The following is a 56473-nucleotide window of genomic DNA, read 5'->3' on the forward strand; positions in this document are numbered from 1 at the left end:
ACGACGCCGAGATCGTGGGTGATCATGATCAGCGCCGTGTTCATCTCCGCCGTCAGGTCATTGAAGAGATCGAGGATCTGCGCCTGAATGGTGACGTCGAGCGCTGTCGTCGGCTCGTCGGCGATCAATAACTTCGGCCGGGTGAGCAGTGCCATGGCGATGACGATGCGCTGGCGCATGCCGCCGGAGAGCTCGTGCGGATAGAGATGGAAGCGCCGTGTGGGATCGGGGATGCCGACGCGTTTGAGCATGTCGAGGGCAGCAGTGGATGCGGCGCGTGCCGTCAGCCCGCCGTGCACCTCAAGCTGTTCCGTCAGTTGCCGGGAGATCTTCAGCGACGGGTTCAAGGCGGTCATCGGATCCTGGAAGACCATGGCCATGTCCTTGCCGCGGATCTGGTCGAGCTCGCGCGGCTTCAGCGCCAGCACGTCCTTGCCTTCGAGCAGCGCCTGTCCCGTTGTTTTGCCGTTCTTGGCAAGCAGGCCCATAATGCCGAGGAAGGTCTGGCTCTTGCCGGAACCGGACTCGCCGACGATGGCGATGCGTTCGCCGCGCCTGACCGTCAGGTTCATGTTGGAGACGGCTTTCACCTCTCCATCCGGCGTTTTGAAGGTGATCGAGTAGTCTTTGAGTTCGAGGAGGGTATCCGCCATTTAACGATCCTTCGGGTCGAACGCGTCGCGCAGGCCGTCGCCGATGAAGAGCAGGCTGAGCAATAGGGCCACGAGGAAGCTTGCCGGGAAGACCAGCAGCCACGGCATGCTTTCCATGGCATCGGTTCCTTCGGCGATCAGCGTGCCGAGCGAGGTCAGCGGTTCCTGCACGCCGAAGCCGAGATAGGAAAGGAAGCTTTCGGTGGCGATGATCTCAGGCACTGTCAACGCCGCGAAAATCACCACCGGGCCGACGAGGTTCGGGATGATGTGCTTGATGATGATCTTGAACGGCCGCTGACCGGATGCGCGGGCTGCCTCGATGAATTCGCGATGCTTGATCGACAGCGTCTGGCCGCGCACGATGCGGGCCATGGTCAACCACTCCAGCGCGCCGATCGCGGCAAAGAGCAGATAGACGTTGCGGCCGAAGATCACCATCAGCAGGATGACGAAGAGGATATAGGGAAGCGCATACATGATATCGACGAAGCGCATCATGATCGCATCCAGCCTGCCGCCGATATAGCCCGATACTGCGCCGTAGAGCACGCCGATGAAGACGGAGACGACGGTTGCCGTCAGCGCCACGGCAAGCGAGACGCGGGTGCCGTAAAGGACGCGGGCGAGAAGGTCGCGGCCGTTCGGGTCGGTGCCGAAATAGTGGCCGGTTTCGATCGAGGGCGGTATGCGGAAGGCCGCCCAATCCGGGTCCTCGTAGTTGAAGGGAATGAACCAGGGGCCGATGAAGGCGACGAGGATCAAAAGCGTCAGGACAACGACCGACAGGACCGCCGCCTTGTTGCGCCCGAGGCGGCGCAGGGCATCCTTGGTGAGCGAGCGGCTTTCGGGCGCAAGGCCTTCCGCGGCCAGCAGTTCCTGCGCGAGCAGCTCACGCTTTGCGGGGTTGAGGATCATCTGTTTCTCACTTTCGGATCGAGCCACGCATAGGCGATATCGACGAGAAGGTTCAGGAACACGATAAGCACCATGTAGAAGATGACCGTGCCAAGAACCATGCCGTAATCGCGGTTCAGCGCTGCGTTGACGAAATAGCGGCCGATGCCGGGCAATCCGAAAATGCTCTCGACAACCAGCGAGCCGGTGAGAAGGTAACTTGCCGCTGGACCCAGATAGGAGACCACAGGCATCAGCGCAGGCTTCAGCGCATGGCGCATGACCGTCAGCCGGGGGCCGATGCCTTTGGCCTTGGCGGTGCGGATGAAGTTCTGGTTCATCACCTCGATCATCGAGCCGCGCGTGATGCGCGAGATACGGCCGGCATGCGGCAGCGCCAGAACGACGATCGGCAGGATGAGGTATTTGATCGAGCCGTCACCCCAGCCGCCGACCGGAAACCACGCGAGATGGATGCCGAAGACGAGCTGCAGGATGGGCGCGATCAGGAAGTTCGGCAGCACGACACCCACCAGGATGAGCGCGCCCAGAATATAATCCGGTGCCTTGTTCTGATAGAGCGCCCCGAGACAGCCGACGGCCACGCCGACAATAATGGCAATCAGGAAGGCAGCCGTACCGATGGTGAAGGTGTAGGGCAGACCGATCATGATCTGCTGGGCGACGGTGAAATCCTCACTCGCGAAGGAGGGGCCGAGATCGCCCCGGAGCAGGTCGCCGACATAGATCAGGTACTGCTGGATGAGCGGCTTGTCGAGATTGTAGTGGATCGCAAGGTTCTTCAGGATCACCGGCGGCAATGGCCTTTCGCCATCGAAAGGGCCGCCGGGGGCAAGGCGCAAAACAAAAAACGAGGCTGTCACGGCGATCCACATGACGGGGATCGTCGACAGAAGGCGACGGAGTGCGTATTTGATCATGGTCGTGGGCCGGTCCTTTCCGCAGTGCGCGGAAAGGACCGTTTTCCCTTACTCTTTCATCGACAGCCAGCGGGTGCGGTGGATGTCCTGAATGTTGTCGACGAAGCCTTCGATCTTCGGCGAAACGACATTCTTCGAGACGTAGTAGTAGATCGGCAGGGCGGCAGATTCATCGAGCGCCAACTGTTCGGCCTTCTTGAAGATCGCGGCACGCTTGGTGAGATCCGTCTCGGCGTTGCCTTCCTTGATCATCTTGTCGTACTCGGGATTGGACCAGCGGCCGTAGTTCATCTGCACGCCTGTCACCAGGAGGTTCAGGAAATTATCAGGGTCGTTGTAGTCGGCGAGCCAGCCGGCGCGGCCGATTTCGACCTGGCCACGCTGCATCTGGTCGTAATGCACCTTGGTTTCGGCGTTGACGAGCTCGACATCGACGCCGAGCGGCTTCCACATGGAAGCGATGGCGACGGCGATGCGCTTGTGGTTGTCGTTGGTGTTGTAGCTCAGCACGGCGTGCAGCGGCTTGTCCGGGCCGAAACCGGCTTCGGTCAGAAGCTTCTTGGCTTCGGCGACCTTCTCGCTATAGGGCAGGTCCTTCCAGGTGACATAGGCCGGCTCGCCGTAATTCGCCGTGCCCGGCGGAACCCAGGAATAGGCCGGCAGTTCGCCGGTTCCGAGGATCTGCGGGCCGATGACTTCACGGTTGATCGCCATAGAGAGAGCCTGGCGGACGCGCTTGTCGCTGAAGGGCGGCTTCTGCGAGTTGACGACGTAATAGTAGAGGCCGGAGAAGGGGGCGACATGCGCCTGGCCCGGCAGGTTCTTCTTCATCCACTCGTATTGGTCGGTCGGGAAGTCGGTGAGGATGTCGAACTCGCCGGCGCGGTAGCGTTTCAGCGCGGCTTCCTGGTCTTCGAGCACGAAGAACTTCGCGCCGTCGATCTTCAGGTCCTTAGTGTCATACCACTGATCGTTCTTGACGGTGGTGACATGCGAGCCCGGAACCCATTCGACCGGCTTGTAGGGGCCGTTGGTGACGATGTTGCCGATCTTGACCCAATCCTGGCCCTTCGCCTCGACGACATGCTTCGGCAGCGGATAGGCGGTGTAATGCATCAGGGCATTGAGGAAATAAGGGGTGGCGTTTTCAAGCGTGATTTCGAGCGTCTTGTCGTCGATCGCCTTGACGCCGAGCTGGTTGAGATCGGTGATCTCACCCTTGTTGATCTTTTCCGCATTCTTGATGGTGAATTGCAGATAGGCATAATCGGCTGCATTCTTCGGGTCGACGAGGCGCTGGAAGGCGAAGACGAAGTCTCCTGCCGTTACCGGCTGGCCATCGGACCACTTGATGCCGTCGCGAAGCTTGAAGGTGTAGACCTTACCATCAGGCGAAATCGTCCAGCTTTCCGCCTGGCCGGGGATCGGATTATCCTTGGCGTCCTCAGTGACGAGGCCCTCGAAAATGTCGCCGGCGATACGATTTTCCCAGTCCCCGGAAAGCTTCTGCGGATCGAGCGACTGCGGGTCGCCACCATTGTGAATGTTGAGCGTGGCCGCATGGGCCGAAAACGCCAGCAATGTGCCAAGCATTGCGGAGGCGAGAAATTTTTTCGTGAAATGGTTCATGGTGGGTCCACCTTTCTAGGCTTTTCGCCTTTATTAGACATTTGTTCCCGGTGTTTGACCTCTTACGTGCAGGTCAGCGCGCACATTATCGCAAAGGCTTTGCGTTGCAACCCCAAATCCGGAGGGTGGAAAGGGGTTGTGGACAAGCCTATATACGTCTCCCCCTTGTCGGATCGCGACGATGTGCCGCGACATCAGCCACGCACTCATCACGGCTTCACCTGGTTGTCTTTTGTTTTGTCCGCTTTAGTGTGGCGAGCGCAAACGAGGCAGGAGATGTAGCCGATGGCATTGCAGGCAGGCGGGAGTGCGGACTGGTGGCGCGGCGCGGTGATCTATCAGGTCTATCCGCGCTCGTTTCAGGACACCAACAGCGACGGTCTCGGCGATCTCAGGGGAATCACCCGCCGGCTGCCGCATATCGCCAGCCTCGGCGTCGACGCGATTTGGCTCTCGCCCTTCTTCAAGTCGCCGATGGCCGACATGGGCTATGACGTTTCCGATTATTGCGACGTCGATCCGATCTTCGGCACGCTTGCCGATTTCGACGAGATGATGGCCGAAGCGCACAGGCTCGGCATCAAGGTGGTCATCGATCAGGTGATCTCGCACACCTCCGACCGGCACCCCTGGTTCGTCGAGAGCCGGTCGAGCCGGACCAATCCGAAGGCGGACTGGTATGTCTGGGCCGATCCGAAGCCTGACGGCACGGCGCCGAACAACTGGCTGTCGATCTTCGGCGGGCCGGGCTGGGAATGGGACGGCGTACGCCGGCAATATTACCAGCACAATTTCCTGACCTCGCAGCCGGACCTCAACTTCCATAGCAAAGCCGTGCAGGATGCGGTCCTCGAGACGGTGAAGTTCTGGCTCGACCGCGGCGTCGACGGTTTCCGCCTGGATACGGTCAATTATTATTTCTGCGACAAGCTACTTAGGAGCAATCCGCCGCACGAGCCGGATGAGGATGACGCCGGCCTCGATGCGCCCGACAGCAATCCCTATGGCATGCAGAACCACCTCTACGACAAGACGCAGCCAGAAAATGTCGATTTCCTCAAGCGCTTCCGGGCGCTGCTCGATCAGTACGAAGATCGCACGACCGTCGGCGAAGTCGGCGATGGGGCGCGTTCGCTGAAGACGGTTGGCGCCTATACGAGTGGCGGCGACAAGCTGCACATGTGTTACACATTCGATCTGCTCGGGCCGGATTTCACCTCCGAGCATATTCGCGGCTGCGTCGAGGCCTTCCAGAAGGCAGTCACGGACGGCTGGGTCTGCTGGGCTTTTTCCAACCACGACGTCATGCGCCACGTCAGCCGTTTTGCGCGGACGGAGGAAGAGCGGCCTGTCATCGCCAAGCTTGCGATCTCGGTGCTTGCAGCGCTGCGTGGCTCGATCTGCCTCTATCAAGGCGAGGAACTCGGCCTGCCCGAAGCGGAACTCGCCTTCGAGGATCTGCGCGACCCCTACGGCATCCGCTTCTGGCCGGCCTTCAAGGGCCGCGATGGATGCCGCACGCCGATGCCCTGGGAAGCCGGCAAGGCGCATGCGGGCTTCACCTCGGCGGAAAGGAGCTGGCTGCCGGTGCCTTACGAGCAGGCAGCGCTTTCCGTGGATACGCAGGAGGCGGGCGACAACTCGGTGCTGCATCACTACCGCAGGACGCTCGCATTCCGGAAGAGCTACCCGGCGCTGATCGACGGCGACATGACCTTCATCGGCACCTATCAGGATCTGCTCGCCTTCACCCGCGAAAAGAACGGAGAAAAACTGCTCTTCGTTTTCAACCTGACGCGCAAACCGGCGGAATTCCGCCTGCCCGATGGCATGGTGCTCGGGGAACCGCTCGAGATGCCGGGCTTCAAGGCGGTGGCTGGCGCGGGGCTAGTGAAGCTTGCGGCGCTGGACGGGTTTTGTGCGCGGATTTGACGTTCGACTGCTGTATCTCTGAAGGCGATGGTCAAAGGTTGCTCCACTGCGGAGTCAGCCCTGGAATTGCATCACCCAATCAGCGCGAACTTGTCCACATCCACCATGCCGCGGTCGGATATCTTCAGGTGCGGGATGACTGGCAGCGGCAGGAAAGCGAGTTGGAGGAAGGGTTCTTCCAGCGTGGCGCCGAGCGCGAAGGCGGCCTTGCGCAGATGGTGGAGGATGTCGCGAACCGTCTCATAGGGCTCTAGGCTCATCAGGCCGGCGATGGGCAGGGCGATTTCGCCGGTGACCTTGCCGTCTTCGACGACGACGAAGCCGCCCTTGATCTCGCCGAGGCGGTTTGCGGCGCAGGCCATGTCGTCCTCGCTGACGCCGACGACGCAGATATTGTGGCTGTCATGGCCGACGGTCGAGGCGATCGCACCCTTCTTCAGGCCGAAGCCTTGGACGAAGCCGTTGGCATGGTTGCCGTTCTTGCCGTGGCGCTCGATGACGGCGACCTTGATGATATCGTTGGCAAGATCGACCGTCGTCTCGTTGCCCCTGACGGGCAGGCGATAGCGGCGATGCTCGGTGATGATCTTGCCCGGCAGTACGCCGATGACGGGCGTTTCGCCTTCGGCGACCGGCACGCCGAAATGGGCGGCGTTGACGGGCCGGGCCTTGACGCTGTCGAGGCCGATCGGGGCAACCGGTCGGCGCGAGGAAAAGAGTGCATCGGTGACGTGGCGGCCAGCCGAAAAGACCATGTCGGCGCGGCAGTTTTCCAGTCTGTCGAGAACCACCAGATCGGCGCGCCAGCCCGGCGCGACCAGGCCGCGGTCCCGGAGGCCGAAGGCGCGGGCGGCCGAAATCGAGGCGGCGCGGTAGATCGCCAGGGGCTCGACGCCGCTCGCGATCGCCGTGCGGATCATATGATCGAGATGGCCCTGTTCGGCGATATCGAGCGGATTGCGATCGTCGGTGCAGAGCGCCAGATAGGGCGACAGCCGCTCGGTGATAATGGGTATCAGCGCGGCGAGATCCTTGGATACCGAACCCTCGCGCACGAGGATGTGCATGCCCTTGCGGATCTTTTCCAAGGCTTCGCCGGCGGTCGTGCATTCGTGCTCGGTGCGGATGCCGGCCGAGAGGTAACCGTTGAGGTCGTTGCCTGAGAGCAGCGGCGCGTGGCCGTCGATGTGGCCGCCCTGGAAGGCGTCGAGCTTGGCCAGGCAGACGGGATCCTTGTGGATCACGCCGGGGAAATTCATGAATTCGGCAAGTCCGATCACCTTCGGATGGTGGCGGAAGGGCAGGAGGCGCTCGATCGGCAGATCGGCGCCGGAGGTTTCGAGATGCGTCGCCGGCACGCAGGAAGAGAGCTGGACGCGGATGTCCATGATCGTCTCCAGCGCGGATTCGAGAAAGAATTCGATGCCGGCGGTTCCGAGCACATTGGCAATCTCGTGCGGATCGCAGATGGCGGTGGTGACGCCATAGGGCAGAACGCAGCGGTCGAATTCATGCGGTGTGACGAGCGAAGATTCGATATGCAGATGGGTGTCGATGAAGCCGGGGACGACGATCCTGCCCGATATATCGATCTCGGTTTCACCTTCGTAGCTACCTGAGATGCCGACGATGCGATCGGCACCGATCGCAATGTCCGACAGGACGAGTTCGCCGGTGACCAGATCGAAGAAGCGGCCGCCCTTCAGCACGATATCGGCCGGCACGCGGCCGACGCCCTGGTCGATGAGACGTTCGAGCTTGGTGGTCATGGCATTGCTCACATTACAACCGATTCCGAAACTTATAACCGATCTGCCGCCACAAGCGAGTGCCGCAAAATGAAACCGGGCGCCGTAGGGGCGCCCGGTCGTCGACGGTCAGCGATGGTTTATTCGGCGGCGACGATCTTGCCGGCTTCCCACTTGTAGAGCGAGAAGCTCTGCGAGGTCAGGTCGCCGGTCTCGCCGTAGGTGACCTTGCCGATGGCGGTCGGGATTTCGTCGCCGCCCTTCAGCGCGGCCGCGACGGCTTCCGCATCCTCGGCACTGCCGGCCTTCTCGATGCCGGCTTTCAGCACTTCGACGGCGGCATAGGCGTTCAGCGTGAAGGCTTCGGCCGGGATGTTCTTGGCGGCGAGCGCGTCGGCTGCGGCCTTGGAATCCGGGCTCTTGGTGGCGTCCGAAGCGTTGGTGAAGATCGTGCCTCCTGCCGCATCCGTGCCGATTGCCCAGAATTCGGTGTTGGAGAGGCCGTCGCCGCCGATGATCGTCGCGTTGGCGGCGAGGTCATGCAACTGGCGGGCGAGCAAGCCGCCTTCCGGGTGGTAGCCGCCGAAATAGACCACGTCGACCTTTTCGGACTTGATGCGGGTGGTGAGCGCGCTGAAATCCTTATCGCCAGGCGTGATCGCGTCATTGACGACTTCGGTGATGCCGCCGGCATTCAGCGTCGCCTTGAAGGCATCGGCGAGGCCCTTGCCGTAGGCGCCCTTGTCGTTAACGATGGCGACGCGCTTGTCCTTGAAATTCTTCAGCACATATTTGGCGGCGACTTCGGCCTGCTGGTCGTCGCGGCCGCAGGTGCGCAGCACGTTGGTGAGACCACGCTTGGTCAGGTCAGGAGCCGTCGCGGTCGGGGTGACCATCAGCACGCCGTTTTCAGCAAGCACGTCCGAAACTGGAATGGCGACGCCCGAGGTTACTGGGCCGACGACGAAGCGGATGCCGTCGCCGACGACCTTGTTGGCGGCGGAAACGCCCTGCTTCGGTTCGCCGGCATCGTCAGCCAGTTCGAGAACAACCTTCTCGCCGAGAATCCCGCCCTTCTTGTTGATCTCGTCGACGGCGGTCTGAGCGCCGTTCTTCACCTGGTCGCCATAGGCAGCGACGGGGCCTGTCAACGGCGCGATCAGGCCGATGGTGATATCGGCATGGGCAAGCGGCGCAAAGGCGAGTGACGCGACGAGGGTCGCCGTCAATGTCTTGAGGGTCATTGTCTGTCTCCTTGGATGGGGTCATGCGACCCGCGATGAAGCGTCGCGCCGGCTTTTCCGGATCGTTCAACGGCCCAGGAGCCGTGCCAAGGACGATCGATATCGGCGCGATCAATGCGCCCTCCGGCCATATTTGGCTCGAACGGGTGCAACGGCAAGATTTCTAGGAATTTTGGTGAGATTCCGCAAGTTGATAACAAAATGGAACGAAAATCGGCTCGATCCGGCACGAAATCGTCCCCAAATCGTCGATTCTGGCGCCGTGTGCTGATTTTCTGGAGGGTGGCGGTACCCCGCACAATCGCGGTGCGCCGATGAACCTCCTGAATTTCGAGGAAGCTCTCTTGGTCTTTCCGAATATTCGAATTCTGTTTTGAGATTAACACTTGATTCTACCAATTAGAGTAGAATCATTGTTCCCGCATATATTGCTGCGATGCAAAAGAACGGTCGATCATAAACAGAGAGATATTTCAGGAACTGAGATCTGGATGCTGAAGCGTATCGAAGCCAGACAGGTGCGCAACGGAATGTTTGTGGAGGCGATCGAGGGTGCATGGCATGACCCTCTTCTGTCCAAGCGAAGATTTCTGCTGCGCCGTGAAGTCGATGCCCTGAAGCTTCGCAAGAGCGGCATTGAAGGTGTTGTCATCAACACCAGCAGAGGCCTCGACATCGACGGCCTGCCAGGCGGCAATCACGAGATCGACACCAAGGCGGCACGCGAGACTATCCAGAAATCCGTGCAGGTGCTGGAAAGCGTTTTCAGCCGGCTCCAGCATGGCGATGGCATCAGCGTCGATCAGGTGGCGCCGGTGATTTCCTCGGTCTCCAAGTCGATGGATGACAATCCCACTGTCTTTCTGAGCGTTACGCGTCTGAAATCCAAGGACGAGGCAACGTTCCTGCATTCCATTTCGGTGAGTGCGCTGATGATCCTTTTCAGCCGCCATCTCGGACTTGACGAGACTACCGTGCAGTTGCTCGGCACAGCAGGATTGCTGCACGACGTCGGCAAGCTTGAAATTCCGCTTGAGATACTCAACAAGGAAGGGCGGCTGGACGAAGACGAGATGAAGATGATCCGCGACCATCCCGAAAAAGGGCACGCGATCCTGTCGCGCCAGGAAGGCATGCCGGAGATCGTTCTCGATGTTTGTCTCAACCATCATGAGCGTATCGACGGCAAGGGCTATCCCCGCAGGCTTTCCGAGGCGCAGGTGAGCTTCCATGCGCGTCTTGCTGCGATTTGCGACGTCTATGACGCTGTGACCTCCGTACGACCGTACAAGGCGCCATGGAGCGCGAACCACGCCCTGAAATGGATGCTTGGCAGCGAAGGGCATTTCGATCGGCGGCTCCTGAAAAAATTCGCCCTCTGCCTTTCCGTCGCCGCGGTGAGCTGAAATCTATCTGGCTTCACAACAAAAGGGCCTGCGTGGGCTTACAGCGCCGCGTGTCTTTTCCGACGCGTAAAGGACGCTGTAACACTTTCAACTGCCGCATAATTTTATCCTTAAATCGATTCCGATTTAAGGAATGCAGGAGGTCCGCCGCAGGCCCTGTTGCCGGAAGTTTCAGAGCTTTCTCAGACGTTGTTCTGCAGGATTGTCCGCAGCTTGCCGAAGAGCTCGTCGATATGGTGCTTCTCGATGATCAGCGGCGGGGAGAGTGCGATGATATCGCCGGTGGTGCGGATCAGCAGGCCGCTTTCATAGGCTTTCAGGAAAGCGGTGAAGGCGCGCTTGGTGGGCTCGCCGGCGATCGGGTCGAGTTCGATCGCGCCGATCAGGCCGGTGTTCCTGATGTCGATGACATTGGGGCAGTCCTTCAGCGAATGCAGCGCGTCGGCCCAGTAGTCGGAAAGCTCGGCGGCGCGTGTCAGCAGGCCCTCCTCCTTGTAGGTGTCGAGCGTGGCGAGTGCGGCGGCGGAGGCGATCGGGTTGCCGGAATAGGTGTAGCCGTGGAAGAACTCGATCATATGTTCCGGGCCGTTCATGAAGGCATCATGGATCTCGGAGGTAACGAAGACGGCGCCCATCGGGATGACGCCGTTGGTCAGGCCCTTGGCGGCGGTGATCATGTCAGGCTTGACGTCGTAATATTGCGCGGCGAAGGGGGCACCGAGGCGGCCGAAGCCGGTGATGACTTCGTCGAAGATCAGGAGAATGCCGTGCTTGGTGCAGATCTCGCGCAGCTTCTGCAGGTAGCCCTTCGGCGGGATCAAGACGCCGGTGGAACCCGCCACCGGCTCGACGATGACGGCGGCGACGGTGGAGGCGTCATGCAAGGTGACGATACGCTCGAGCTCGGTAGCGATGTCGCCGCCATGCTCGGGCTCGCCGCGAGTGAAGTTGTTTTTACCGGGCTGGTGGGTGTGGGGCATGTGATCGACGCCGGTCAGAAGTGTGCCGAACATCTTACGGTTGGTGACGATGCCGCCGACGGAGATGCCGCCGAAATTGACGCCGTGATAACCGCGCTCGCGGCCGATCAGGCGGAAGCGTGATCCATTGCCCTTCACGCGGTGATAGGCGAGCGCCACCTTCAGCGCCGTCTCGACCGATTCGGAACCGGAATTGGTATAGAGAACGTGGTTCAGGCCTTCCGGGGCAATGTCGACCAGGCGGTTCGCCAGTTCGAAGGCCTTGGGATGGCCGAGCTGGAAGGCCGGCGCGTAATCGAGCTCGCCGGCCTGCTCGCGGATCGCCTCGGTGATCTTCGGGCGGCAGTGGCCGGCATTGACGCACCAGAGGCCAGCCGTGCCGTCCAGTACCTGACGGGCGTCATGGGTCGTATAGTACATGTCCTTGGCGCCGACGAACAAACGCGGCTCCTTCTTGAACTGGCGATTTGCCGTAAACGGCATCCAGAAGGCACGAAGATCGTTCGGTGCATTGAGGCGATTGGACATGCTGTTCTCCTGGCCGCTGACGGCCCTTTCCCGGGGCTTCACGCCCATATTTTTACTGCCCGGTCAAATTATCAGGGCTTCCCAAGGCGTCAACGGGAAAAGTCCCGAAAGCTCCTCCTGACAGGGGGCTGAAGCTGCTTCGATCGATCACGGGGCGAGCGCTTCAGCGCGATGAGGCTGCAATTCCTTCGCCGCCGGCGAAAGGAGCAGAAAGACCAGGGCACTCAAAGGCACGACCGGCAAATCGCAAATTTGCCGGTCGTGCCATAAGGTTCACGTGCTGAAATATCGTTGCCAGGCCTCCGGGAACATTCCCTTGCAGCACGGCATCGGCCGACATTCATGTCAGCGCTATCATTAAGCGGCGGATCTGTTCCGGTTCTGCACGAGGTAGATGTCTTCGAGCGTTGCCAGGATCTTCATGACCGGCTCGGAGGTGCTCGAATAATAGATGGTTTGTGCGTCCCGGCGGGTCTTGACCAGCTTTTGAGCGCGCAGTTTCGAGAGGTGCTGAGAGAGAGCCGACTGGCTGAGCCCGACCTGCGTCGCAAGCACGCCGACGGCTACTTCGCCCTTCACGAGGCTACACAGGATCAGCAATCTCTTCGGGTTTGCCATGGCCGACAATAAAGCTGCCGCCACGTTCGTGTGATCGGCCAAATCAGAGGTTTCCATATGTTATCTTCCTAATGCGAAACGTACATCAAGTGTGTTGGCGCAGGCCGCCAGCCGGGATTTTGACTGACACCAAAAACTAGCAACTGGGCTCGAAGATTGTATATACCTAAATTTAAGGTATCGAGTATGCTATTTTAGATATGTTTGAACAAATGTGATCGGCATCCACAGCGAGGGTTTCGAACTCGTATCGCAGCAGAAAATCACCGGAAATCATGTCAAAACCTGAGGAATCGATACCACAAATGTGCCAAGACCCCGATTCCGGCGCCTTTAGCCTAATAGCGAGGCTTTCCGCCACATCGGGGTGGCGTTCTACTAAATCTCGCACTGCTTCTGCCGCCCCGACGGCGATCGCCTCATTCGCGGCCGATTGGATTATGAGATCGTTCCCATCGAGTTGGTAGGCGCGGCCAAAACCGCCATTGAGGCTGGCCTGCTCAGGCTTGAGACGGAAGAACAGGAAATCAGGAAAGTCGATATAAAGCTTCGCCTTGGGGTGGCGAGCGAGAAAACGCGTGCGGATACGCGCGTAGAATGCACTGCTGTGCTCGACGGGTTCTGCCAGGCATTGGGTCGTCAAACGGGGATAGGCGAGGGGATCGCCCTTGCCGGGCTCGCCGGTCAGGAGCGAGGCGCGCGGGTCTCTGGCGAGCGCCCTGGTATGAGCTGACAGCTGCGAAACCAGGATGACGGGGATGCCGTCGATATCGGTGGCGACGAGCACGCGGCTGACAAAGGGGAAGCCGTTCTCGGGCGCGAGAACGGCAATCGCCGCGTGCCGGGCGGAGCGCAGAAGCACGCGGGCGAGCTTGCGGGCATCGTCGTCGGTTTCGCGTAAGGGTGAGGCCGGATCTTTCATATCCGCTTTGTGACAAAGCGGATGGAAAACATCAAGCTTCCTGCTTGCGGCGATGGCGGGTAAGGCCGGCAACGATATCCTGAGCCGAGATGGTGCCGACGATCGCGCCGTTCTCGACGATGCCGATACTGCCCGGCTGGCGGGCAAGGGCATCGAGGATATCGATGAGCGGGGTCGCGGCGCGGGCCGTGGCGCTGACGCTCATGCCGGCGGCAGTCTGGCCGAGGCCTGACTGCATGACATCGGCCGCCGTCAGCATGTTGATCGGATTGAGGTTCTGCACGAAATCGGCGACATACTGGTCTGCGGGGTTCTTGACGATGTCGTGCGGCGTTCCGCACTGAATGATGCGGCCACTCTCCATAATGGCGATGCGATTGCCGATGCGGAAGGCCTCGTCGAGATCGTGGCTGACGAAAAGAATGGTCTTCTTCAGCCGCCGCTGGAACTCCAGGAGTTCGTCCTGCAGGCGGGTGCGGATCAATGGGTCAAGCGCCGAGAAAGGCTCGTCCATGAGCAGGATCGGGGCGCCGGTGGCAAAGGCGCGGGCAAGGCCGACACGCTGCTGCATGCCGCCGGAAAGCTCGTTGACCTTGCGGCCTGCCCATTTCGTCAGGTTGACGAGTTCAAGCTGCTCGCCGACGCGGAGCTTGCGCTCAGCCTCCGGCATGCCGGCGAGCTCGAGGCCGAAGCCGACATTCTCGGCGACCGTGCGCCAGGGCAGGAGCGCGAACTGCTGGAACACCATGGAGACAGTGTGCGTGCGCAGATCCCGCAGCGCCTTGGCATTGCAACTGTAGGGGTTGACGGGGCCGGTGGTCGTGGAGACGGCGACATCACCACGCACCACGGGAGCGAGCCCGTTGACGGCGCGCAGCAGCGTCGACTTGCCAGAGCCGGAAAGGCCCATGAGCACCAGGATCTCGCCTTCCTCGATCGTCAGTGAGGCATCGGCGACGCCGAGCACCAAGCCGGTCGCTGCGCCGATTTCGTCGCGCGATTTGCCCTGATCGACCATGGCAAGCGCGGTTTCCGGCCGATCGCCGAAGATGATGCTGACATTGTTAAAGCTTACTGCGGTCATGCACCGCCTCCTTCACCCGCCGTGCGGAACATCCGGTCGAGAATGATTGCCAGGATGACGATACAGAAGCCCGCTTCGAAGCCCTTGGCGATATTGACGGTGTTCAGCGCGCGGACGACGGGCACGCCAAGCCCGGGAGCGCCGACAAGGGCGGCGATGACGACCATCGACAGCGACAGCATGATGGTCTGGGTGAGACCCGCCATGATCTGCGGCGTGGCGAAGGGAAGCTCGATCTTGCGCAGCACCTGTATCGGCGTCGCGCCGAAAGCGACGGCGGCTTCAACGAGGGACGGCGGCGTCGAGATGATGCCAAGGCGCGTCAGCCGGATCGGGGCGGGGATTGCGAAGATGACGGTCGCGATCAGACCCGGCACCATGCCGAGGCCGAACAGGATGAGCGCAGGGATCAGGTAAACGAACGTCGGTATGGTCTGCATGAGATCGAGTACCGGGCGCATGGCCGCATAGACCCAAGGGCGGCGGGCGGCGGCAATGCCGAGCGGAATGCCGATCACCATACAGACAAAGGTGGCGGCGAGCACGAGGGCGAGCGTCTCCGTCGTTTCCTTCCAATAGTCCTGGTTCACGATGAGCAGCAGCCCGAGACAGGTGAAAACGGCGACCGCGATCGAGCGGCGCAGCCAAAAGGCGATGGCGGTGATGGCCGCGATGACGATCAGCGGATGAGGCTTCTGCAGCACGAAGAGCAGGCCGTCTATGGCGCTCGACAGCAGGAAGGCGATCTGGTTGAAGAACCATTCGCCGTTCGAGGTCAGCCAGTCCACGAAGGATTTGGCCCAGGGGCCAACGGGAATCTTAAATTCGGTGATCCAATTCAAGGGCGCGCCCATCCAGAAAAACAACAATCGGACAAAAATGAAACGGGGCGGCGAGCCGCCCCGTTCGTATCGTCAGAGGCCGAGGCCGGTCTTGGCGGCCGCGAGAGCGTCGCCCTTGCCGTCGCGGGTCTTGACGCCCTTAAGCCAGGGCTCGAGTGCTGCGGGGTTCGCCTTCAGCCATTCGGACGCTGCAGCCTCCGGCTCTTTGCCGTCGTTCAGGATTTTGCCCATGATGTGGTTCTCCATGTCGAGGGAGAACGTCAGGTTCTTCAGCATCGCGCCGACATTCGGGCATTGGTCGAGATAACCGGCGCGGACATTGGTGAAGACCTTGGCGCCGCCGAAATCCGGACCGAAGATATCGTCACCGCCGGTGAGGTAGGTCAGCTTGAAGTTGGTGTTCATCGGATGGGGTTCCCAGCCGAGGAAGACAACGGGCTTGCCTGATTTGTCGGCGCGCGCGACCTGAGCGAGCATACCCTGCTCAGAGGACTCGACGACTTCCAAATCCTTCAGGCCAAAGGTGTTCTTTTCGATCATGTCCATGACGAGGCGGTTGCCGTCATTGCCAGGCTCGATGCCATAGATCTTGCCGTCGAGATCGTCCTTATGAGCGGCGATGTCCTTGAAGTCCTTGATGCCGAGCTCGGCGCCCTTGGCGTTGGTGGCGAGCGTATACTTAGCGCCGACGAGGTTGGGGCCGAAGGATTCGACCGACTTGTCGTCGAGATAGGGCCGGACGTCCTTTTCCTGTGTCGGCATCCAGTTGCCGAGGAAGATGTCGATGTCCTTGTTCTTCAGCGAGGTGTAGGTGACCGGCACCGAGAGAACCTTGATGTCGGTCTGATAGCCGATGCTCTTCAGGACGACGGATGCGGTGGCGGTGGTGGCGGTGATATCCGTCCAGCCGACGTCCGAGAAATGAACCGTAGAACAGCTGTCTGGATCTGCGGCGAAGGCGGCGGTCGCAACGGAGAGGGCGGCGACGGCAGTTGCGGTAACGAATTTGAACGTGCTTGTTATTTTCATTTTAGACTCCCAGTCTTTAAGTTCCCAAGCCAACCATCAATAACCGAGTTTGACAAGCGACCTCAGTGCGTTTGCGTCGTATCGACCTATGCGATTGCGACGTCTGCGGATTTTTTCCGAGCGCCTCGTTTTCAGGGCTTTCGGCGGTTTTCGAGCCGGATTCCTGTGATTATCGTTCTCTCAGGGCTTTTCTTTGCCATTCCGAGCTTTCAATAAGCCGATTAAGGAGAAATCGGATGGCAAAACTCTATTTCAACTACTCGACGATGAACGCCGGCAAGTCGACGATGCTGCTGCAGGCCTCCTACAATTACCAGGAGCGCGGCATGCGCACGGTGCAGCTGATCGCCGCCTTCGACGAGCGCGCCGGCCGCGGCGTCATCGGCTCGCGGATCGGCTTGGAGGCGAGCGCCATTCCCTTCGAGCCGCATGAGGATCTGTTCCGGCTCGTCGCGGCGCTGAGCGACGAAGGCGCGCCGATTTCCTGCATCTTCGTCGACGAGGCGCATTTCATGACGCCTGTCCATGTCTGGCAGCTTGCCCGCGTCGTCGACAGGCTTGGTATCCCTGTCATGGTTTACGGGCTGAGAACCGATTTCCAGGGCAAGCTGTTTCCGGCCTCGCAGGAGCTGCTGGCGATCGCCGACGAAATGCGCGAGGTGCGCACGATCTGCCATTGCGGGCGCAAGGCGACGATGGTTGTGCGGCTCGGCGCGGAAGGAAAAGTACTGCACGAAGGCGCCCAGATCGATGTCGGCGGCAACGAGAAATATGTCTCGCTCTGTCGCAGGCATTGGGACGACGCGATGAACGGAGCCTGGATCGCCGAGCCGGTCTGAAGCCGGCGACGCCGCCTGTTTTCTTTAGCGCCGCAAGCGACTAGCTTGAGCAGGAGATTCCCTGGAGAGATTAGGTGCGCAAACCCCCGCCATTCGACAGCCAGTACGAAGCTGCAGGCAGCCTTGCCGAGAGGACTGCGGCCGAGGGAACCTATTGCGTGGCGGCGATCGGCGCCTTCAGCGGCGAGGAAACGCGGTCGGCCGACGAGGTCTTCCTGGGACAGAATGCCCGCTTCCAGGCCCATATCGCCGATGCTGCGGCGCTCGACGCCCAGCTGGCGGAGCTGGTCTTTTCTCTTGACCGGCTGACGGCCGAGGTTTCTGCCGATCTCGATAGTTTCCGGGGGCTGACGCTGCGTGAGAAGATGGCCGGCTGGGTGTCGCGCCAGCGGATGTGGCGCATGTATACCGAACGTGTGCGCGAGGCGCCGGTCATCGAGCGGCTGCTCGACCTTTTGACGAAATCGGACGCGCTTGCCAGGCTGATCGCCGGCCAGCGCGCCTCGCTCACCGAACGGCACAGGGCAGCCGAACGCAACCTTGTCGACATTGTCGAGCAGCGGCGCCGGCTGGTCGATTCCATCGATATCGCCCGCCTCAAGATGAAGGAGCTCAATGCCAAGGCGCTGACGACGCAGGGCCGTATCGGCGTCTATGGCAACAGGGCTCATTGGGAGCAGATGGAGGCGGAACGACGGGCGCTGAAGGCGGAGGCCGAGCGAATTTCCGCCGAAGAGCACGAGATGCGAGACGACAGCCAGCGGCGCGAGCGCTTCATCGGCCTGTTCCAGGCCTTTGTCGATTCGCTGAACGGCGGGATCGCCGCCTGCAACGTGCTGCAGCGCAAGCTGTTGATAGACGTCGAGGAGCGGCTGATCATCTACCAGGCGCAGGTCGATACCGACAGGCCGGGCATGAAGGTGAGGATCAAACCGGAACTCTTTCCCGATATCGCCACGCCGATCAGGCTGTTCGAGAAGGGCATGCTGGTCGCCCAGGATCTGGAGCGGCGTAAGAGCCGCGCCGATCTCGAATTCACAAGAAGGTTTCCGACCTATGCCGAACCGCCGGCGGAAACATCGGGGGCGCCACTGATTAACACGGCGCGCAGGTCCCTGCGCTTTCGCCTGCCTTTCCTGCGCTCCTGACCAGCAGGGCGCGGACAATACCCCTCTTCCCAATGCTTTCATTCCGGAAAATCGAAGGGCTCGTGTTGTGCTCGGCCCATCGAGCGCATATGTGGGATGCAGCATGGCGGCAATGTCCCGATGTTCGCCTCGCCTGACAGGAGACGACGATGCTTGACCGGATAGCCGGTTTTTTCAGGCTGATCGGCCAGACGATCGGCCGCTGGGCCCGCCTGTTTTCCGCCTGGGCTTTCTGGCCCTTTCTTGCCGCGCACGGCTGGTATCAGCGCCGGAGCTGGATGATTCGGCTGCCGGTCATCGCGTTCGTGGCGCTGCTGGTCGCCCTCTACGGCTATTTCTTCTGGCAGACGCAGGTCTGGACGAATTTCAACCCCGCCTTCGTCGACCAGTACCGGCTTTCGGAGCGCAAGGTCGCAGCCGGGCAGGATGTGCCGGTCGCCGAGGGGGCTGCTGCCACGGCGCCGAAGACCTGCCAGCGCTCGGCGATCGTCGATGTCGCCGCCGATCTGACCGATTTCAATGTCAACCAGAACGCATGGATCTCCTCCATGCTGCTCTACAAGATGGGCTTCTTCGGCATCGACTGGGATCACACGCCCTTCCTCGACAACAAGGCGTCGTTCCAGCGCGGCGTCAACCAGGCGGTCCGGCGGACTTCGGCGGAGCTTGTCGATACGCTCGGACGCGTGCGCGGCACATCGGGCATCAACAATGACCTGCAGAGCGCGCGCGGCAATCTGCAGTTTGACGAAAACAGCTGGTATTTCGGGCTCAATCCCTTCGGGCCGAAGACGCCGACGCCTTCCTATTACCGCTCGGCGATCGGCAGCCTGCGCAAGTTCAACACCGATCTCGCCCTCTGCAATGTCATTTTCGACGGCCGCGCCGACAACCTGATGCAGTTTATCGACCGCATTGCCAACGATCTCGGCGGCACCTCCGACATGCTCGCCGAGCGCTCGGAAAACCACAATCGCGGCTGGTTCGATACACGCGCCGACGACCGGTTCTGGTTCGCCTATGGCCAGCTCTATGGCTACTACGCGATCATGGCTGCCGCCCAGGCGGATTTCTCGCAGGTGGTGGCGGAACGCAATCTCGGAACGATCTGGGGCGGGACCATGCGGCAGTTCCAGGCGGCGCTCCGCATCCAGCCGGCGATCATCTCGAACGGGCGCGAGGATGGCTTGATCATGCCGAGCCATCTCGCCACGATGGGCTTTTATATTCTGAGGGTGCGCTCAAACCTCGTCGAGATCCGGTCGGTGCTCGATCGCTAAAAGATCCGGAGTCAGCGGGGTATCGTGTCATCCTCGAAGCCGACGACGCGCAGTTTCTCGACGAATTCATAGGTGATGCCGACGATGCCGCCGCCGCTTTCATCGTCGCGGAAGCGGCCGACGCTGCGCACCAGCTTGTGGCCGCCAAGCCGATTGTCGACGCGATAGACGAAATGGAAGCCGACGCCGTGAAGGCTCGCCTCTTCGAAAGTTTGGGCGATCAGGCTGCGGTCCTCCTCGTGGATACGCGACATTAGCTCTGTCAGGTTGATAGGGCCGTCGCTGTAGGGGAGGTCGAAGATCGCGTGGACGGCCTCGCTTGCAAAGAAATGTCCTGTCTCGATATCGATGCGCCAGAAGCCGAAAAGACGATAGGCAGCAAGCATCTGGACAACTTCCGCATCGGTGATGCCGATGTGAGCGCGGGATTGCTCTGTCTTGTTAATGACGGGCTGTTCGAAGTGAAGAGGCACGATTCCCCCAGATCACGGGACGACGTGCCGACTCTCTTCCGATTCCTCAGTTGATCAGCTTCAATCGAATTGCCTTAGCTACCAACTGGGTGCGGTTGACGCAATCGAGTTTTTTGATCGCGTTCGTCATATAGGCGTTCACCGTATGGTCCGAGAGCGTCAGGATCTGGCCGATTTCGATCGAGGTCTTGCCCTGGGCCGTCCAGCGCACAACTTCTAGTTCTCGGTTCGATAGCGCGTTATGCGCGCATTCCTCGTTGCGCTTGACTGCATTGTATGCATCGAGTGCATGGAGAATGATCATTACCAGCTCGTTGATCTCGCTCTGGCCGAGTGCGGCGCGCTCGCCGCAGAACCAAAAGACCAGGCGCTGGCCGTCGGCTGCAATGCTCGGCATGGCAACGCCTGCCGGTATGGCATGGCGCAGCATCAGGGCGCGCAGTTCGGTGGGAAAGGCCTGACCATTGACTGCGTCGTTGAGGTGCCAGGACAGCGGCACAGCGGATTGCCTCAGCCTTAGGCCGAAAGGGCAGCCGCGCATCATGTGGGCGCGGTCGAAATCCCTGATATAGGTGGCCGGAAGCGAGCTCTCGATCAGCAGGGGTTTCAAGAGGAGGTCTTCCGGGGAGGGAGCGTGCATCAGTGTCGCATGCGACAATCCGAAGGCTGTCGAGACCCTGCCGAGCGCCTGCGCAAACAGGCTGCGTGTTCGAGCGGCCGCAAGCTCTGCCGAAAGCAATGACTGTCTTTCAGAGGTAGTCATGTAAGACATTTGTACGCCCCCGGCAGCCTCAATGTTACCGCTATCAAATACAGAAAATCCGCGGGATGCTAGCCCGATTAACCTGAGACAAGCCGATTCATTCAAATTGTGAACAATTAGCCACAGGGGATCGCGCTTCGGTTGAGTTTCGACTTGCAAACATAGCGTGGCGGTATCTTTGACCTCCTTAATGGCGGGATAGGAGTGGTCGCGCAGCCGGGCAGGGAGAGAATCACTTTGGAAAGTTCGGGGGAGAACTCGGGTCTCTCCGTCACCGGCGCAAGGCGGTGGACCGGTCTACCAGCAGCCCGGCTTGCATGTCTGTGGACCGGACGCGAAGGAGAGTCTCCGATGTCCCGGAATCGGAAGGCCGAGATCGTTCCCGCTGCGGCCTTGGCAAATTGATATCGGACTGCGGAGGCACGTCATGACGATCTCGTCGCTGTTGTCTTGAGCGACTGCTCGTTCACTGTCTGAAGGTGTCCTCGTGCCCGCCGTTAGCCTTTGTCTTTAAGATCATTCTTCGAGGTCACGCTCATCAGCTTCTCCAGGAAACCGAGCATGACGGCGGAGGCGACGAAGGCGAGGTGCATGAGGGTCAGCCACATGATCTTGCCGTCCGCATATTTGTCCGCATTGAGGAAGACCTGCAGCAGATGGATGGAGGAGATGGCGACGATCGAGGAGGCGACCTTGATCTTCAGGCTGCCTGAATCGAGCTTGCCGAGGAAGGACACTTCGTTGTCGGCCTCGCTGGCCTCGTCGAAGCGGCTGACGAAATTCTCGTAGCCCGAGATCATCACCATGACGATCAGGCTTGCGACGAGGGCTGCGTCGATCAGGCCGAGCATGGCAAGGATCATCTCCGCCTCATCGAGTTCGAAGACGCCGGCGGCGATCTTCAGGAATTTGTAGGCGAAGGAAACGGCATAGACGGCGAGCGCCGCTACCAGGCCGATATAGAAGACGACGAGGATCCAGCGGCTCGACAGGATGATGCGCTCGATGATGAGTTCCAGTGATTTCATGTTTTCAGCCTGTTAAGCCGCAATCGCTGACCGCCACATAAACGCCTAGCGCATCGACCCGATGCGAGGATTGAAAGTGTTACAGCGTCCTTTGCGCGTCTGAAAAGACGCGCGGCGCTGTAAGCGTGTCGACCGCAAGGCGCAGCACTATTCACACCCCGCCGATATTTCGCTATCTCGATGAAGAGAAAAACAACGGCTCCGCGCCCGCGGGTGTCGGACGGGGGAACATCCATGCCATCAATCAAATCCGATATCGAAATCGCGCGCGCCGCGGCCAAAAAGCCGATCTTCGAAATCGGGGCGAAACTCGGCATTCCGGTCGAGCAGCTCGTTCCCTATGGTCACGACAAGGCGAAGGTCAGCGCCGAGTTCATCGCCGCGCAAGCGGGCAAGAAGGATGGCAAGCTGATCCTCGTCACCGCGATCAATCCGACGCCGGCGGGCGAGGGCAAGACGACCACCACCGTCGGGCTCGGCGATGGGCTGAACCGGATCGGCAAGAAAGCCGTTGTCTGCATCCGCGAGGCCTCGCTCGGCCCCTGCTTCGGCGTCAAGGGCGGGGCGGCCGGCGGCGGTTATGCGCAGGTCGTGCCGATGGAAGACATCAACCTGCATTTCACCGGCGACTTCCATGCGATCACCTCGGCACACAATCTGCTGGCGGCGATGATCGACAACCACATCTACTGGGGCAACGAAGAAAATATCGACATCCGCCGGATCACCTGGCGGCGGGTGATGGACATGAACGACCGGGCGCTCAGAAGCATGGTCTCCTCGCTCGGCGGCGTCGCCAACGGCTTCCCGCGCCAGGGTGGGTTCGACATCACCGTCGCCTCCGAAGTGATGGCCATCCTCTGCCTTGCCACCGATCTCAAGGATCTGGAGCGGCGGCTCGGCGACATCATCATCGGCTATCGTTTCGACCGAACGCCGGTGCATGCGCGCGACCTGAAGGCCGACGGCGCCATGGCTGTGCTCTTGAAAGATGCGATGCAGCCGAACCTGGTGCAGACGCTGGAGAACAATCCGGCCTTCGTGCATGGCGGCCCCTTCGCCAACATCGCCCATGGCTGCAACTCGGTGACGGCGACCAAGACGGCGCTGAAGCTTGGCGACTATGTGGTGACGGAAGCGGGCTTCGGCGCCGATCTTGGGGCTGAGAAATTCTTCGATATCAAGTGCCGCAAGGCCGGGCTGAAGCCGGATGCGGCGGTCATCGTCGCGACCGTCCGGGCGCTGAAAATGAATGGCGGGGTGAAGAAGGACGATCTCGGCACGGAGGATGTCGCGGCGCTGAAAAAGGGCTGCGCCAATCTTGGCCGGCACGTCGCCAATGTGCGTCGTTTCGGCGTGCCCGTCGTCGTGGCGATCAATCATTTCGTCTCGGATACCGAGGCCGAGATCGCGGCAGTCAAGGAATTTGTCTCGAGACTTGGCGCCGAGGCGATCCTCTGCCGCCACTGGGCGCTGGGTTCGGCCGGCATCGAAGACCTGGCGCACAAGGTGGTGGAACTGGCCGAATCCGGGCAGGCGAAATTCCAGCCGCTTTACGGCGATGATCTTTCGCTGTTCGAAAAGATCGAGATCGTCGCCTCGAAGATCTACCATGCCGGCGAGGTGACAGCCGACAAGGCGGTGCGCGACCAGTTGCAGACATGGGAGGAGCAGGGCTATGGCAAGCTGCCGATCTGCATGGCGAAGACGCAATATTCCTTCTCCACCGATCCAAACCTGCGCGGCGCGCCGGAAGGCCACATCGTCACCGTGCGGGAGGTGCGGCTTTCGGCGGGAGCGGGCTTCGTCGTTGCCATCACCGGCGAGATCATGACGATGCCCGGCCTGCCGAAATCGCCGTCGGCGGAGCGGATTTTCCTAAACGATCAGGGTTATATCGAAGGTTTGTTCTGATCCGGTGACGGCTTGCTGAAATGACTAATGACAGTAGCGATAGCCACCCTTCCTCTCGATCACGTCGAGATGGAAATGCGTCTCATGGGCGGCGTCGCTTTCCGGGTCGAGGACGGTGGTAAAATAGAGGCAGCCGGCTGCGCTGACGGTGCGCTGGAAGGCGCCGGTGAGCGTCGGATCCTCGCGGCGGGAGCGGACGGCGACATCCTCACCCTTTTCGAAATGGAAGCTCGCAATGTCGATGGCGTTGCCGCGGGCATGTTCGGAGATCTTGCCGGTTCCGGCGCCGTTGCGCAGGCGGCACATATAGGACGTTGCCTGGTTGACGGTGGTGATGCGGCCCTGCTCCGGCAGGGCGGCGGAAGCCGCCGGAATGACGCTGTCCTTCATCCAGCGGGCAAGGGCAAGCGCTGCCGGGCAACGGATCGTCGCCTCCGGCTTCAGCTTGATGCCGGGCAGGGCTTCGGAGACGATGATCGGCTTGTCGATGCCACAGCCATTGCCGTCGTCAATGCGCGGCGTGTCCTTGAAGACGACGCCCAGGGCCTGAAGCGCAGCCGTGCACTTGGCGTGCTCGGCATCGCTTTCGGGCTCGATCGTCAGATGCTGTTCCTCAAGTGTTTGTGCGGCGGGAGGCTTGTTCTCCTCAGTCGGAGCTTGCGGGTTTTCCTTCCCAGGGGGAAGCGGCGGACCCTGCATCGGTTTGGTGGGTTCGGTTTTCGGTGCCGCCGGTTCGTTCGGTGCCGATATCTCTGGTTTTTGTGTCTCTGGTTTTTGAATGTCGGGCTTCGGTTCAGGAGTGGGCATTTCTGCGGCCGGCGGCGGTTGCGTGCCTTCGGCATTTGAATCGGGGGTGGGTGCGGACGTGCCCTCGATATCCGGCCTTTGCTGTGGCAGAGGACCGTGAACGGGCAGGCGGGCACCGGCAAGAACGGCGGTTGCGGCGAGAAGGATCGCCAGTATCGCAAGTTTTCTCAACGCATCCGATTCCCTGGTGTCGATAGCTAGGGATAACGCAAGCGGGCGGATTTCGTTGCAATTTCGCAACGTCTGGAGAGATCATTAAAACTTGATACTTTTATTCAACATAAGTTGCCGCTTTATGTTGACAATACTGCTCATGTTTTTTATGCGGCAAAAAGAAGGCGGAATTTTGCATCGTCTTCATCCGCAAAAGCCCAGCCAGCCCCTCGAGCGTTCGATGCGCCACGACCAGCCAGCCCGGTAATCATCATTAAGGGGTAGGTTATGATCGTCCGGCATTGGCGTTCGGTTCTATTGGTCTGCACGGCAGCCACAGTTGTTCTTCCTGTTTCGCAGTCTTTCGCGCAAAGCGCTACGGCAGCCACGCCGCAAGCCACGGCGGAGGACAGCACCGTCCTGCAGGAGATCGTCGTCAAGGGCAAACGCGCGGCGCCGGGCAGCGTCGCCGACACGCCGGTTTCGACCGAGATTACCGACAAGAAGCTCGATGAGAAGCAGGTCACCAATATCGAGGACCTCGGGCGCAGCGTCGATCCGGGCATTAACGCCTCACGTGGCGATGCCGGCATCAATCTGCGCGGCCTCTCCGGCCCGCGCATCCTGACCATCGTCGATGGCATCCCGATCCCCTATCTCTCGAACAGTTCACGCCAGGGAGCCTTCGCGCCGGCCAACGCCAACGGCGGCGGCGACACCTTCGATTTCAATTCGCTGTCGTCGCTCGATATCGTACGCGGCGCGGATTCGAGCCGGGGCGGCTCGGGCATGCTCGGCGGCGCCATCGTCGTCAACACGCTGGAGCCGGAGGATCTTATTCCGGAAGGCCGCGACTGGGGTGCGATCGTCAAGTCGACCTATGACAGCGAAGACCGCAGCATTTCCGGATCGGCCGCCGCTGCCAAGAAGATCGGCAACACGTCGATCCTTTTCCAGGGCGGCTACCGCAAGGGGCATGAGCGGGAGAATATGGGCAACAACGACGTTTACGGTCGTTACCGCACCGAGTCGGATCCTGCCGATTTCGACCAGCACAACCTGCTTTTCAAGCTCCGCCAGGAATTCGAGGGCGGCCACCGCCTCGGCCTGACGGCCGAACGGTTCCGTCGCGATCTCCAGACCGACAAAAGAGATCTGCAGGGGACTGGGCGCACCTATATGATCGACAATTATGATGCCCGTGAGCTGAACGACCGCGACCGCGTTTCCCTCGATTACGATTATGAAGCCACATCGTCGGACGCTTTCTTCACCTCCGCCCGCGCGGTACTCTATTGGCAGGACCTGAAGAAGGAATCGGGCACGAACGGCCGCACGGCGGCCAATGTCGCCTATGGCCGTAACAACGAGATCGAAAACAAGACCTGGGGCTTCAACGGCACCGTCACCAAGGATTTCGAATATTCGAACGTCCGCCATTCGGTGAAGGCAACGCTCGAAGCGACGACGTCGGATTGGACCCAGTACAGCTCCGCGCTATGCCCGACGCCGACGACATGCCCTTCGCTCAACAACCAGTCGGAAGTGCCCGACGTCGAGAGCAAGACGATCGGCCTGTCGATCGAAGACAAGATCGAGTTCGGCGATACGAATTTTACGTTGACGCCGGGCATTCGTTTCGACTGGTTCAGCTATGATCCGTCAACGAGCGGCGGGTTCGCCAGCAATCCGGCGCTTGCCAAGTTCGGCACGCTGTCCGACCGCAGCGATCAGCACGTTTCGCCGAAGGTGCTCGCCACCTACGAACTGACACCCGATGTGCAGCTCTACACCCAGCTGTCGTCGGCCTTCCGCGCACCGACTGTCGATGAGCTCTACAGCCGCTTCTACAATGCGGGCGGCAACTATGCCCAGCTCGGCAACCCTGACCTGAAGCCAGAAACTGGCTATGGGGTCGAGATGGGCGCCAATTTCGACACGGGTGATTTCAACGGCCGTCTGGCGGTCTTCCACAACCGGTATCACAACTTCATCGAAACGGTGACGAGCGTCAACGCGACCACTGGCATCACGGAGTTCAACTATACCAACGTCAGCAGTGTGACGATCTCCGGTATCGAAGCGAGCGCCGACAAGACGTTCAACAACGGCATCAACCTGCATGCCGCACTTGCCTATGCCTATGGCAGGAATGAAGAAACCACTCAGCGCCTGCGCTCGGTGGCGCCATTCAAGGCGATCGTCGGCGGCGGCTGGAGCAACGAGACTTTCGGCTTCGATCTTTCTTCTACGCTTTCGGCGGGCATGCTCACTGACCATCTCAATACGCCCGTCACCAACACCGCCGACACGACCTTCGATGCGCCCGGCTACGCGATCGTCGACCTGACCGGCTGGTGGACACCGGACCAGGTGCCGGGTCTGCGCGTGCAGGCCGGCGTCTACAACATCTTCGACCAGGAATATTTCAACGCGCTCGCCGTGCGCGATGTCAACCTGATCTCGACGGCGTCGCAGCCGCGCGATTGGTATTCCGAGCCCGGCCGCACTTTCAAGGTCTCGCTGACCAAGACCTTCTGATCGCGATCACGCTTTCAGGGCTGGGGATGGGCGGCTTTCGGGCCGCCCTTTTTCATTCCCGCATTCGCCTCTTGCGCAATGGCTGATCTCAGGCTAACAATTTTTTCCATGATCAAGTCCTTGAACATTGCAGTTTGGTGGTGGGTTCGCTAAGGCGGCCTCGACCAATCGTGTTCAAAGACGACGAGTGAGCCGCCCGAAACTTCGAGGCGGCTTTTTTGTTTTATGGCCGCCTGTCGTCCGGGCCCCGATAACGGAGTGGAACAATGGTAACGATCCTGCGGGATGATGGTGCGGAAATCTACGAGACCAAGGGCGGCATATCCGTCACGCGGCAGCGGCGGGCGATCCCCTACGGCGATGCGGTCTCTTCCTATGTCGACAAGCTCGACGAGCGCCGCGGTGCGGTGTTCTCGTCGAACTACGAATATCCGGGCCGCTACACGCGTTGGGATACCGCCGTCGTCGATCCGCCGCTCGGCATCTCCTCCTTCGGGCGTGACGTCTGGATCGAAGCCTATAATGAACGCGGCGAAGTGATCCTCGGCTTCGTGACCGAGCGGCTGAAGACGGTGTCCGAAATCGTGCTCGGCGTGTCCTCCGCCCGTCGCCTCGACCTCACCGTCAAGACGCCGGACCGGGTGTTTACCGAGGAAGAGCGCTCGAAGATGCCGACGGTCTTCACTGTGCTGCGCGCCGTCACCGACCTGTTCTACTCGCAGGCGGATGCGAGCCTCGGGCTCTACGGCGCCTTCGGATACGACATTGCCTTCCAGTTCGATGCAATCAATCTGAAGCTGACGCGGCCCTCCGACCAGCGCGACATGGTGCTCTACCTGCCGGACGAGATCCTCGTCGTCGACAACTACGCCGCCAAGGCCTGGGTCGACCGTTACGATTTCGAAAAAGGCGGCGTGTCGACCGAGGGCAAGGCCCAGGATATCGCGGCGGAGCCCTTCAAACACACGGATGCCATTCCGCCGAAGAGCGATCACCGGCCGGGCGAATATGCCGAGCTCGTCACCAAAGCGAAGGAAAGTTTCCGCAAGGGCGACCTCTTCGAAGTCGTGCCCGGGCAGAAATTCATGGAGCGCTGCGACAGCAAGCCGTCCGACATTTCCAAGCGGCTGAAGGCGATCAATCCGTCGCCCTATTCCTTTTTCATCAATCTCGGCCACCAGGAATATCTGGTCGGCGCCTCACCCGAAATGTTCGTGCGCGTTTCCGGCCGTCGCATCGAAACCTGCCCGATTTCGGGTACGATCAAGCGCGGCGACGATCCGATCGCCGACAGCGAGCAGATCCTGAAGCTCCTGAATTCCAAGAAGGACGAGTCCGAGCTTACCATGTGCTCTGATGTCGACCGCAACGATAAAAGCCGTGTCTGCGAGCCGGGTTCGGTCAAGGTCATCGGCCGCCGGCAGATCGAGATGTATTCGCGCCTCATCCACACGGTCGACCATATCGAAGGGCGGCTGCGCGACGACATGGACGCCTTCGACGGTTTCCTCAGCCACGCCTGGGCCGTCACTGTCACCGGCGCCCCGAAGCTCTGGGCGATGCGCTTCATCGAGAGCCATGAAAAAAGCCCGCGCGCCTGGTATGGCGGGGCGATCGGCATGGTCGGCTTCAACGGCGACATGAACACCGGCCTGACGCTGCGTACCGTGCGCATCAAGGATGGTATCGCCGAGGTGCGTGCTGGTGCGACGCTGCTCAACGATTCCATTCCTGAGGAAGAAGAAGCCGAAACAGAACTGAAGGCCTCCGCCATGCTTTCCGCCATCCGAGACGCCAAGACGGGCAATTCCGGCAGGATCCAGCGCGACGTCGCGAGCGTCGGCAAGGGCGTCAGCATCCTGCTCGTCGATCATGAAGACAGCTTCGTCCACACGCTCGCCAATTATTTCCGCCAGACGGGGGCGACGGTTTCGACCGTGCGCACACCAGTGCCGGAGGAAATCTTCGACAAGCTGAACCCGGACCTCGTCGTGCTGTCGCCCGGACCTGGAACGCCCAAGGATTTCGACTGCAAGGCGACGATCAAGAAGGCGCGGGCGCGCAACCTGCCGATCTTCGGCGTCTGCCTCGGTCTGCAAGCGCTCGCCGAAGCCTATGGCGGGGAACTGCGCCATCTGGCGCTGCCGATGCACGGCAAGCCCTCGCGCATCCGCGTGCTGGAGCCTGGCATCGTCTTCTCCGGCCTTGCCAAGGAGGTGACGGTCGGCCGCTACCACTCGATCTTCGCCGATCCCTCGACGCTGCCGCGCGAATTCATCATCACGGCGGAAAGCGACGACGGCACGATCATGGGTATCGAACACGCCAAGGAACCGATCGCTGCGGTGCAGTTCCATCCGGAGTCGATCATGACGCTCGGTGGCGATGCCGGGATGCGGATGATCGAAAATGTCGTGGCGCATCTGGCGCGCAGGGTGAAGACGAAGGCTGCGTGACGGCAATTTTGCCTGGCCCTTCCTACTGCGGGAAGGGCCAGGCATCAGGCCGTCGGGCCGCGACTTGACTTCTTCCGGCAAATCAGAACATTTCAGGAACGATCAATCGGAACCTATTGCCGTGGCCAATGCTGAAAAGTTCATCGTTCTCCCTTACCGCAAGAACCGCGGCAATCTCGTGCCCGGCGAAATGCGCCAGGCATCGAACTCCGTCAGTGCGGAAAAGATCGCTTCGGCGATGGCTGAGCGTTTCGTCGGCGTGGCGGCCTATGCCGTGATCGTCGATGAAGAAACCGGCGACATGTCGTCGCCGCGATTGCTTGCACGATATGGCGAGATTGCCGATCTCAACGCCGCCTGAGGCGCCGTTTTTACCATGGAGACGTCGCTCTACCTGCCGGTCAAAGCTTTCCTGGAGGCGGCGGGTTATATCGTGAAGGGCGAGGTCGGCGGATGCGATCTCGTCGGCTTGAGCGGTGCCGAGCCACCGGTCGTTGTGGTCTGCGAACTGAAACTCTCCTTCAACCTCGAACTGCTTCTCCAGGCGGTCGATCGCGCGGCGATGAGCGATGAAGTCTGGGTTGCGGCCCGCGTTTCCGCCAAAGGCCGCGGGCGGGAGGCCGACAAACGATACCGCGACCTCTGCCGGCGGCTTGGTATCGGCATGCTTGGCGTCTCCGATGGCGGCGAGGTCAGTGTCATCGTCAGTTCCGTCTCGCCGATGCCGCGCACCAATCCGAAGCGGCGCTCGCGCCTGGTCAAGGAGCATCAGCGCCGCCGTGGCGATCCCGCCGTCGGCGGCGGTTCGCGGGCGCCGATCATGACCGCCTATCGCCAGCAGGCGTTGCTCTGCGCCTCAGCACTCGATGGGGGGGTCGAGCGGCCGCGGGATATGAAAGCTCAGGTGCCCAATGCCGGCCGAATCCTGCTCGACAATGTCTACGGATGGTTCGAGCGCAAGGAGAAGGGCGTTTATGCGCTGACGCCTGCAGGGCAGGCCGCGCTCTTGCGCTGGCCGCAAATTGTTCTCGCCGACCCCGCTCCTTGAGTCGCGCGGAAGGGAGTCTCATTCCCCTTTGACAAATCCGCTCTGTTCCCCCATATCACCATCAACTGAACCGCCTGCGCGACATTCGCGTGGGCGGTTTTGCGTTTCAACGGCTTGAAAGCTGCAATTCATTCGCAACCGCAGGGGAACGATATGAGTGACAACGGCGATCTTACGGTTCGCAAGCTGGCGATGTGGGGGATTCCGCTGTCGCTCGGCGTCATGGGTCTGAAGATGGTGGCGTGGTGGGTCACCGGGTCGGTGGCGCTGCTGTCGGACGGGCTCGAATCGTCGGTCAACGTCGTTGCCGCCTTCATCGCCTTCTTCGTCATTCGCTATGCGCAGAAGCCGGCCGATCACGACCACCCTTTCGGCCATCATAAGGCGGAATATCTGTCAGCGGTTACCGAGGGCGCGCTGATCGTCGTCGCTGCCCTGCTGATCGTCAACGAGGCGGTTGGTTACCTCGCCGAGCCACGCATGCTGGATGCACCCGTGCTCGGCCTTGCGATCAATTTCGCGGCCGGTGTCATCAATGCGATCTGGGCGCGGTTGCTGATCAGAACCGGACGCAGACATCGCTCGGCAGCGCTGACGGCGGATGGGCAGCATATCATGTCCGACGTCGTAACCTCTGTCGGCGTGCTCATCGGCTTGCTGCTGGCGCTGGCGACGGGGTATGCGATCTTCGACCCGGTGCTCGCCATCCTCGTTGCCGTCAACATTCTCTATCAGGGCTGGAAGGTGATCTCGCAATCGATCGGCGGGCTGATGGACCAGGCGGTCGAGCCGCAGGAGGAGGAGGCGATCAAGCAGGCGATCGCTGCCCACGCAGAAGGCTCAATCGGCGTGCACGACCTGAAAACGCGCCGCGCGGGCACCGTCACCTTCATCGATTTTCACATGGTGGTGCCCGGCGGGATGTCGGTGCGGCAGGCGCATGATATATGCGACCGCCTTGAGGATGCCATCAGGGCGGTGCACGAGGGCGCCACCATCGCAATTCACGTGGAGCCGGAGGGCGAAAAGGCTCACGGCATCCGAGTCAAAGTCGTCAAGGAGGCATAATGCCGAGTACCGATGTTTCCAGCCTGTCGATGCTGGGTCAGCAAACTGAAACCGCGCAATCGCCGGAGGAGGCGGTGCTTGAAAAAGTGCCGTCCAACCATGCCGGCTCCGATTACGTCGTACGCTTCACCGCGCCGGAATTCACCTCGCTCTGCCCGATGACCGGGCAGCCGGATTTCGCCCATATCGTCATCGACTACATTCCGGGCGAATGGCTAGTGGAATCGAAGTCGCTGAAGCTCTTCCTGCATTCTTTCCGCAATCACGGCGCTTTCCACGAGGATTGCTCGGTCTACATCGCCAAGCGCATCGTCGAGCTGCTCGATCCGAGGTGGCTGAGGATCGGTGCCTACTGGTATCCGCGCGGCGGCATTCCGATCGATGTCTTCTGGCAGACGGGCACGCCGCCGGAAGGCGTGTGGCTGCCGGAGCAGGGCGTTGCCACCTATCGCGGCCGTGGGTGAGCCGCGGTCGGGCGCAGCCCGAGCAATCGATCCAGTGAATCGATTGCAGCGGTGAACGCCCTGAGCTTAGAGCGAAGGGCCGGGCAACGGCGCGGCAATCGCTGCCCGTCTCCGGCCGCTAGCTCTCACACATCCGTTGTGTCGTCGCCGGACGAGTCGTCAGTGTAATCGTCGTTGTCATCGTAATCGGCCTGCTGGATATTGTCGTTATCCTTGTCGTCTGACGCGGTATCAGCGGCCTGGCGGGTGTCGTCATTGCCATAATAATTGTTGATGACGGTTTCCTCGGTGGGCGCGCTGGCATTGCCGAAGGGATTGGCGCCGAAGGGCGAGCCCCAGCCGAGCGAGGACATGTGGTTGCCGAAGATGCCGCTCAGCGAATTGGCAAGCAGCATGCCGCCGGCAACACCCGCTGCCGTGCCGAGCGCGCCGCGCAGGAAGCTGCCGCCGGCCGACGGTGCATAGGCCTGCTGGCTCCAAGGGCCGGTCGGCTGTTGCGGCGGCTGGCGGACATCACGGTCGTAACCACGGGAATCGTCATAACCGCGGGAGGAGTGGCCCCATGGGCCGGGGTTGGAGGGGACAGGCGCGGGCTGCTGCGTCTGCGTATTGCCGAAGATTGAGCTCAGGAAACCGCCGCCTTGTTCGGCCTGGCGGTGTTCGCTCTCGCCGGCTTCCAGCTGGCGGACACGCTCTTCGAGTTCCTTGATGTGGTTGGCGGCCGCCTCCAGCCCCTTTTCCTGAACGATGACGGCCTGGGCCAGATAATAGGTGGCGGACGGCTGTTCGCGAGTCGCCTGGTCGATCAGGGCCTCGGCGTCGCTGTCGCGCGGTGTGGCCGCGGCGGTGCGTACGCGGTCGAAGAGGGCGGTCAGCAATTGGCGTTCTTCGGGTGACATTGTCGTGCCTCCTAATGATCTAGAGCGCCGCGCGTCCGACAGGACGCGCTAAGGACGTTCTATCAATTTAAAACTGCGCATAACCCCGACAATCGATTCGATTGTCGGGGTTATGCGCTGGCGGCGTTTGCCGCGTGAGGCTGAGGTAGGAACCGATTTGGGCTTTTCAAAGCCTTTCGCCGTTACAATTCGGTAAGGCTTGCAGAACGGCGCGCGGCTTCTTAAGGATATCTCTATCGCTTCGGTGCCTTGTGTTTTTCCCGCATTGTTTTAGGCATTGAGTCGCACTATGTGCGAGGAACCCGAATTCATCTCCAAGAGGTTCGAATGAACGACGAAGACCAGGACGACAAGACGAAGGAACTGCCGCTCGGCAAGGAAACGGAGGCGAATCTTTTCAAGTCGCGTTCGATCTTCATCTACGGACCGATCAATCAGGAATTGGCGCAGAAGGTCTGCTCGCAGCTTGTGGCACTTGCCGCGGCCAGCGACGAGGACATCCGCATCTATGTCAATTCGCCCGGTGGCCACGTCGAATCCGGCGATTCCATTCATGACATGATCAAGTTCATCAAGCCGAAGGTCTGGATGATCGGCACCGGTTGGGTCGCCTCCGCTGGCGCGCTGATCTATGTCGCCACTCCGAAGGAGCGGCGCCTGTGCCTGCCGAACACGCGCTTCCTGCTGCATCAGCCCTCCGGCGGCACGCGCGGCATGGCATCCGACATCGAAATCCAGGCGCGCGAGATCATCAAGATGAACGAGCGCTTGAACAGGATCATGGCAGCGGCCACCGGCCAGCCGCTCGACAAGATCGACAAGGATACGGATCGCGACTACTGGCTTTCGGCCGAAGAGGCGAAGGAGTATGGCCTCGTTTCACGGATCGTGACGTCGCAGGCCGATATCTAAGTTTTCTCAGCCCAAACCATTGAAACGCCCTTGTCTGCAGACCGCAGGCGAGGGCGTTTCATTTTATTGCCGACCAGGAAAGGCTCTAGTATGAGCGCGTGAACCCGCCATCATGCATGATGTTCAGCCCGGTCATGTGGTCGGAGAAGCGCGACAGGAGCCCTTCGACAGCGACGGCAACCTCTGCCGGTTCTCCGTATTTTCCCAAAGGGATGTTTGCCGTTTCCTCGGCAAGGCGTTGTTCAAACGTGATACCGACGGCATCGGCGCGCTTTTCGATCCCCTCTCGATACCAGGGAGATAGCGTGCCTCCGAGCGAAAGCGTGTTGACGTGGATGCCCCGGGCGCCGAGCGCGAAGGCCAATGTCTTTGCCTCGCCGATCCAGGCGCAGCGCAGCACGTTCGAGGTAGCGTAGCGCCCAAGTACCTGCGCAGACGATATTCCCGATATGATGACGATCTTTGCCCGGCGACCGTTGACCGGATCGGGGTTCATCCGGTCGATCGCCGCCTTCAGGACCTCGAGAGGTCCGATGAAGCAATTCTGAAACAGCGCACGCCAGGCGTCTGCGCCCGGCATCGGATCATTGGTGCTGTGGGCCTGCGGTGGCATCAGCACGACGCCATCCAGAGTGATGCGCCTTGCCGCCAGCTCTTCCCCGAATTGGCGGATCGACTGATCGTTCGTCATGTCCAGCTGCAACCAGACATGACCGTCGCCGGTCAATTCATCGGAAAGCGTTTTCAGCTTGGCCTCGTTGCGCGCGGCCAGAACCAGCGGATAGCCGCTCCCGGCGAGCTGATGGCAGACTGCCGTTCCAATGCCTCCGGTTGCCCCGGTAACGAGAACCATCCGTGCTTCGCCGACCATTCGTCCATCCCCCGATCTGACGGAATGGGGGTCACTCTATGCGCGCGGTGGGCGAGCGCAAAGGCGTTTTGTTGTGACATTTTCTTCGCCCGGAAGACGTTTGAACGGAGATGATCTTCTATCGCCAGGCAGCGAACCGAATGCGGGAAATCTGGACTTGCGCGTGCCGCAGCGGTCATGCTCCATGCGCCATCCCGCAGCGACGAGTCCTGCCATGTTCAAAGAGTTTTCCGTCCAGGCCCTGTTTATGGGGCTGCTGACCGCTTTCGTCGGTTCCGCCAGCTCCTTCGCCGTTGTGCTGCACGGGCTGCAGGCGGTCGGCGCCACGGATGTACAGGCGGCTTCCGGGCTGATGGCATTGTCGATTTCCATGGGCATCTGTGCGATCGTGCTGAGTGCCGTGACCCGATTGCCGGTCAGCATCGCTTGGTCGACACCGGGCGCCGCACTGCTGGCAAGCACCGGGGCGATCGAGGGTGGCTTCAATGCGGCGGTCGGAGCATTCCTGATCTGTGCTGCCCTGATTATTGTTGCGGGACTGTTCAAGCCGCTCGGGCGAGCGGTTGCCGCCATTCCGGCGCCACTCGCCAATGCGATGCTTGCCGGCGTGCTGATCGGCCTTTGTTTCGCGCCGGTGAAGGCGATCGGCTTCAATCCGCTGTTCGGCCTGCCGATCGTCGTCGCCTGGATCGTCGTCGGCGCCTTCAAGCGGCTCTGGGCAGTGCCGGCAGCACTCGCGGCCTTCGTGCTGGTGCTCGCCTTCGGTGTCGATATCCCCGACGGTGCGCTCAGCTCGCTGGAGCAGTCGCTGGTGCCGACGGCGGAGTTTGTCCGACCGGTGTTCAATCTCGCCGGCCTCGTCTCGATCGCACTGCCGCTCTTCATCGTCACTATGGCTTCGCAGAACATTCCGGGTATCGCGGTGCTGAAGGTCAACCACTACGACCCGAAGCCCGGTCCGCTCTTTGCCGTCACCGGCTTCTTCTCGCTGCTGTCGGCGCCGTTCGGCGGCCACGCGGTCAATCTGGCGGCCATCACCGCGGCAATGTGCGCCGGACAGGACGCCCATGCCGATCCGAAGCGGCGCTATTGGGCGTCCCTGATCGCCGGCGTCGGTTATATCATTCTCGGGCTGCTTGCCGGCGCTGTGACGGCCTTCGTCGCGCTCGCGCCTTCCATCTTGATCGAGGCGGTAGCTGGGCTGGCGCTGGTCGGCGCCTTTTCGTCCTCGGCGATGTCGGCCTTCCAGGCGCCGGACTCGCGCGAGGCGGCGGCGATCACCTTCCTCGTCACCGCCTCCGGCGTTTCCTTCGGCGGTATTTCCGGTGCCTTCTGGGGTCTGATCGCGGGTGGGCTGATGCTGGCGCTGTCGCGGCTGGTGAAGATTTGGAAAGACCGAGCTCAGTCGAGGTAACGGAGGGTCGTTGTGCTCCCCAAATGCCGGATCCTGGCGCTTCAAGCAGTTCCGCCAGCAATAAGTGCGCAGTTCGTCGATTGTTGGCGGTGACCAAAAGCCCGGCAAGGACTTGCCAGCATCACCGCCCGAGGCTATAAGCGCGGTCATGAAGACCACTGGCGCCAGAATTTCTGACACGATTGCACGCGGCCGTATCGCCCTGCGTGACAATACGCGCGCCCTGACCTCGCTTCTTCTCCTCGGCCTTACGCGCGGTTGCCGGGTCCTTTGAGGAGCGCCCGGCGGCCGAAAGCCCGCCCGGCCATCGCTCCTCGCGACTCACTTTCAAAATTGACCTAACGACCGACAAGGTCCGCATTTGTTTATCGCCAAGCCCGACATGATCGGCTATGAGGCGGGCAAATGCCGGGACGAGGAGACGATACGATGGACGCGAAGACGCAATCCTCAGAGAATAAGATGGCCTCCGTGAATAACATGGCCTCCACAAACAAGACGGCCCCCGCAAAAGGCATGCCCGACGCCGCGGTAAAATACCGGGCCTACCCGCAGGTAAACATTCCCGATCGCACCTGGCCGACGAAGACCATTACCAAGGCACCGGTCTGGTGCTCGGTCGACCTGCGCGACGGCAACCAGGCGCTCGTCGACCCGATGGGCCACGATCGCAAGGCGCGGATGTTCCAGCTGCTGATCGAGATGGGCTTCAAGGAAATCGAGATCGGTTTCCCCTCGGCTTCACAGACCGATTTCGACTTCGCCCGCTGGTGCGTGGAGGAGGGCAATGTGCCCGACGACGTCTCCCTGCAGGTATTGGTGCAGTGCCGCCCGGAACTCATCACCCGCACCTTCGAAGCGCTGGAAGGCGCAAACCGGCCGATCGTGCATTTCTACAACTCCACCAGCGAGTTGCAGCGCCGCGTCGTCTTCGCCAAGGATGTGCAGGGCATCAAGCAGATCGCCGTCGATGCCGCCAAGATGATCACCGATATGGCCACGAAGGCCGGCGGCGGTTATCGTTTCGAATATTCCCCGGAGAGCTTTACCGGCACGGAACTCGATGTGGCGCTGGAGATCTGCAACGCCGTCATCGAGGTCGTCAAGCCGACGCCCGATAACAAGCTGATCATCAACCTGCCGTCCACCGTCGAGATGGCGACGCCGAACGTCTATGCCGACCAGATCGAATGGATGTGCCGCAACCTCGACAATCGCGAGAACCTGATCGTTTCGCTGCATCCGCATAACGACCGCGGCACCGGCATTGCCGCTGCCGAACTGGCACTGCTGGCAGGTGCCGACCGCGTCGAAGGCACGCTGTTCGGCAATGGCGAGCGTACCGGCAATGTCGACATGGTGACGATGGCGCTGAACATGTTCACGCAAGGCGTCGATCCCGAGATCGACTGCTCGAATATCGAACGCATCAAGGAAGTGTTCGAATATTCGAACCAGATGGCGATCGGCGAGCGCCATCCTTACGTCGGAGAATTGGTCTACACCGCCTTCTCCGGCTCGCATCAGGACGCGATCAACAAGGGTATGAAGGCAGCGCAGGTCGCCAATCATCCGATGTGGGAAGTCCCATACCTGCCGATCGACCCGCGCGATGTCGGTCGTTCCTACGAGGCGATCATCCGCATCAACTCTCAGTCTGGCAAGGGCGGTATCGCCTATATCCTGCAGCAGGATTACGGGCTGAACCTGCCGCGCAACCTGCAAGTGGAATTCCGCGAGGACATCCAGCGCATCACCGACGTCGAGGGCAAAGAGCTTCCGTCCCGGCGCATCTACGACCGCTTCATCGAGCGCTACGTGACGCAGCCGGAAGGCCGCCTGCGCTTCGTCGACCATCACACCTATCCCGACACCGAGCACAAGGGCCAGCGGATCGTCGCAGCCGAGATCACCGACAATGGGGAGATCAAGCGCATCGAAGGGCGCGGCAACGGTCCGATCGACGGCTTCATCAATGCGCTGTCGCATTATCTCGGCGTCGACATGTCGGTCGAGGACTATTCCGAGCATTCGCTCCAGCATGGCTCGAACGCAGCGGCGATCTCCTATGTCGAGATCTCCTATCCCGGCGGCAAGCTCTTCGGCGCCGGCATCAATACCAACATCGTCGCGGCGTCGCTGGAAGCGATCGTCTCGGCCGCCAACCGCGTCCTCGACGTGAAGGCCGGCAAAGCCTAATCGGCCTTTGTCGGTTAGGTCTCAGGCCGAGACCGCTCTACTGCATAATTCCTTAAATCGGAATCGATTTAAGGATAAAATTATGCAGCAATTCAAAGTGTTACAGCGCCTTATGCGCGTCTGAAAAGAGGCGCGGTGCTGTAGCGCGGCGCGGCCTGACGATGCAGTCGGCGACTTTGTCGGCTTCGTTTCGCGCTTCGGCGTGGCGTTGGCCCCATTGGCAGAGCGCCAGCAGCACCGGTTCGAGCGCGAGGCCGAGTTCGGTCGCGTTGTATTCGACGCGAGCAGGGACTTCGGCGAAGATCTGGCGGGCGACCAGCCCGTGCTCCTCCATCTCGCGCAGCTGCTGGATCAGCACCTTCTGGGTGATGGCGGGCATCATCCGCTTCAACTCCGACAGACGCTTCGGACCGGAGAAGACGTAGTAAAGGATGACCGGCTTCCAGCGTCCTGAAATCACCTTCAGCGCGCGCTCGACCGGCAGCTCGGGGAGTCTTTTCATCGGCTCGGCCATGGTCACCTCCTGGTGGGTAGGGCACGAAAGAGTGTGTATTTTTGCCGGATATTCTATTGCTAAACCTGCCCCACGCCAATCAGACGTGAGGTTCATCTGCCGTGAAAGCCGTTCAGTTCACTCGCTTCGGTCCGCCCGACGTCCTTGAGCCCGTGGAACTGCCGGTCCCCGAACCTGGGCCGGGCGAGGTTCTCGTCCGCGTCCATGCAGCGGGTGTCAACTTCTTCGAGGTGTTGATGCGGGCCGACCGCTATGCCGTGACGCCTGATCTGCCGATGTTTCCCGGTGTCGAGGTCGCGGGTACAATCGAGCGAGCAGGGACTGGTGCCGACCCGTCGCTCCTTGGCAGGCGGGTTGGCGTTCCTCTCTTTGCGATCGGGCGCGGTTCGGGCGGTTATGCCGAATTCGTCGCGGTCGATGGCGGGGCGGTGGTGCTGCTGCCCGATGCGCTTTCCTTCGCGGCGGCGGCCGCGCTGATGGTGCAGGGGCTGTCGGCGCTGCATCTCCTGCGCCGCAGTCCGGCGAAAAACAAAAACGTTCTCGTGAGTGCGGCAGCGGGCGGTGTCGGATCGCTGCTTGTGCAGCTGGCGAGACGCGACGGGGCGAAGATGGTGATCGCGGCGGCGAGCAGCGACGAGAAGAGGGGGCTTGCCCTATCTCTCGGCGCCGATCATGCGGTCGATTATACGGCGCCCGGCTGGCAGGAGGACGTCAAAAGGCTGACCGGAGGGCTCGGTGCGGATATCATCCATGAAACCGTCGGCGGCGCGTTTTCAAAGGCGGCGCTCGATGCGCTGGCGCCTTGCGGCGAGCTGGTGCTGGCGGCGATGGGGCGATTCGGGCTTGGGGCGGCCGATGTTGAGGACATGCTTGATGACAATCAGTCGATCAAGGGATTTTCGCTGTTGCCGCTGCTGACGTCCCAGGGTGTGCGGGAGGATCTTGCCGAACTCTTCGAGCTTGCCGCGGCTGGCGCCCTGACGGTTATCGACGGCGGTCGTTTCCCACTGCATCAAGCGGCGGAAGCGCATCGCGCCATCGAAGGGCGGAGGGCGGTCGGCAAGGTGGTGCTGGTGCCTTAAATCAAAGAAGGCGAGCACGACGTGGTGCGAAAACCGCTCGACGTCATGCTCTATCAATCAGATCGCCGTGGCGATCTCCATGGCGAGCTGTCCGAGGGTTGCTTCGGCGGAGGGGCCGGCAAGCACATAGGAGGTGCCGGCATTGTGCCAGGTCACGAGGCCGATCTCGTCCTTGATCGTTTCCTTGAAGTCGTCGGTCTCGGGCGGCTGCGCGTCCTTGCGGAAACAGATGGAGATAACGTCGCCGTCGGCGTTGGAATAAACGAGCTGCCCGACAGGGCGGCTATCGCCGAGGATGACGCGCGCGCCCTGGAAGGTCCAGGCTTCGGCGCTGAGATCAGGCACGCGGAAGGGCACGCCGATCGCGGTCGTCAGCCAGCTGGAGATTTCCTCGGCCTGCGAGGCGGGCACTTCGACGAGATGGCGGGGCTGGCGGATCAGCAGGCGCTGATAGGCGGTGACGTCGCCCAGCCAGTCGTTGGTATTGGTCGGTGCCGTATTGGTGGTGGCCATGGTGGCGATCTCGTCGGCATCGGGGCCTGCGCCGACGAAATAGCCGATGCCGCAACCGACGACGAAGAGGATGAGGGCGGCGGCCAGCGCCTGCGGGCCGCTCGGCGCCAGTTTCACCTGCGGACGCGTGGCGCGCTGGGCGATCGGCGTTTTCGGCGGCTGTGTGCTCTTGATGGAGCGGACGAGGGCGAGCGGCACCGGCTCCTTCAGGATATCGTCGAGGCGGCGGCGGCCAAAATCGGCGCCATGACGTAGCTTCTCATGCAGCCGGCGCGCATTCTCGTCACTTGCCAGACGCTGTTCCAGTTCGTGCCGCTGTTCGGGCGAGACTTCGCCGTCGAGAAGGGCGGTGAGCTGGGCCTCGAGCGGCAATTTCCTAAAATCGAGCAAATTCAGTACCTGTGGATCGGGTGAGTGCCGGCAAGCCCGGCGAAATGCAGCCTCGCGGTGGCGAGCTGAGAGACGACGTTTGCCACCGGAATGCCCATGATGTCGGCCGCCTGCTGGTAGCTGTGGCCTTCGACGTCGACGAGCAGGAACATGCTGGAAACGCCATCCGGCATATCGGAAATCATGTGATGGATGGTGTCGGGATCGACCGCAGCCGAGGCGGCCTCGCGAATATCGGTGACGTTGCCGCGGACGGAAGCCTTCGGCTTGCGCTTGCGGTTGTCGTCGGCCCATTGCTGGCGGGCAAGCGTGTAGATCCAGCTTTCGAGCCGGCCTTCGCCGCTCCATTGATGACCTTTGGCAATGGCGCGCTGACAGACGGCCTGAACGAGTTCATCGGCCACGGCAACCTCACCCGCGAGCGTGATCGCGAAGCGGCGAAGGCGGGGCAGGAGGCCGACGAGATCACGCCGGAGATCGATGGTCGTTGCGGGCTGACGCATTGTCTATCCAAGAAGCATTCACAATGGTTTCGCGGACGAAGGGTTCGCCGTCGGGCGCGAAACCGACTTTATCGACGCCGTCGATGCATGTGCTTTATGAAACAAGTCTCCTGCACTTCGCAAGCATCCGATCGTCTTCATCCCTCTTTCCCAAGGGATTTTCGTATTGTGGCCCGCAAAGCTTGCGTCAATATGTCTTGTAGCCGTTCAAGCTTTGCAGCAGGGAGCGATAGGCCCAGGTGCCTTCGCCGCCGCGATCACGGATTTCGACAAGCTGGACGCGGGCGCCCTGGATGTCTCCCTGTTCCACCAGCGCCATGCCCATATAGGAGCGGGCGAGGATATAATTCTCATCCGCCTGCAGCGCCTTGCGGTAGTAGGACATGCCGAGCTCCATGCGGCCTGCCTTGCGGTTGGCGTAGCCGAGATAGTTCAGGACGCGCGGGTCGTTCTGGTTGCGAGCGAGATTGAGCACCGTGATGGCGTTGTCATACTGCCCGGCATAGGCAAACTCGCGGGCGAACTGATAGAGATCGTCGTCGTTGAAGCTGCTCTTCTTCGGGTTGACACATTCCTTCTTGGCTTTGTCCCAGACCTTGCCGCCGGTGCAGGTCTTGGTCGTCTGGGTCTTCGGCGGCGGATTGGTGTCATCGTTGCTGTCGCCGGCCGCGAAAGCGGTCGTGGCGATGCCGAAGGCAAAGCCGGCGGCGAGCGAAAGTCTGGACAGGTAACGGAAAGAAGAAGTCATCGGCGCGCTCCGTTCTCAGGCAATGCAGTTGCTCGGATTGTACGCTTACCACTAAAAATACCAAAGAGGGTAAGCAACCTCCATGGCAAATGTTGCGACGGTGGCCCGATGTCCTCGCAGATCGATTCAAGTGCTGCATAAAAAGCGTTCAGAGGTGACGCTAAGGCGCGAAAATATCCGCGCTTTCCGGCATCACCGCGTCGCCGGCCCTGTTGAGGCTGAAGCGTTCGCCACTGAGCTCCCAGGCGCCGGGAGAGCCGTCGATGGAGAAGAGGTTGTAGGCGGCGGGCGGCTTGACGCTGCCCGGTCCCTGCGAGGCTGAGGCGATGCCGACGACCGGCACCGGCTGCACCTGGCCGCGCAGCCAATGCAGCGTGTTCAGGTGCGTATGGCCGTGCAGCACGAGTTCGGCGCCGCCCGTCGAAATCACAGCGGCGAAACGGCGGATGCCGATCATCCGTTTGTAGAAGGCCGTGGCGCCGCGGATCGGCGGATGATGGATCATGACAACGCGGAAGAGCCCGGCTTCCCCAGCCGCGCGCAACATGTTGACAGTATCGCGGGCCTGTCGCGCGCCGAAAAAGCCGGAGGCGGCGAAGGGAGGAGTGGCGACCGCCGTCGAACAACCGACAATCGCGACTTTGCCGCGAACACGCAGATAGGGGAAGATATGGCGGTCGTCCTGCCATTGCGGCGGGGCGAGATCGCCGCGGACATAATCGTACCACGCGCGCATCGACTTCTCATAGGCGCCTGGTACATAGGCGTCATGATTGCCGGGAACGACTGACGTGTTCGCGGGGTCGCCGAACGCGCGCAGCCATGCAGCGGCGGCGCGAATCTCAATGCCGCTCGCCAGATTAACGAGGTCGCCGGTGACGGCCAGGTGATCGGCCTGGTGGGCGCGGATGTCGTCGAGCAGCAGATCCAACGTGCTGCCGAAAAGGTGCTTGCGTCGATTTCGATGCCAGTTCACAAAGCCTGTTATGCGTTTTGAAAACAGCTCTTGAATGGAAAGACTGGGCAGCGGCCCGAGGTGGACGTCGGAGATATGCGCGAGCTTGAACATGTTACGAGACATAGACCAGCTTATTGACAAATCAAACACATCGGGCGCGATGAAGAGCTGAAACGGAGTGATAGTGGATAAAGAGAACCGGCCCCTTCACATGAGGCTGGCATTGCGCCTGCTGCATGTCTATTTCAGTTTCGCCCGCAGCATGACCGTGGGCGTGCGGGCTGCCTGTTTCGATGCAGACGGACGCATCTTTCTCGTGCGCCACAGCTATATCGGCGGCTGGCACATGCCGGGCGGCGGGCTGGAGCGCAACGAGACGGTCGAGGAAGCGCTTGCCAAGGAATTGCGCGAGGAGGGCAACCTCAGGATCATCGGCAAGCCGCAGCTGATCCAGGTCTATTTCAATACCACCACCACAAGGCGCGACCATGTCGTCTTCTACCGGGCAATCGTCGAGCAGACGGCGCCGCGGCCGCCGGACTGGGAGATATCCGACAGCGGCTTCTTTTCCCTCGACAGCCTGCCCGAGGGCACGACCAAGGCGACGCATCGCCGTCTCGCCGAGCTTCGCGGCGAGCAGGAGCCCGCCCACCGCTGGTAATTCTCAGGCGGCGGCAAGCGACTGCATAATTTCTTAAATCGGAATCGATTTAGGGATAAAATTATGCAGCAATTCAAAGTGCTACAGCGTCCCTTGCGCGTCTAAAAGGACGCGCGGCGCTGTAGCACGACCGTGCGGACGGTCGAGATCGAGCGCCGGGCCGACGGGAACGATGCCGGTCGGATTGATCGTCTTGTGGCTGCGGTAATAGTGTTCCTTGATGTGCTTCAGGTTCACCGTCTCCGAAACGCCCGCCGTCTGGTAGAGATCGCGGAGATAGTCGGGCAGGTTGGGGTAGTCGGCGATGCGGCGGATGTTGCACTTGAAATGGCCGACATAGACGGCGTCGAAGCGCACCAACGTGGTGAACAGGCGCCAGTCGGCCTCGGTCTGCCTGCTACCGAAGAGGTAGCGGCCCTTGCCGAGGTGTTCATTGAGCATGTCGAGCGTTTCGAACAGCCTGCCGACGTTTTCTTCATAGGCTTGCTGGGTGGTGGCAAAGCCGGCCTTGTAGACGCCGTTGTTGACGGTGTCGTAGACGGTGGCGTTCAGCGCATCGATGTCGGAGCGAAGGTCCTCGGGATAGTAATCGGCCTTCGAGCCGGTCAGCCCGTCGAAGGCACTGTTAAACATGCGGATGATCTCGGCGGATTCGTTGCTGACGATCGTGCCGGTCTTCTTGTCCCAGAGCACGGGAACGGTGACGCGGCCGGAATAGTGCGGATCGGCCTTGACGTAGATCTGCCAAAGCGCGGACGCGCCGAAGAGGTGATCGCCGGTGGCACCGTCGCCGACCTTGAACTCCCAGCCGTTCTCGAGCATCAGCGGATCGACGACCGAAACCGAGATCAGCTCTTCGAGCTTCTTCAGCTTGCGGAAGATCAGCGTGCGATGCGCCCAGGGGCAGGCGAGCGAGACATAAAGATGGTAACGCCCGGCTTCGGCCTTAAAGCCGCCGCTGCCGGAAGGACCGGCCTCACCCTCTAATGTCACCCAGTTGCGGAACTGCGAGGGCTGCCGCTTGAAATGACCCTTGCTCTCCTTCGTGTCGTACCAGACGTCGTGCCAGACGCCATCCACCAGCATTCCCATGGTCTTCATTCCCTTGATTGCGTGTTGGAACGGAAGATATCGCAGATGGCAGGGCTTTGCAGGCGGTAAAGATTGAACAGTGCGTCACGTCGTGCATTTTGCGTTGGACGGCGGAAATTTTTCCTGCTATCGGCCTTTTCACGATTTTCGGACCCCTGCCTGATGTTCATTTCCAGAAACCCGCGACGACGCTGATGCTCCCGAACGCCCAAGGCGTGTTCGAGACCCATCAATCTGTCCATCCGGTTTCTGTCATCATGTACAAGCACGATCTCGTCTACCTCACTGAAGACGCGTCTCATGACGCCGCCATCGAACACATCAACGAAGAAGCCTTCGGTCCGGGCCGCTTCACGCGCGCTGCCGCGCGCATCCGTGAGCAGGGACCCCATGACCTGTCGCTCTCCTTCATCTGCACCGATAACGGTGAGACGATCGCCTCCGTGCGCATGACGCCGGTACTGGCCGGTACAGTGAAGGGCCATCTGCTCGGCCCGCTCGCCGTCCGCCCCTCCCACAAGAACAAGGGCATTGGCCGGGAACTGGTGCGGATCGCGGTGGAGGCAGCAAGACGCAAGGGCTCGGAAGCCGTCATCCTCGTCGGCGACCCGCCCTATTACGGCCCGCTCGGCTTCGAGAAGGTCGCCTACAACGCGCTGTCTTTTCCAGGCCCGGTCGATCCCGGCCGTGTACTCGTCGTTCCGATCGCCGAGGGCGTGCACGCGCTGCTGAAGGGTACGATCGCCTGGCGCGAATGATTTAGAGCGCCGTGCGTCCTTTCGGACGCACAAAGGAGATGCGCTAGAGATTTTTCCGGAGGAAGCTGCGCGTGCGGCCTTCCGGGAAATCCTTAAGCTCTCCGAAAACCTCATAACCCTGACGCAGATAGGCGCGCAGAGCCTGCGGGTTGAAGGTGTCGATCCAAGCGCCGCGGCACCCCCGGGCTTTCGCCTCTTCTTCCGCCTTTGCGAGGATATTGCCTGATATACCGGTGCCGCGCAGTGTATCGGGAATATAGAGCATCTGGGTGAAGAGCCAGCCCCAGGCGGTAAAGCCGGAAAGACCGCCGGTCACCTTGCCGTCGGTATCGCGGATGAGGACTGCAAGCGGCTGGCGATCCGAAGGGCCGACATCGCTGTTGTTGAAGGCCGAGAGCGCATCGGTGATCACTGCCAGTTCCTCTAGCGAGGGCGAAGCGGTGAGCTCGAATTCCGGCATGAGATTACCGCCCTTCGCGCCACCACATGGCGCCGAAGGCGAGCAGCAGGATGCCGACGCCGGCGAACCCGGCAAAGAGCGGCAGCGTGTTGATGCCCTTCAAGACCGTCTCGCTGGTCATGCGGATCATCATGCGATCGTTGTCGGAGACGCGCACCTGGCCGCGCACCGGCAGGATCGGCGGGACCGAGATCGCGCCATTTGCATTGGAGACGCGGGCGACGAGACCCTTGCTTCTGTCGGCGACCGGCTGCAGCACATTGGTCGTCGAGATCATTGCCTTGAATTCCGGCGCGTCAACGGCGCCGATATGAACAAGCGTCGACAGCTTGCCGTTGCGGACTTCGAAGAGACCGATTTCGTTCATCCTCTTCTCGGCCTTGTAGAGCCCCGGTTCGGACTGGGTGAGCGGCAGGGTTTCGGTCTTGCCGGAGGGATAACGCACGGTGGCGTTGCCGGGATTGTCGCCGATCGTCTGGCGCGTGACCTCAAGGGTCCGGCCGGAGGCGCGCGCCGTCAGCGCTTCTTCCTCGAGCGCCGGCTCCTTCATCAGCCAATGGGCGATACGGCGATAGAGCGAAACGTTCGGACCGCCGCCTTCGAAGCCGCGCGCCCAGAGCCAGCCCTGATCGGAAAGCAGCATGGCGACGCGGCCCTGGCCGGCGCGGTTCAGCACCAACAGCGGGTGGTTGTCGGCGCCGAGCATGATCGTCTCGCCCTGCGGCCGCTCGACATCGACGCTGCGGAACCAGCGTCCCCAATGCGGCGGGTCCTCGCCCGAGCCATCCAGGCCGCGCGTGACGGGATGTTTGCGGCCTTCCTCGGAGAGGCGGGGATAGAAGGCCTTTTCGATCATCTCTCCGGTGGGCGTTGCCGGCAGGACCGTGGAAAGCGGCGTCAGCGCAATGGAATCGGGGCCGGCATGCTCGGGACCGGCGGCGATCAGCAGCGCGCCGCCGTTGTCGACATATTGCGCGATGTAATCGTAATAGAGCAACGGCAGCACGCCGCGGTGCTGGTAGCGATCGAAGATGATCAGGTCGAAATCCTTGATCTTGTCGACGAAGAGCTCACGCGTCGGAAAGGCGATCAGCGACAGCTCGTTGATCGGCGTGCCGTCCTGTTTTTCCGGCGGACGCAAGATGGTGAAGTGGACGAGATCGACCGAGGCATCGGATTTCAGCAGGTTGCGCCAGGCGCGCTCGCCGGCATGCGGCTCGCCGGAGACAAGCAGGACGCGGAGATTCTGGCGGATGCCGTCGATGACGTGGACGGCGCGGTTGTTGGCGGTGGTGACTTCGCCGGGAAGTGCCGCGACCGAGAATTCGAGCACATTGCTGCCGCCACCCGGCACCTTGAAGGAGAAGGGCGTATCCTGCCCGGGTGTCGCCTGCAGGGTGGCGATCTCGTCGCCATTCAGCTTCACCGTGACATCGGCCGTGCCGCCCGGGCTAGGGCCGTCGTCGAAGACGCGCAGGATCACCTGCTGCTCTTCGTTGACGATGCCGAAGCGCGGCCCCTTGATGACTTCGATGCGGCGATCGAATTCGTTGGCTTTGCCGGTGATGAGGCCATGGATCGGCGCGTCGAAACCAAGCGCCTGATTGGCGGCCGGAGCATCATGGACTTCACCGTCGGTCAGCATGATGGCGCCGCCGATACGGGCGGGCGGGACATCGGCAATGTTGGCCGACAGCGCGTCGAACAAACGCGTGGACGGCACGTCGGAATTGACGTCGCCTTCGACATCGACGAAACGGGGCTCTATCTGGGGGAAGCGGGCGAGCTGTCCCTTCAGGGCCGCAAGCGCATCGTCGGTCATCTTGACGCGATCGGGCGTCTGCTGGCTCTGGCTTCGATCGACAAGAACCGGGACGATCGTCGACAACTGATCCCGATCCTCCTGCAGCAGGACAGGATTGGCAAGGGCGGTCAGCATGGCGAGTGCTGCCAGCGTTCTGATCCAGGCGCCGCGAATGCCGCGCCAGATCGCGAAAGCGGCGATAACAGCGCTGACGACCGCGAGTGCAGCCAGAACCGACCAGGGCAGGAAGGGCGAAAAGTCGAGGTTCATCTCATTGTCCTAACCGTTCGAGGAGGTCGGGAACATGGACCTGGTCGGTCTTGTAGTTGCCGGTCAGCATATACATCATGATGTTGACGCCGGAACGGTAGGCATATTCGCGCTGCGTTTCATCCGACGGCACGGTCGGCAGTATCGGTACGCCGTTGTCGTCGATCGCCCAGGCGCCGGCGAAATCATTGCCGGTGATCAGGATCGGCGAAACGCCGTCGGCCGTCGCCGCCGATTTTTCGCTCGGTCCCTGACCGCCCTGCCGGGACTCGATCCAGAGGGGGCTGCCCGTATAACGACCGGGAAAGCTCGACAGAAGATAGAAGGATTTCGTCAGCACGTGATCTGATGGTACCGGCTCGAGCGGCGGGATGTCGAGATTGGTGAGGATTGCCTGCAATCTCTCACCGTTGGCGCTGACATTGCCGCCATTGTCCAATGCGCTGATCTGATCACGCGTATCGAAAAGCACGGTGCCGCCATTGCGCATATAGGCATCGATACGGCTGATTGCCGCCGTCGACGGCATCGGCGCCGTCGCCGAAACCGGCCAGTAGATGATCGGATAGAAGGAGAGTTCGTCTTTGGTGAGGTCGATGCCGACGGGCGACGCCGGCTCCAGCGTCGTGCGAAAAGTCAGGAACTGGGTTAGTCCCTCAAGACCGCGCTCGGATATATTATCCACATCCTGTTCGCCGGTGACGACATAGGCGAGATGGGTGTTGTCAAGCCTCTGCAGGATGAGGTCGTCGCCGGGCTGGGAGTCGTCGGCGTGAAGCGTGCCGGGTTGCACGAGAAAGCCGGCGCCGACGGCGACCGCGATCATCGCGCCGGTTCGGACAGCCGGGCGCAATCGCGAGAATGCGCCATTCATGAAGAGGACGATCAGGCTATCGGCCAGGAGCAGCAGAAAGGCTGCGAGAAAGAGCGCGGGTTTTGCCGACCAGCTTTCGCCGCCGATCAGGCCTTCGCGCACGGCATTGGTCCCTGTTGTGTCGAGCGGCGTCAGTTCGGCGTTCTCGGGCAGCACGTTCAACGAGGCGAAACCATCCTCCGAACCGTAGAGCCCGGGAGGGTTGTCGAAATTTGTCGTCGGTTCGACCCCGGCCTGTGGAATGAGCGGCCGCGCCGATCCCGTCTCGGAGACGAGCGTGCCCTTGGCCGTCAGCATGCGGAATGGCGGCAGGGTTTCGGAGACACGCGCATTGCCGCGCGCTTCCGAAGTCACACCGCCCGAGCGCGATATCTGCAGGAGGTGACGCAACATGTCGACGAAGGTGCCTGAGATCGGCAGATCGGACCAGGTTGCTTCAGCGGTGACGTGAAACAGGACGATCTGGCCGGATGCGATCTGCTTCATCGTGACGAGCGGTGTGCCGTCAGCCAGGCTCGCCCAGGTGCGTTCGGCAAGATCGGGCGTCGGTTCGGCGAGCACCTGCCGCTTGACGACGACATCGGCGGGACGCGCTATGCCGGCGAAAGGCCCGAAACTCGGAAATTCGGCAAGCGACTGCGGCTCGCTCCAGGACAAGGTGCCGCCGAGCGCCCGTTCTCCCTGACGCAAGATGACAGGGATCAGCGGATCGTCCGCAGGGGCTGCCGCCATGCGCGGGCCGGCAAACCGCAGGAGCATGCCGCCATTCGATATCCAGCGCGTCAGAGGCTCGTAGGTCTCCTCCGGCAGCCGGCCGATATCGGCCATGATGATGATGGAGGGATTGTTGGCGAGAAGTTTTGGTATCGCGACCGAAAGATCGGAATCGCCAGGTTGGATCAGATCCGCATAGGGTTGCAGCGCCCGCTGGATATAATAGAGCGGCGAGAGCAGCGGCTGGAACTCATCCCCTCCTTCACCTGACAGCAACACGACGCGGCGGCGCTTGAATGCGTCGTCGAGAAGGTGGACGGCGCCTGCCGTCGCGCCGTTGTCGACGCTGATGCGCGCGAAATCGTTGCGCATCTCGAAGGGAGCGGTGATCGCACTCGTCGCGACGCTCTGGCCGGGGCGGAAATCCACCCTGCCATTGGCGATCGAGCGGCCCTGGGTATCGACGGCGTTCAGCGCCACCGATGCGGCCTGCGAGGTGTTGAGCCGCGTGACCTTGACGGTCATGGCATCCGCCGCATTGTTGGCGGCAGTGATCGCGACCGTCCGCGCGGCATCGCCCTCGATCAGACGCAGATCGGTGGGCTGGAGTTCGGCGAGCCTGCGCACCGTGGCGTCGTCGGCCTTGGCGGCGGCGCCGTCAGTCAGGAAGGCGAGGGTGCCGGGCTTGATGCCGTTCAGCGCGGCGCGCAGCGCCTGGAAGGCGCGTTCGCGGTCCGGTACCAGTGGTCGCGGCTCGGCGGCGCGCAGCTTGTCGCGGGCGGCAGCGGCGGTGCCGGGCACGGCGTCGTTGCTCGGATCGGCGGTGAAGGCGATCGACACAGGCGTGCCGGCGGATTCGGCGTCGTCTATCAACGCGTCGGCGGTCTGGATGCGGCGCTCCCAGTCGGGTGCCGCCGCCCAGCTGTTGTCGACGAGGAGGACGAGCGGGCCACCTGATGCCAGCGAACTGGTGCGTGGATTGAAAACCGGGTCGGCGATTGCAAGGATGATGGTGGCGGCGAGCAGCATGCGCAGCAGCGTCAGCCACCAGGGGCTCTGCGCCGGCGTCTCCTCGCGCTTCAGCACCGAGGCGAGGATCTTCAGCGGCGGGAAGACTTCGGTCTTCGGACGTGGCGGCGTCAGCCGTAGCAGCCACCAGATGACCGGCAAGGCGACGAGCGCGCCGAGAATGGCGGGATAGGCGAAAGCGAAGGGAAGGGCGTTCATAGCTGCCCTCCATGCGTTGCCTTGGCCGGCATGCCGGACAGATACATGTGCACCGCGACCAACGCTTCCGAAGCAAGATGATCGGTGCGATGAGACGCGAAGGTCCAGCCGAGATGGCGCAGCGACTGGCCGAGGCTGTCCCTGCGAGCGAGGTAGGCGTTGCGATAGGCCTCGCGGATATGTTCGGCGCGGCCGGAGATAAGCTTGGCGCCGCTCTCCGGATCGGTGAATTCGGTGCGGCCGCTATAGGGGAATATCTCTTCGGCGGGATCTGATATCTCGACCACGTGGCCGCGCAGGCCGCGGCGGGCAAGCGGGCCGAGGCGCTCCATGATTGCCGGCGCATCGTCGAGGAAATCGCCGATGAGGACGAGGTCGCTCCAGCCGCGGATCATCGCCGTTTCCGGCAGGCCGCCGGTCAGCGGCGTGTGCATGAGCGCGGCTGCGAGGCGTTCGGCGGCGTTGCGGGCGGAGGCGGGTTCCATGATGCCGGGGCAGCCGATGCGCTCGCCGGAGCGGGCGAGGATTTCGGCAAGCGCCAGCATGATGACCAGAGCGCGGCTTTCCTTGGACACGTTGCCGTAGCTCGACTTGTACATCATCGAGGGCGACATGTCGCACCAGAGCCAGATCGTGTGCGCCGCCTCCCATTCGCGCTCGCGCACATAGGTGTGGTCGTCGCGGGCGGAGCGGCGCCAATCGATGCGCGACAGGCTCTCGCCCTCGGCATAGGGACGGAACTGCCAGAAATTCTCGCCGATGCCGCGCTTGCGGCGACCATGCCAGCCGGCGATCACGGTGTTGGCGATGCGCTTGGCTTCCACCAGGCAGTCCGGCACCAGGGCGGCCCGCTGCCTGGCGCGGGAAAGGGCATCGCTGCCTGACGTCGGGTTGACGATCTGTCCGATAGATGCCACGCGTCCGGCTTCCTTATCCCTTTGCCTGCTTGACCAGTCCGGCGACGACATCACGCACCGACATGCCTTCGGCGCGGGCGGCGAAGGTCAGCGCCATGCGGTGCTGGAGAATGGGTTCGGCGAGCGCGAAGATATCGTCCAGAGACGGTGCGAGACGGCCTTCGTAGAGCGCGCGGGCGCGCGCGCAGAGCATCATTGCCTGGCCGGCGCGAGGGCCAGGACCCCAGGCGACGTTCTTGTCGGTCGAGGCATTGCCCTGTCCGGGGCGGGCGGAACGCACCAGCGCCAGGATGGCATCGACAACCGTGTCGCTCACCGGCATCTGGCGTACCAGGGTCTGGATCTCGATCAGCCGCTGCGCATCGATGACGGCTTCCGGTCGAGTTTCGCCCAAGCCCGTCGTCTCGAGCAGGATCTGACGCTCGGCGGCGAGTTCGGGGTAGTTGACGTCGACTTGCAGCAGGAAGCGGTCGAGCTGGGCTTCGGGCAGGGGGTAGGTGCCTTCCTGCTCGAGCGGGTTCTGGGTGGCGAGCACATGGAAGGGCGCCGGCAGGTCATAACGCTGGCCGGCGATCGTGATGTGATATTCCTGCATGGATTGCAGAAGGGCCGACTGGGTACGCGGCGAAGCGCGGTTGATCTCGTCGGCCATCAGGAGCTGGGCAAAGACCGGGCCCTTGACGAAACGGAAGGAGCGGCGTCCACTGTCGTCCTGGTCCATCACCTCGGAGCCGAGAATATCCGAGGGCATCAGATCCGGCGTGAACTGGATGCGGTTGGCGGCAAGGCCGAGCACCTCGCCGAGCGTGGTCACCAGTCTGGTCTTGGCAAGACCGGGAACGCCGACGAGCAGAGCATGACCGCCTGACAGCACGGCGAGAATGGTGTTCTCGACGACGCTTTCCTGACCGAAGATCACCTTCGAGACTTCCCCGCGGATGGCGGCGATATCGGAGAGCGCCTTTTCGGCGGCGGCGACGATCGCCTTTTCATCGAGGCTGGCTTCGGTCTTCATCATACCCATGCGTATCTCCAACGGCTGAAATCATTCGGCAGCGAATCGGCGGACTTATACATGTGCCTCATACCCGATAGAGTTATGGAGATGTGACGGGCTGACAAGTTCGTTGCGAATGACTATCTCGTGACTTTACTTCGTTAAGGACAAACCGGGACGGAAGAATGGCAGCCGAGGAAATCAGCGGACAGGCGGATGCGGCGGGACTTGCCGCACTGATTTCGCGCGCGTCTCAGGAAAATGCCGGACAAAAACGAGGATTGCCGCCGGTCGAGCGGTGGAATCCGCCTTTCTGCGGCGATATCGACATGGAAATCCGGGCGGACGGCACCTGGTTCTACATGGGTACGCCGATCGGCCGACCGGCGCTGGTGCGGCTGTTTTCGACGGTTTTAAGAAAAGACGACGACCAGAAGACCTATCTCGTAACTCCTGTGGAAAAGGTCGGTATAAGGGTCGTCGACGCGCCTTTCATCGCCGTGGAGATGAGCGTGACGGAGGGGCAAGGCCGACAGGTGCTGACTTTCCGCACCAATGTCGGCGATGTCGTGGAGGCGGGAGGAGAGCATCGGCTGCGCTTTGCGATTGCGGGCGAGAATGCCGAATTGAAACCCTATCTGCATGTGCGCGGGCGGCTGGAGGCGCTGGTGTCGCGTGCGGTGATGTATGAACTGGTGGCGCTCGGCGAGACGATCGAGGTCGAGGGACAGGCGATGTTCGCCGTCCGCTCGGCCGGAGAGGTTTTTGCGATGATGCCGGCCGATGAACTGGATGCGCTTTCCCGATGAATGATGCGATTACCCAACGTTATCCGCTGTTTTCCGCAGCCGAATTCCGCCGCCGCGCGCTCAACCAGAATGGTGGGCCGGTCGATCATGCCTGGCGCGATCACGGGGACCACATCCTCAATCCCGATATCGTCGCCGAGGTCGAGACCTTCAAGCTGCGCGACGCCGCCGTGCTCGTACCCGTCGTCGACGATGGCGAGGAAGCGCATGTGATCTTCACCAAGCGCACGGCGACGCTGCGCAAACATTCCGGGCAGATCGCCTTTCCCGGCGGCTCGATCGATCCCGCCGATATCTCGCCCGAAATGGCGGCGATCCGCGAGACGGAGGAGGAGATTGGCCTGGCCGGTTCCTTCGTCGAAACCGTGGGGCGGCTGCCGAATTACCTTGCCTCAACGGGCTTCCGCATTACGCCGGTGCTCGGCGTCGTCTCGCCGGGCTTTGCGCTGACGCTGAACCCGACCGAGGTGGACGACGTGTTCGAGGTGCCGCTTTCCTTCCTGATGGATCCTGCCAATCACACCCGCGACAGACGTGTCATCGACGGCATCGACCGGCATTTCTACCGCGTGCCCTATGAAACCAGAATGATCTGGGGCATTACCGCCGGCATCGTCCGCACGCTTTATGAAAGGCTTTATGCATGACCGGCATCGCCGACCAAGCATGGTTCCGCGACCCGGCCCTTGGCCGGATCTTAGCGCTTCTCAACGCCGATGGCGGCGAAGGGCGGGTGGTTGGCGGAGCGGTGCGCAACAGCCTGATGGGCCTGCCGGTCAATGATGTCGACATAGCCACGACACTCAGACCGGAGCCGGTGATGGAGCGGGCGGCGGCGGCCGGCATCAAGGCAGTCCCAACCGGCCTCGAGCACGGCACGGTGACGCTCGTCATCGACGGCAAGCCCTTCGAGGTGACGACCCTTCGCACCGACGTCGAGACCGACGGACGCCATGCCAAGGTTGCCTTCAGCACCGACTGGAAGGGAGACGCCGAACGGCGGGATCTGACGATCAACGCGCTTTATGCCGATGCAAAGGGCGAGGTGGTGGATCTCGTTGGCGGACTTGCCGACATTGAGACGCGCAACATCCGCTTCATCGGCGATGCCGCAAGGCGTATTGCCGAGGATCATTTGCGTATCCTGCGCTTCTTCCGTTTCTTTGCCTATTACGGTTCCGGGCGGCCGGATGCCGAGGGGCTGAAGGCGTGTTCCCTCGCGCGTTCGAAACTGACGACGCTTTCGGCAGAACGCGTCTGGTCTGAGTTGCGAAAGCTGCTTGGCGCCGACGATCCTGGTCGCGCGCTGCTCTGGATGCGGCAGGTGGCGGTGTTGACGGAAATCCTGCCGGAATCGGAACGATGGGGGATCGATGCGATCCCTTCGCTGATCGCCACCGAAAAGGCGCTCGGCTGGACACCCGATCCATTGCTGCGCCTTGCGGCGATCGTGCCGCCCGATGCCGCGCGCATGGAGGCGCTCGCAGCCCGGCTCAAGCTCTCGAATGCGGAAGCGGCCACCCTCAAGGCCTGGGCCATGGCAGCGCCAGTCAATGACGACATGTCATCGGCGGCTTTCGAACGGTTGCTTTATCGCAACAGCACCGACGGCATCACGACACGGCTGAAGCTGGCACTTGCGGTTGCGCGCGGCAAGGCTGAAAGCGATTTCGACGAAATGGCGCGGTCTGCGCGGCTCAACAAGCTGCTGGATAAGGCAACGCACTGGAAGAAACCACAGTTTCCGCTGAACGGCGGCGACGTGATTTCGGCAGGAATTGCGTCCGGCCCGCGCGTCGGCGAGCTGCTTGCCGGTCTGGAAAACCAGTGGGTGGAGGAAAACTTCGTTTCCGACCGGGCGGCGCTGCTCGCCCGGCTCCAGGAACGCGTGCAATAATCAGGCTGCGTTCACCTCGTCGCGGATGCGAGCCTTGATATTATCCACCATGTTCTCGCGGATCGTGGTTTCGCCGTGAGCGCTTTTCAGGTGCTCGACGGCCCGGCGGACCACCTCGGCGTCACTATCCGCCCTGGTATGCCAGGCGCAGCCGGGAACGAGTGTGCCACATTCGAAAAGTCGCATGGTCTTTTCCTCTATCCTGAACACAACGACAATCGCGCTTTCACGCGACTGATGAATGTGCGGGAGGAGAGAAGGTTCCGGCCGGCATCGACATGCCAGCCGGTGAAAGCAGTATCAGTCGGGCATCGCCCAGGCTTTGTAGGTATCCGAAAGGTGCTCGGGCATGTTGCTGTTTGCGGCCGCTGCCTCATTCTGCAGCTGTTCCGGCGACTTTCCGCCTGCCAGTTGCAGCTTGACCTGCTCGATGAAGCAGGACAACGGCAGATCGGAGCCGCTCTTCGTTCTGAGTTGCTCGGCGATGCGCGTTAGAAACTCCGGGGTGTCGATCGTGCGGGATGTTTCCTGAACATCCGCGGACGCAGGCGAGCC

The 56473-nt window shown here is 61.5% G+C and carries 54 protein-coding genes (2 of these 54 running past the window's edge); 22 read left to right on the forward strand and 32 right to left on the reverse strand.

The features are described 5' to 3' along the window. The 4 genes in view from C3Y91_RS22355 to C3Y91_RS22370 are tightly spaced (at most 48 nt apart) and all read right to left on the reverse strand, a layout consistent with a single transcriptional unit that may run on beyond the window. On the reverse strand, positions 1–653 hold the 5' portion of the coding sequence (locus C3Y91_RS22355; RefSeq protein ID WP_018073898.1) for an ABC transporter ATP-binding protein. The gene continues 340 nt to the left of window position 1, outside the view; 653 of the gene's 993 nt are visible here — the first part of the coding sequence; the start codon lies at positions 651–653; its stop codon lies off the left edge, out of view. After that, positions 654–1571, reverse strand: a complete 918-nt coding sequence (locus tag C3Y91_RS22360) for an ABC transporter permease (protein ID WP_018481514.1) — start codon at positions 1569–1571, stop codon at positions 654–656. Beyond that, complete coding sequence (locus C3Y91_RS22365; RefSeq protein WP_012758514.1) at positions 1568–2491, reverse strand: ABC transporter permease subunit; 924 nt, start codon at positions 2489–2491, stop codon at positions 1568–1570. The genes C3Y91_RS22360 and C3Y91_RS22365 overlap by 4 nt, the downstream gene beginning before the upstream one ends. A 48-nt stretch (positions 2492–2539) precedes the next feature. Continuing rightward, positions 2540–4120, reverse strand: coding sequence for a peptide ABC transporter substrate-binding protein (locus tag C3Y91_RS22370; RefSeq protein ID WP_018073900.1), 1581 nt, complete (start codon positions 4118–4120; stop codon positions 2540–2542). A 285-nt stretch (positions 4121–4405) separates the two neighbouring features. Here C3Y91_RS22370 and bglA point away from each other — a divergent pair, with 285 nt between their 5' ends. Beyond that, the gene (gene bglA, locus C3Y91_RS22375) at positions 4406–6052 is read left to right on the forward strand and encodes a beta-galactosidase BglA (RefSeq protein WP_168575799.1); all 1647 of its coding nucleotides are present in this window, start codon (positions 4406–4408) and stop codon (positions 6050–6052) included. Between the two features lie 71 nt (positions 6053–6123). Here the strand turns inward: bglA and ade are convergent, their stop codons facing one another. Both ade and C3Y91_RS22385 read right to left on the reverse strand, forming a co-directional pair. After that, on the reverse strand, positions 6124–7821 hold the full coding sequence (gene ade, locus C3Y91_RS22380; RefSeq protein ID WP_026171039.1) for an adenine deaminase: 1698 nt from the start codon (positions 7819–7821) through the stop codon (positions 6124–6126). 119 nt (positions 7822–7940) lie between these two features. After that, on the reverse strand, positions 7941–9044 hold the full coding sequence (locus C3Y91_RS22385; RefSeq protein ID WP_018073903.1) for a branched-chain amino acid ABC transporter substrate-binding protein: 1104 nt from the start codon (positions 9042–9044) through the stop codon (positions 7941–7943). Positions 9045–9067: 23 nt separating this feature from the next. Here C3Y91_RS22385 and C3Y91_RS22390 point away from each other — a divergent pair, with 23 nt between their 5' ends. Together C3Y91_RS22390 and C3Y91_RS22395 are read left to right on the forward strand one after the other, a co-directional pair. Beyond that, the gene (locus tag C3Y91_RS22390) at positions 9068–9211 is read left to right on the forward strand and encodes a hypothetical protein (protein ID WP_018073904.1); all 144 of its coding nucleotides are present in this window, start codon (positions 9068–9070) and stop codon (positions 9209–9211) included. A gap of 324 nt (positions 9212–9535) precedes the next feature. Continuing rightward, positions 9536–10450 (forward strand): HD-GYP domain-containing protein, encoded by a 915-nt coding sequence (locus C3Y91_RS22395; protein WP_168575800.1) that lies wholly within the window; start codon positions 9536–9538, stop codon positions 10448–10450. A gap of 182 nt (positions 10451–10632) precedes the next feature. Here C3Y91_RS22395 and aptA read toward each other — a convergent pair whose 3' ends face one another. The 6 genes from aptA to C3Y91_RS22425 all read right to left on the reverse strand — a co-directional run bounded on the left by aptA (position 10633) and on the right by C3Y91_RS22425 (position 16453). Beyond that, positions 10633–11958 (reverse strand): omega-aminotransferase AptA, encoded by a 1326-nt coding sequence (gene aptA / locus C3Y91_RS22400; RefSeq protein WP_168575801.1) that lies wholly within the window; start codon positions 11956–11958, stop codon positions 10633–10635. A gap of 357 nt (positions 11959–12315) precedes the next feature. Then, positions 12316–12633, reverse strand: a complete 318-nt coding sequence (locus tag C3Y91_RS22405; RefSeq protein ID WP_003561417.1) for an ArsR/SmtB family transcription factor — start codon at positions 12631–12633, stop codon at positions 12316–12318. Between the two features lie 115 nt (positions 12634–12748). Next, on the reverse strand, positions 12749–13498 hold the full coding sequence (locus tag C3Y91_RS22410; RefSeq protein ID WP_075224568.1) for a HugZ family pyridoxamine 5'-phosphate oxidase: 750 nt from the start codon (positions 13496–13498) through the stop codon (positions 12749–12751). A gap of 31 nt (positions 13499–13529) precedes the next feature. Next, positions 13530–14582: a choline ABC transporter ATP-binding protein gene (gene choV / locus C3Y91_RS22415; protein WP_018073908.1), complete on the reverse strand. Its 1053-nt coding sequence runs from the start codon at positions 14580–14582 to the stop codon at positions 13530–13532. After that, complete coding sequence (gene choW, locus C3Y91_RS22420; protein WP_024319499.1) at positions 14579–15424, reverse strand: choline ABC transporter permease subunit; 846 nt, start codon at positions 15422–15424, stop codon at positions 14579–14581. The genes choV and choW overlap by 4 nt, the downstream gene beginning before the upstream one ends. A gap of 72 nt (positions 15425–15496) precedes the next feature. Then, positions 15497–16453 carry a choline ABC transporter substrate-binding protein gene (locus C3Y91_RS22425; protein WP_168575802.1) on the reverse strand — a complete coding sequence of 319 codons (957 nt, stop codon included), beginning with the start codon at positions 16451–16453 and terminating at the stop codon, positions 15497–15499. Positions 16454–16689: 236 nt separating this feature from the next. Here C3Y91_RS22425 and C3Y91_RS22430 point away from each other — a divergent pair, with 236 nt between their 5' ends. The 3 genes from C3Y91_RS22430 to C3Y91_RS22440 all read left to right on the forward strand — a co-directional run bounded on the left by C3Y91_RS22430 (position 16690) and on the right by C3Y91_RS22440 (position 19720). After that, complete coding sequence (locus C3Y91_RS22430; RefSeq protein ID WP_018485868.1) at positions 16690–17292, forward strand: thymidine kinase; 603 nt, start codon at positions 16690–16692, stop codon at positions 17290–17292. Positions 17293–17366: 74 nt separating this feature from the next. Further along, positions 17367–18440 carry a hypothetical protein gene (locus tag C3Y91_RS22435; RefSeq protein ID WP_075224537.1) on the forward strand — a complete coding sequence of 358 codons (1074 nt, stop codon included), beginning with the start codon at positions 17367–17369 and terminating at the stop codon, positions 18438–18440. 149 nt (positions 18441–18589) lie between these two features. Beyond that, positions 18590–19720: a DUF2333 family protein gene (locus C3Y91_RS22440; RefSeq protein WP_024319501.1), complete on the forward strand. Its 1131-nt coding sequence runs from the start codon at positions 18590–18592 to the stop codon at positions 19718–19720. A gap of 11 nt (positions 19721–19731) precedes the next feature. On the opposite strand, the gene C3Y91_RS22445 is transcribed toward C3Y91_RS22440, so the two are convergent. The 3 genes from C3Y91_RS22445 to C3Y91_RS22455 all read right to left on the reverse strand — a co-directional run bounded on the left by C3Y91_RS22445 (position 19732) and on the right by C3Y91_RS22455 (position 21984). After that, complete coding sequence (locus C3Y91_RS22445) at positions 19732–20193, reverse strand: PAS domain-containing protein (RefSeq protein ID WP_024319502.1); 462 nt, start codon at positions 20191–20193, stop codon at positions 19732–19734. Between the two features lie 46 nt (positions 20194–20239). Continuing rightward, positions 20240–20965: a helix-turn-helix transcriptional regulator gene (locus C3Y91_RS22450; protein WP_020397639.1), complete on the reverse strand. Its 726-nt coding sequence runs from the start codon at positions 20963–20965 to the stop codon at positions 20240–20242. 488 nt (positions 20966–21453) lie between these two features. Then, entirely contained in the window at positions 21454–21984 is a 531-nt protein-coding gene (locus tag C3Y91_RS22455; protein WP_075224535.1) for a TIGR00645 family protein, read from the reverse strand. A gap of 234 nt (positions 21985–22218) precedes the next feature. On the opposite strand from C3Y91_RS22455, the gene C3Y91_RS22460 reads away from it, so the two are divergent. Beyond that, positions 22219–23898, forward strand: coding sequence for a formate--tetrahydrofolate ligase (locus C3Y91_RS22460; RefSeq protein WP_024319504.1), 1680 nt, complete (start codon positions 22219–22221; stop codon positions 23896–23898). A 24-nt stretch (positions 23899–23922) separates the two neighbouring features. Here the strand turns inward: C3Y91_RS22460 and C3Y91_RS22465 are convergent, their stop codons facing one another. Next, complete coding sequence (locus C3Y91_RS22465) at positions 23923–24876, reverse strand: extensin family protein (RefSeq protein ID WP_029767229.1); 954 nt, start codon at positions 24874–24876, stop codon at positions 23923–23925. A 270-nt stretch (positions 24877–25146) separates the two neighbouring features. Between C3Y91_RS22465 and C3Y91_RS22470 the strand changes: the two genes are divergently transcribed. From C3Y91_RS22470 to queF, 6 genes are all read left to right on the forward strand, one after another. After that, positions 25147–27399 (forward strand): TonB-dependent hemoglobin/transferrin/lactoferrin family receptor, encoded by a 2253-nt coding sequence (locus C3Y91_RS22470; protein ID WP_024319505.1) that lies wholly within the window; start codon positions 25147–25149, stop codon positions 27397–27399. 266 nt (positions 27400–27665) lie between these two features. Beyond that, positions 27666–29855, forward strand: a complete 2190-nt coding sequence (locus C3Y91_RS22475) for an anthranilate synthase (protein WP_024319506.1) — start codon at positions 27666–27668, stop codon at positions 29853–29855. A 121-nt stretch (positions 29856–29976) separates the two neighbouring features. Next, positions 29977–30216 (forward strand): hypothetical protein, encoded by a 240-nt coding sequence (locus tag C3Y91_RS22480; protein ID WP_003561395.1) that lies wholly within the window; start codon positions 29977–29979, stop codon positions 30214–30216. Between the two features lie 15 nt (positions 30217–30231). Then, the gene (locus tag C3Y91_RS22485; protein ID WP_018073922.1) at positions 30232–30903 is read left to right on the forward strand and encodes a DUF2161 domain-containing phosphodiesterase; all 672 of its coding nucleotides are present in this window, start codon (positions 30232–30234) and stop codon (positions 30901–30903) included. Between the two features lie 153 nt (positions 30904–31056). Further along, entirely contained in the window at positions 31057–31971 is a 915-nt protein-coding gene (gene emfA / locus C3Y91_RS22490) for a CDF family cation efflux transporter EmfA (protein WP_018073923.1), read from the forward strand. After that, positions 31971–32435: a preQ(1) synthase gene (gene queF / locus C3Y91_RS22495; RefSeq protein WP_018073924.1), complete on the forward strand. Its 465-nt coding sequence runs from the start codon at positions 31971–31973 to the stop codon at positions 32433–32435. The genes emfA and queF overlap by 1 nt, the downstream gene beginning before the upstream one ends. A gap of 125 nt (positions 32436–32560) precedes the next feature. Here the strand turns inward: queF and C3Y91_RS22500 are convergent, their stop codons facing one another. Continuing rightward, the gene (locus C3Y91_RS22500) at positions 32561–33334 is read right to left on the reverse strand and encodes a DUF2076 domain-containing protein (RefSeq protein ID WP_130664935.1); all 774 of its coding nucleotides are present in this window, start codon (positions 33332–33334) and stop codon (positions 32561–32563) included. Positions 33335–33661: 327 nt separating this feature from the next. Between C3Y91_RS22500 and C3Y91_RS22505 the strand changes: the two genes are divergently transcribed. After that, positions 33662–34246 carry an ATP-dependent Clp protease proteolytic subunit gene (locus tag C3Y91_RS22505; protein ID WP_003561390.1) on the forward strand — a complete coding sequence of 195 codons (585 nt, stop codon included), beginning with the start codon at positions 33662–33664 and terminating at the stop codon, positions 34244–34246. 85 nt (positions 34247–34331) lie between these two features. On the opposite strand, the gene C3Y91_RS22510 is transcribed toward C3Y91_RS22505, so the two are convergent. Next, positions 34332–35117 (reverse strand): SDR family oxidoreductase, encoded by a 786-nt coding sequence (locus tag C3Y91_RS22510; protein ID WP_018073926.1) that lies wholly within the window; start codon positions 35115–35117, stop codon positions 34332–34334. Positions 35118–35301: 184 nt separating this feature from the next. Between C3Y91_RS22510 and C3Y91_RS22515 the strand changes: the two genes are divergently transcribed. Together C3Y91_RS22515 and leuA are read left to right on the forward strand one after the other, a co-directional pair. Continuing rightward, a complete protein-coding gene (locus tag C3Y91_RS22515) occupies positions 35302–36531 on the forward strand; it encodes a benzoate/H(+) symporter BenE family transporter (protein ID WP_024319508.1) in 1230 nt (409 codons plus the stop codon). Positions 36532–36960: 429 nt separating this feature from the next. Continuing rightward, a complete protein-coding gene (leuA, locus tag C3Y91_RS22520) occupies positions 36961–38730 on the forward strand; it encodes a 2-isopropylmalate synthase (RefSeq protein ID WP_168575803.1) in 1770 nt (589 codons plus the stop codon). Between the two features lie 100 nt (positions 38731–38830). Here leuA and C3Y91_RS22525 read toward each other — a convergent pair whose 3' ends face one another. After that, on the reverse strand, positions 38831–39340 hold the full coding sequence (locus C3Y91_RS22525; protein ID WP_024319510.1) for a winged helix-turn-helix transcriptional regulator: 510 nt from the start codon (positions 39338–39340) through the stop codon (positions 38831–38833). Positions 39341–39345: 5 nt separating this feature from the next. Here C3Y91_RS22525 and C3Y91_RS22530 point away from each other — a divergent pair, with 5 nt between their 5' ends. After that, positions 39346–40326 carry a quinone oxidoreductase family protein gene (locus C3Y91_RS22530; protein WP_024319511.1) on the forward strand — a complete coding sequence of 327 codons (981 nt, stop codon included), beginning with the start codon at positions 39346–39348 and terminating at the stop codon, positions 40324–40326. 57 nt (positions 40327–40383) lie between these two features. Here the strand turns inward: C3Y91_RS22530 and C3Y91_RS22535 are convergent, their stop codons facing one another. From C3Y91_RS22535 to C3Y91_RS22550, 4 genes are all read right to left on the reverse strand, one after another. Next, a complete protein-coding gene (locus C3Y91_RS22535; RefSeq protein WP_018483182.1) occupies positions 40384–41229 on the reverse strand; it encodes an anti-sigma factor family protein in 846 nt (281 codons plus the stop codon). A gap of 2 nt (positions 41230–41231) precedes the next feature. Next, a complete protein-coding gene (locus C3Y91_RS22540) occupies positions 41232–41732 on the reverse strand; it encodes an RNA polymerase sigma factor (protein ID WP_024319512.1) in 501 nt (166 codons plus the stop codon). Between the two features lie 187 nt (positions 41733–41919). Beyond that, entirely contained in the window at positions 41920–42480 is a 561-nt protein-coding gene (locus C3Y91_RS22545; RefSeq protein WP_018073933.1) for a tetratricopeptide repeat protein, read from the reverse strand. 160 nt (positions 42481–42640) lie between these two features. Further along, positions 42641–43549, reverse strand: a complete 909-nt coding sequence (locus C3Y91_RS22550) for a metallophosphoesterase family protein (protein ID WP_029767235.1) — start codon at positions 43547–43549, stop codon at positions 42641–42643. 73 nt (positions 43550–43622) lie between these two features. Between C3Y91_RS22550 and C3Y91_RS22555 the strand changes: the two genes are divergently transcribed. Then, a complete protein-coding gene (locus C3Y91_RS22555; protein ID WP_168575804.1) occupies positions 43623–44099 on the forward strand; it encodes an NUDIX domain-containing protein in 477 nt (158 codons plus the stop codon). An 81-nt stretch (positions 44100–44180) separates the two neighbouring features. Here C3Y91_RS22555 and C3Y91_RS22560 read toward each other — a convergent pair whose 3' ends face one another. Both C3Y91_RS22560 and C3Y91_RS22565 read right to left on the reverse strand, forming a co-directional pair. Further along, the gene (locus tag C3Y91_RS22560; RefSeq protein ID WP_168575816.1) at positions 44181–45191 is read right to left on the reverse strand and encodes a glutathione S-transferase family protein; all 1011 of its coding nucleotides are present in this window, start codon (positions 45189–45191) and stop codon (positions 44181–44183) included. Between the two features lie 5 nt (positions 45192–45196). Further along, positions 45197–45421 (reverse strand): hypothetical protein, encoded by a 225-nt coding sequence (locus C3Y91_RS22565; RefSeq protein ID WP_164902749.1) that lies wholly within the window; start codon positions 45419–45421, stop codon positions 45197–45199. Between C3Y91_RS22565 and C3Y91_RS22570 the strand changes: the two genes are divergently transcribed. After that, a complete protein-coding gene (locus tag C3Y91_RS22570) occupies positions 45386–45949 on the forward strand; it encodes a GNAT family N-acetyltransferase (RefSeq protein WP_080518576.1) in 564 nt (187 codons plus the stop codon). The two genes, C3Y91_RS22565 and C3Y91_RS22570, sit on opposite strands and share 36 nt — an antisense overlap. Positions 45950–45992: 43 nt before the next feature. On the opposite strand, the gene C3Y91_RS22575 is transcribed toward C3Y91_RS22570, so the two are convergent. Genes C3Y91_RS22575 through C3Y91_RS22595 form a run of 5 tightly spaced genes read right to left on the reverse strand, consistent with a single transcriptional unit; the run spans position 45993 to position 53239 of the window. After that, positions 45993–46409 carry a GNAT family N-acetyltransferase gene (locus tag C3Y91_RS22575; RefSeq protein ID WP_012758475.1) on the reverse strand — a complete coding sequence of 139 codons (417 nt, stop codon included), beginning with the start codon at positions 46407–46409 and terminating at the stop codon, positions 45993–45995. A 4-nt stretch (positions 46410–46413) separates the two neighbouring features. After that, positions 46414–48483 (reverse strand): hypothetical protein, encoded by a 2070-nt coding sequence (locus C3Y91_RS22580; RefSeq protein WP_168575805.1) that lies wholly within the window; start codon positions 48481–48483, stop codon positions 46414–46416. Between the two features lies 1 nt (position 48484). Beyond that, positions 48485–51298, reverse strand: coding sequence for a DUF4159 domain-containing protein (locus C3Y91_RS22585; RefSeq protein ID WP_168575806.1), 2814 nt, complete (start codon positions 51296–51298; stop codon positions 48485–48487). Then, positions 51295–52215, reverse strand: coding sequence for a DUF58 domain-containing protein (locus tag C3Y91_RS22590; RefSeq protein WP_012758472.1), 921 nt, complete (start codon positions 52213–52215; stop codon positions 51295–51297). Before C3Y91_RS22590 ends, C3Y91_RS22585 begins: the two co-directional genes overlap by 4 nt. Before the next feature lie 13 nt (positions 52216–52228). Next, positions 52229–53239 carry an AAA family ATPase gene (locus tag C3Y91_RS22595; RefSeq protein WP_113545306.1) on the reverse strand — a complete coding sequence of 337 codons (1011 nt, stop codon included), beginning with the start codon at positions 53237–53239 and terminating at the stop codon, positions 52229–52231. A 158-nt stretch (positions 53240–53397) separates the two neighbouring features. Here C3Y91_RS22595 and C3Y91_RS22600 point away from each other — a divergent pair, with 158 nt between their 5' ends. From C3Y91_RS22600 to C3Y91_RS22610, 3 genes are read left to right on the forward strand one after another with little or no spacing between them, the layout of a single operon-like run. Next, entirely contained in the window at positions 53398–54021 is a 624-nt protein-coding gene (locus C3Y91_RS22600) for a DUF1285 domain-containing protein (protein WP_012758470.1), read from the forward strand. Next, entirely contained in the window at positions 54018–54668 is a 651-nt protein-coding gene (locus C3Y91_RS22605; RefSeq protein ID WP_128405964.1) for a CoA pyrophosphatase, read from the forward strand. Before C3Y91_RS22600 ends, C3Y91_RS22605 begins: the two co-directional genes overlap by 4 nt. Continuing rightward, positions 54665–55918 carry a CCA tRNA nucleotidyltransferase gene (locus C3Y91_RS22610; protein WP_128405963.1) on the forward strand — a complete coding sequence of 418 codons (1254 nt, stop codon included), beginning with the start codon at positions 54665–54667 and terminating at the stop codon, positions 55916–55918. Before C3Y91_RS22605 ends, C3Y91_RS22610 begins: the two co-directional genes overlap by 4 nt. On the opposite strand, the gene C3Y91_RS22615 is transcribed toward C3Y91_RS22610, so the two are convergent. Continuing rightward, positions 55919–56104, reverse strand: coding sequence for a DUF1059 domain-containing protein (locus tag C3Y91_RS22615; protein ID WP_018073946.1), 186 nt, complete (start codon positions 56102–56104; stop codon positions 55919–55921). It abuts the gene before it with no gap. 114 nt (positions 56105–56218) lie between these two features. After that, on the reverse strand, positions 56219–56473 hold the 3' portion of the coding sequence (locus C3Y91_RS22620; RefSeq protein ID WP_024319518.1) for a hypothetical protein. Its footprint extends 15 nt past the window's final position; only the last 255 of its 270 coding nucleotides appear in the window; the start codon falls outside the window, past its right edge; it ends in the stop codon at positions 56219–56221.

It is taken from the genome of Rhizobium ruizarguesonis (assembly GCF_012349115.1).
Taxonomy (GTDB): Bacteria; Pseudomonadota; Alphaproteobacteria; order Rhizobiales; family Rhizobiaceae; genus Rhizobium; species Rhizobium ruizarguesonis.

Coding starts and splice junctions, on each gene's coding strand:
- C3Y91_RS22565 (WP_164902749.1), bottom strand. CDS start 45,421: ATGGGTCTCGAACACGCCTTGGGCGTTCGGGAGCATCAGCGTCGTCGC.
- C3Y91_RS22405 (WP_003561417.1), bottom strand. CDS start 12,633: ATGGAAACCTCTGATTTGGCCGATCACACGAACGTGGCGGCAGCTTTA.
- C3Y91_RS22505 (WP_003561390.1), top strand. CDS start 33,662: ATGAACGACGAAGACCAGGACGACAAGACGAAGGAACTGCCGCTCGGC.
- C3Y91_RS22360 (WP_018481514.1), bottom strand. CDS start 1,571: ATGATCCTCAACCCCGCAAAGCGTGAGCTGCTCGCGCAGGAACTGCTG.
- bglA (WP_168575799.1), top strand. CDS start 4,406: ATGGCATTGCAGGCAGGCGGGAGTGCGGACTGGTGGCGCGGCGCGGTG.
- C3Y91_RS22510 (WP_018073926.1), bottom strand. CDS start 35,117: ATGGTCGGCGAAGCACGGATGGTTCTCGTTACCGGGGCAACCGGAGGC.
- C3Y91_RS22575 (WP_012758475.1), bottom strand. CDS start 46,409: ATGCCGGAATTCGAGCTCACCGCTTCGCCCTCGCTAGAGGAACTGGCA.
- C3Y91_RS22425 (WP_168575802.1), bottom strand. CDS start 16,453: ATGAAAATAACAAGCACGTTCAAATTCGTTACCGCAACTGCCGTCGCC.
- aptA (WP_168575801.1), bottom strand. CDS start 11,958: ATGTCCAATCGCCTCAATGCACCGAACGATCTTCGTGCCTTCTGGATG.
- C3Y91_RS22365 (WP_012758514.1), bottom strand. CDS start 2,491: ATGATCAAATACGCACTCCGTCGCCTTCTGTCGACGATCCCCGTCATG.
- C3Y91_RS22385 (WP_018073903.1), bottom strand. CDS start 9,044: ATGACCCTCAAGACATTGACGGCGACCCTCGTCGCGTCACTCGCCTTT.
- C3Y91_RS22450 (WP_020397639.1), bottom strand. CDS start 20,965: ATGTCTTACATGACTACCTCTGAAAGACAGTCATTGCTTTCGGCAGAG.
- C3Y91_RS22440 (WP_024319501.1), top strand. CDS start 18,590: ATGCTTGACCGGATAGCCGGTTTTTTCAGGCTGATCGGCCAGACGATC.
- C3Y91_RS22570 (WP_080518576.1), top strand. CDS start 45,386: ATGCTCCCGAACGCCCAAGGCGTGTTCGAGACCCATCAATCTGTCCAT.
- C3Y91_RS22615 (WP_018073946.1), bottom strand. CDS start 56,104: ATGCGACTTTTCGAATGTGGCACACTCGTTCCCGGCTGCGCCTGGCAT.
- C3Y91_RS22605 (WP_128405964.1), top strand. CDS start 54,018: ATGAATGATGCGATTACCCAACGTTATCCGCTGTTTTCCGCAGCCGAA.
- choV (WP_018073908.1), bottom strand. CDS start 14,582: ATGACCGCAGTAAGCTTTAACAATGTCAGCATCATCTTCGGCGATCGG.
- C3Y91_RS22595 (WP_113545306.1), bottom strand. CDS start 53,239: ATGGGTATGATGAAGACCGAAGCCAGCCTCGATGAAAAGGCGATCGTC.
- C3Y91_RS22585 (WP_168575806.1), bottom strand. CDS start 51,298: ATGAACGCCCTTCCCTTCGCTTTCGCCTATCCCGCCATTCTCGGCGCG.
- C3Y91_RS22460 (WP_024319504.1), top strand. CDS start 22,219: ATGCCATCAATCAAATCCGATATCGAAATCGCGCGCGCCGCGGCCAAA.
- C3Y91_RS22430 (WP_018485868.1), top strand. CDS start 16,690: ATGGCAAAACTCTATTTCAACTACTCGACGATGAACGCCGGCAAGTCG.
- leuA (WP_168575803.1), top strand. CDS start 36,961: ATGGACGCGAAGACGCAATCCTCAGAGAATAAGATGGCCTCCGTGAAT.
- C3Y91_RS22395 (WP_168575800.1), top strand. CDS start 9,536: ATGCTGAAGCGTATCGAAGCCAGACAGGTGCGCAACGGAATGTTTGTG.
- C3Y91_RS22550 (WP_029767235.1), bottom strand. CDS start 43,549: ATGTTCAAGCTCGCGCATATCTCCGACGTCCACCTCGGGCCGCTGCCC.
- C3Y91_RS22580 (WP_168575805.1), bottom strand. CDS start 48,483: ATGAACCTCGACTTTTCGCCCTTCCTGCCCTGGTCGGTTCTGGCTGCA.
- emfA (WP_018073923.1), top strand. CDS start 31,057: ATGAGTGACAACGGCGATCTTACGGTTCGCAAGCTGGCGATGTGGGGG.
- C3Y91_RS22515 (WP_024319508.1), top strand. CDS start 35,302: ATGCGCCATCCCGCAGCGACGAGTCCTGCCATGTTCAAAGAGTTTTCC.
- C3Y91_RS22410 (WP_075224568.1), bottom strand. CDS start 13,498: ATGAAAGATCCGGCCTCACCCTTACGCGAAACCGACGACGATGCCCGC.
- C3Y91_RS22500 (WP_130664935.1), bottom strand. CDS start 33,334: ATGTCACCCGAAGAACGCCAATTGCTGACCGCCCTCTTCGACCGCGTA.
- C3Y91_RS22390 (WP_018073904.1), top strand. CDS start 9,068: ATGCGACCCGCGATGAAGCGTCGCGCCGGCTTTTCCGGATCGTTCAAC.
- C3Y91_RS22610 (WP_128405963.1), top strand. CDS start 54,665: ATGACCGGCATCGCCGACCAAGCATGGTTCCGCGACCCGGCCCTTGGC.
- C3Y91_RS22560 (WP_168575816.1), bottom strand. CDS start 45,191: ATGGGAATGCTGGTGGATGGCGTCTGGCACGACGTCTGGTACGACACG.
- C3Y91_RS22545 (WP_018073933.1), bottom strand. CDS start 42,480: ATGACTTCTTCTTTCCGTTACCTGTCCAGACTTTCGCTCGCCGCCGGC.
- C3Y91_RS22455 (WP_075224535.1), bottom strand. CDS start 21,984: ATGAAATCACTGGAACTCATCATCGAGCGCATCATCCTGTCGAGCCGC.
- C3Y91_RS22540 (WP_024319512.1), bottom strand. CDS start 41,732: ATGCGTCAGCCCGCAACGACCATCGATCTCCGGCGTGATCTCGTCGGC.
- C3Y91_RS22470 (WP_024319505.1), top strand. CDS start 25,147: ATGATCGTCCGGCATTGGCGTTCGGTTCTATTGGTCTGCACGGCAGCC.
- C3Y91_RS22600 (WP_012758470.1), top strand. CDS start 53,398: ATGGCAGCCGAGGAAATCAGCGGACAGGCGGATGCGGCGGGACTTGCC.
- C3Y91_RS22370 (WP_018073900.1), bottom strand. CDS start 4,120: ATGAACCATTTCACGAAAAAATTTCTCGCCTCCGCAATGCTTGGCACA.
- C3Y91_RS22485 (WP_018073922.1), top strand. CDS start 30,232: ATGGAGACGTCGCTCTACCTGCCGGTCAAAGCTTTCCTGGAGGCGGCG.
- ade (WP_026171039.1), bottom strand. CDS start 7,821: ATGACCACCAAGCTCGAACGTCTCATCGACCAGGGCGTCGGCCGCGTG.
- C3Y91_RS22525 (WP_024319510.1), bottom strand. CDS start 39,340: ATGAACCTCACGTCTGATTGGCGTGGGGCAGGTTTAGCAATAGAATAT.
- queF (WP_018073924.1), top strand. CDS start 31,971: ATGCCGAGTACCGATGTTTCCAGCCTGTCGATGCTGGGTCAGCAAACT.
- C3Y91_RS22475 (WP_024319506.1), top strand. CDS start 27,666: ATGGTAACGATCCTGCGGGATGATGGTGCGGAAATCTACGAGACCAAG.